This window comes from Microbacterium mitrae, from assembly GCF_008017445.1.
Taxonomy (GTDB): domain Bacteria; phylum Actinomycetota; class Actinomycetes; order Actinomycetales; family Microbacteriaceae; genus Microbacterium; species Microbacterium mitrae.
This window is the reverse complement of the sequence record NZ_VRSW01000001.1, coordinates 1,145,357-1,201,899: the sequence shown is the minus strand read 5'-3', so window position 1 is coordinate 1,201,899 and position 56,543 is coordinate 1,145,357. Positions and strand designations below refer to the sequence as shown.

55 protein-coding genes (2 of these 55 running past the window's edge) are annotated in these 56,543 nt (G+C 63.7%); 34 read left to right on the top strand and 21 right to left on the bottom strand.

Annotation, left to right across the window (positions count from 1 at the left end; translation table 11 throughout):
• The 5 genes from FVP60_RS05575 to FVP60_RS05555 all read right to left on the bottom strand — a co-directional run.
• Window positions 1–751, bottom strand: the 5' portion of a protein-coding gene (locus tag FVP60_RS05575) for an ABC transporter ATP-binding protein (RefSeq protein WP_147825229.1). It extends 116 nt beyond the left edge of the window; only the first 751 of its 867 coding nucleotides appear in the window; it begins with the start codon at window positions 749–751; the stop codon falls past the left edge of the window.
• A complete protein-coding gene (locus FVP60_RS05570; RefSeq protein ID WP_222705890.1) occupies window positions 748–1,596 on the bottom strand; it encodes an ABC transporter permease in 849 nt (282 codons plus the stop codon). The genes FVP60_RS05575 and FVP60_RS05570 overlap by 4 nt, the downstream gene beginning before the upstream one ends.
• Window positions 1,593–2,555: an ABC transporter permease gene (locus FVP60_RS05565; protein ID WP_147825228.1), complete on the bottom strand. Its 963-nt coding sequence runs from the start codon at window positions 2,553–2,555 to the stop codon at window positions 1,593–1,595. The genes FVP60_RS05570 and FVP60_RS05565 overlap by 4 nt, the downstream gene beginning before the upstream one ends.
• 69 nt (window positions 2,556–2,624) lie before the next feature.
• Window positions 2,625–4,208, bottom strand: coding sequence for an ABC transporter substrate-binding protein (locus FVP60_RS05560; protein WP_147825227.1), 1,584 nt, complete (start codon window positions 4,206–4,208; stop codon window positions 2,625–2,627).
• A 248-nt stretch (window positions 4,209–4,456) separates the two neighbouring features.
• On the bottom strand, window positions 4,457–5,902 hold the full coding sequence (locus FVP60_RS05555; protein ID WP_147825226.1) for a DUF6421 family protein: 1,446 nt from the start codon (window positions 5,900–5,902) through the stop codon (window positions 4,457–4,459).
• Window positions 5,903–6,127: 225 nt separating this feature from the next.
• Between FVP60_RS05555 and FVP60_RS05550 the strand changes: the two genes are divergently transcribed.
• The 4 genes from FVP60_RS05550 to FVP60_RS05535 all read left to right on the top strand — a co-directional run bounded on the left by FVP60_RS05550 (window position 6,128) and on the right by FVP60_RS05535 (window position 10,344).
• Window positions 6,128–7,354 (top strand): histidine kinase, encoded by a 1,227-nt coding sequence (locus FVP60_RS05550; protein ID WP_147825225.1) that lies wholly within the window; start codon window positions 6,128–6,130, stop codon window positions 7,352–7,354.
• Window positions 7,351–7,998 carry a response regulator gene (locus FVP60_RS05545; RefSeq protein WP_147825224.1) on the top strand — a complete coding sequence of 216 codons (648 nt, stop codon included), beginning with the start codon at window positions 7,351–7,353 and terminating at the stop codon, window positions 7,996–7,998. The genes FVP60_RS05550 and FVP60_RS05545 overlap by 4 nt, the downstream gene beginning before the upstream one ends.
• 118 nt (window positions 7,999–8,116) lie before the next feature.
• The gene (locus FVP60_RS05540) at window positions 8,117–8,878 is read left to right on the top strand and encodes an ABC transporter ATP-binding protein (RefSeq protein ID WP_147825223.1); all 762 of its coding nucleotides are present in this window, start codon (window positions 8,117–8,119) and stop codon (window positions 8,876–8,878) included.
• Complete coding sequence (locus FVP60_RS05535; protein ID WP_147825222.1) at window positions 8,875–10,344, top strand: ABC transporter permease; 1,470 nt, start codon at window positions 8,875–8,877, stop codon at window positions 10,342–10,344. Before FVP60_RS05540 ends, FVP60_RS05535 begins: the two co-directional genes overlap by 4 nt.
• Here the strand turns inward: FVP60_RS05535 and FVP60_RS05530 are convergent.
• Entirely contained in the window at window positions 10,341–10,838 is a 498-nt protein-coding gene (locus tag FVP60_RS05530; RefSeq protein ID WP_246132462.1) for a hypothetical protein, read from the bottom strand. The two genes, FVP60_RS05535 and FVP60_RS05530, sit on opposite strands and share 4 nt — an antisense overlap.
• A 153-nt stretch (window positions 10,839–10,991) precedes the next feature.
• Here FVP60_RS05530 and FVP60_RS05525 point away from each other — a divergent pair, with 153 nt between their 5' ends.
• Window positions 10,992–11,633, top strand: coding sequence for a 2-phosphosulfolactate phosphatase (locus tag FVP60_RS05525; RefSeq protein ID WP_147825220.1), 642 nt, complete (start codon window positions 10,992–10,994; stop codon window positions 11,631–11,633).
• Between the two features lie 75 nt (window positions 11,634–11,708).
• On the opposite strand, the gene FVP60_RS05520 is transcribed toward FVP60_RS05525, so the two are convergent.
• The 3 genes from FVP60_RS05520 to FVP60_RS05510 form a co-directional block, all read right to left on the bottom strand.
• The gene (locus FVP60_RS05520) at window positions 11,709–12,257 is read right to left on the bottom strand and encodes a SprT-like domain-containing protein (protein ID WP_147825219.1); all 549 of its coding nucleotides are present in this window, start codon (window positions 12,255–12,257) and stop codon (window positions 11,709–11,711) included.
• Window positions 12,258–12,278: 21 nt separating this feature from the next.
• A complete protein-coding gene (locus tag FVP60_RS05515) occupies window positions 12,279–12,962 on the bottom strand; it encodes a hypothetical protein (protein WP_342779440.1) in 684 nt (227 codons plus the stop codon).
• A gap of 89 nt (window positions 12,963–13,051) precedes the next feature.
• A complete protein-coding gene (locus FVP60_RS05510; RefSeq protein ID WP_147825218.1) occupies window positions 13,052–13,915 on the bottom strand; it encodes a spermidine synthase in 864 nt (287 codons plus the stop codon).
• Between the two features lie 162 nt (window positions 13,916–14,077).
• Between FVP60_RS05510 and FVP60_RS05505 the strand changes: the two genes are divergently transcribed.
• On the top strand, window positions 14,078–14,917 hold the full coding sequence (locus tag FVP60_RS05505) for an SDR family NAD(P)-dependent oxidoreductase (RefSeq protein WP_147825217.1): 840 nt from the start codon (window positions 14,078–14,080) through the stop codon (window positions 14,915–14,917).
• Between the two features lie 25 nt (window positions 14,918–14,942).
• Here the strand turns inward: FVP60_RS05505 and FVP60_RS05500 are convergent, their stop codons facing one another.
• Together FVP60_RS05500 and FVP60_RS05495 are read right to left on the bottom strand one after the other, a co-directional pair.
• A complete protein-coding gene (locus FVP60_RS05500) occupies window positions 14,943–16,085 on the bottom strand; it encodes an AI-2E family transporter (RefSeq protein WP_147825216.1) in 1,143 nt (380 codons plus the stop codon).
• A gap of 70 nt (window positions 16,086–16,155) precedes the next feature.
• A complete protein-coding gene (locus FVP60_RS05495; RefSeq protein WP_147825215.1) occupies window positions 16,156–16,554 on the bottom strand; it encodes an SHOCT domain-containing protein in 399 nt (132 codons plus the stop codon).
• Window positions 16,555–16,670: 116 nt separating this feature from the next.
• Here FVP60_RS05495 and FVP60_RS05490 point away from each other — a divergent pair, with 116 nt between their 5' ends.
• From FVP60_RS05490 to FVP60_RS05450, 10 genes are all read left to right on the top strand, one after another.
• A complete protein-coding gene (locus FVP60_RS05490) occupies window positions 16,671–17,696 on the top strand; it encodes a hypothetical protein (RefSeq protein WP_147825214.1) in 1,026 nt (341 codons plus the stop codon).
• Window positions 17,697–18,089: 393 nt separating this feature from the next.
• The gene (locus tag FVP60_RS05485; protein WP_147825213.1) at window positions 18,090–18,836 is read left to right on the top strand and encodes a winged helix-turn-helix domain-containing protein; all 747 of its coding nucleotides are present in this window, start codon (window positions 18,090–18,092) and stop codon (window positions 18,834–18,836) included.
• A 395-nt stretch (window positions 18,837–19,231) separates the two neighbouring features.
• Window positions 19,232–20,224: a DNA-3-methyladenine glycosylase family protein gene (locus FVP60_RS05480; RefSeq protein ID WP_147825212.1), complete on the top strand. Its 993-nt coding sequence runs from the start codon at window positions 19,232–19,234 to the stop codon at window positions 20,222–20,224.
• Window positions 20,225–20,269: 45 nt separating this feature from the next.
• Complete coding sequence (locus FVP60_RS05475) at window positions 20,270–20,470, top strand: hypothetical protein (protein ID WP_147825211.1); 201 nt, start codon at window positions 20,270–20,272, stop codon at window positions 20,468–20,470.
• Window positions 20,471–20,669: 199 nt separating this feature from the next.
• A complete protein-coding gene (locus tag FVP60_RS05470) occupies window positions 20,670–21,080 on the top strand; it encodes a VOC family protein (protein WP_147825210.1) in 411 nt (136 codons plus the stop codon).
• Window positions 21,081–21,211: 131 nt separating this feature from the next.
• Window positions 21,212–22,381 carry an exonuclease SbcCD subunit D gene (locus tag FVP60_RS05465; RefSeq protein WP_147825209.1) on the top strand — a complete coding sequence of 390 codons (1,170 nt, stop codon included), beginning with the start codon at window positions 21,212–21,214 and terminating at the stop codon, window positions 22,379–22,381.
• Entirely contained in the window at window positions 22,378–25,614 is a 3,237-nt protein-coding gene (locus tag FVP60_RS05460) for an AAA family ATPase (RefSeq protein WP_147825208.1), read from the top strand. Before FVP60_RS05465 ends, FVP60_RS05460 begins: the two co-directional genes overlap by 4 nt.
• Before the next feature lie 80 nt (window positions 25,615–25,694).
• Entirely contained in the window at window positions 25,695–25,871 is a 177-nt protein-coding gene (locus FVP60_RS12995; protein WP_187240573.1) for a hypothetical protein, read from the top strand.
• Between the two features lie 77 nt (window positions 25,872–25,948).
• Entirely contained in the window at window positions 25,949–29,500 is a 3,552-nt protein-coding gene (locus tag FVP60_RS05455; protein ID WP_147825207.1) for a TM0106 family RecB-like putative nuclease, read from the top strand.
• A 41-nt stretch (window positions 29,501–29,541) separates the two neighbouring features.
• Window positions 29,542–30,996, top strand: coding sequence for an MFS transporter (locus FVP60_RS05450; RefSeq protein ID WP_147825206.1), 1,455 nt, complete (start codon window positions 29,542–29,544; stop codon window positions 30,994–30,996).
• A 103-nt stretch (window positions 30,997–31,099) separates the two neighbouring features.
• Here the strand turns inward: FVP60_RS05450 and upp are convergent, their stop codons facing one another.
• The gene (gene upp, locus FVP60_RS05445; protein WP_147825205.1) at window positions 31,100–31,732 is read right to left on the bottom strand and encodes a uracil phosphoribosyltransferase; all 633 of its coding nucleotides are present in this window, start codon (window positions 31,730–31,732) and stop codon (window positions 31,100–31,102) included.
• 80 nt (window positions 31,733–31,812) lie between these two features.
• On the opposite strand from upp, the gene FVP60_RS05440 reads away from it, so the two are divergent.
• Window positions 31,813–32,265 carry a nucleoside deaminase gene (locus tag FVP60_RS05440; RefSeq protein ID WP_147825204.1) on the top strand — a complete coding sequence of 151 codons (453 nt, stop codon included), beginning with the start codon at window positions 31,813–31,815 and terminating at the stop codon, window positions 32,263–32,265.
• Between the two features lie 44 nt (window positions 32,266–32,309).
• Here the strand turns inward: FVP60_RS05440 and FVP60_RS05435 are convergent, their stop codons facing one another.
• Window positions 32,310–33,227, bottom strand: coding sequence for a DUF808 domain-containing protein (locus tag FVP60_RS05435; RefSeq protein ID WP_147825203.1), 918 nt, complete (start codon window positions 33,225–33,227; stop codon window positions 32,310–32,312).
• A 58-nt stretch (window positions 33,228–33,285) separates the two neighbouring features.
• Complete coding sequence (locus tag FVP60_RS05430; protein WP_147825202.1) at window positions 33,286–34,389, bottom strand: alpha/beta fold hydrolase; 1,104 nt, start codon at window positions 34,387–34,389, stop codon at window positions 33,286–33,288.
• A 190-nt stretch (window positions 34,390–34,579) separates the two neighbouring features.
• Here FVP60_RS05430 and proC point away from each other — a divergent pair, with 190 nt between their 5' ends.
• The 6 genes from proC to FVP60_RS05400 all read left to right on the top strand — a co-directional run bounded on the left by proC (window position 34,580) and on the right by FVP60_RS05400 (window position 40,924).
• Window positions 34,580–35,410, top strand: a complete 831-nt coding sequence (proC, locus tag FVP60_RS05425) for a pyrroline-5-carboxylate reductase (RefSeq protein ID WP_147825201.1) — start codon at window positions 34,580–34,582, stop codon at window positions 35,408–35,410.
• 792 nt (window positions 35,411–36,202) lie between these two features.
• Entirely contained in the window at window positions 36,203–36,745 is a 543-nt protein-coding gene (locus FVP60_RS05420) for a hypothetical protein (protein WP_147825200.1), read from the top strand.
• Between the two features lie 72 nt (window positions 36,746–36,817).
• On the top strand, window positions 36,818–37,390 hold the full coding sequence (locus FVP60_RS05415; protein WP_147825199.1) for a hypothetical protein: 573 nt from the start codon (window positions 36,818–36,820) through the stop codon (window positions 37,388–37,390).
• Window positions 37,381–38,193 (top strand): hypothetical protein, encoded by an 813-nt coding sequence (locus FVP60_RS05410; protein WP_147825198.1) that lies wholly within the window; start codon window positions 37,381–37,383, stop codon window positions 38,191–38,193. Before FVP60_RS05415 ends, FVP60_RS05410 begins: the two co-directional genes overlap by 10 nt.
• Window positions 38,194–38,251: 58 nt before the next feature.
• Complete coding sequence (locus tag FVP60_RS05405; RefSeq protein ID WP_147825197.1) at window positions 38,252–38,815, top strand: hypothetical protein; 564 nt, start codon at window positions 38,252–38,254, stop codon at window positions 38,813–38,815.
• Window positions 38,816–39,040: 225 nt separating this feature from the next.
• Window positions 39,041–40,924: a CASTOR/POLLUX-related putative ion channel gene (locus tag FVP60_RS05400; protein ID WP_187240572.1), complete on the top strand. Its 1,884-nt coding sequence runs from the start codon at window positions 39,041–39,043 to the stop codon at window positions 40,922–40,924.
• A gap of 549 nt (window positions 40,925–41,473) precedes the next feature.
• Here the strand turns inward: FVP60_RS05400 and FVP60_RS05395 are convergent.
• The gene (locus FVP60_RS05395) at window positions 41,474–42,145 is read right to left on the bottom strand and encodes a potassium channel family protein (protein WP_147825195.1); all 672 of its coding nucleotides are present in this window, start codon (window positions 42,143–42,145) and stop codon (window positions 41,474–41,476) included.
• A complete protein-coding gene (locus FVP60_RS05390) occupies window positions 42,138–43,577 on the bottom strand; it encodes a TrkH family potassium uptake protein (protein ID WP_147825194.1) in 1,440 nt (479 codons plus the stop codon). The genes FVP60_RS05395 and FVP60_RS05390 overlap by 8 nt, the downstream gene beginning before the upstream one ends.
• 78 nt (window positions 43,578–43,655) lie before the next feature.
• On the opposite strand from FVP60_RS05390, the gene FVP60_RS05385 reads away from it, so the two are divergent.
• The 9 genes from FVP60_RS05385 to FVP60_RS05345 all read left to right on the top strand — a co-directional run bounded on the left by FVP60_RS05385 (window position 43,656) and on the right by FVP60_RS05345 (window position 49,542).
• On the top strand, window positions 43,656–44,060 hold the full coding sequence (locus tag FVP60_RS05385) for an ArsR/SmtB family transcription factor (protein ID WP_147825193.1): 405 nt from the start codon (window positions 43,656–43,658) through the stop codon (window positions 44,058–44,060).
• Between the two features lie 345 nt (window positions 44,061–44,405).
• Window positions 44,406–44,597, top strand: coding sequence for a helix-turn-helix domain-containing protein (locus FVP60_RS05380; RefSeq protein ID WP_147825192.1), 192 nt, complete (start codon window positions 44,406–44,408; stop codon window positions 44,595–44,597).
• A gap of 106 nt (window positions 44,598–44,703) precedes the next feature.
• A complete protein-coding gene (locus FVP60_RS05375) occupies window positions 44,704–44,802 on the top strand; it encodes a 30S ribosomal protein bS22 (protein ID WP_003792170.1) in 99 nt (32 codons plus the stop codon).
• A gap of 130 nt (window positions 44,803–44,932) precedes the next feature.
• Complete coding sequence (locus FVP60_RS05370; RefSeq protein ID WP_246132461.1) at window positions 44,933–45,208, top strand: metal-sensitive transcriptional regulator; 276 nt, start codon at window positions 44,933–44,935, stop codon at window positions 45,206–45,208.
• Window positions 45,195–46,895, top strand: coding sequence for an FAD-dependent oxidoreductase (locus FVP60_RS05365; protein WP_147825191.1), 1,701 nt, complete (start codon window positions 45,195–45,197; stop codon window positions 46,893–46,895). Before FVP60_RS05370 ends, FVP60_RS05365 begins: the two co-directional genes overlap by 14 nt.
• Window positions 46,882–47,172, top strand: a complete 291-nt coding sequence (locus tag FVP60_RS05360; protein WP_147825190.1) for a rhodanese-like domain-containing protein — start codon at window positions 46,882–46,884, stop codon at window positions 47,170–47,172. Before FVP60_RS05365 ends, FVP60_RS05360 begins: the two co-directional genes overlap by 14 nt.
• Before the next feature lie 89 nt (window positions 47,173–47,261).
• Window positions 47,262–47,537, top strand: coding sequence for a glutaredoxin family protein (locus FVP60_RS05355; RefSeq protein WP_147825189.1), 276 nt, complete (start codon window positions 47,262–47,264; stop codon window positions 47,535–47,537).
• Complete coding sequence (locus FVP60_RS05350) at window positions 47,534–47,839, top strand: Dabb family protein (RefSeq protein ID WP_147825188.1); 306 nt, start codon at window positions 47,534–47,536, stop codon at window positions 47,837–47,839. The genes FVP60_RS05355 and FVP60_RS05350 overlap by 4 nt, the downstream gene beginning before the upstream one ends.
• A gap of 299 nt (window positions 47,840–48,138) precedes the next feature.
• On the top strand, window positions 48,139–49,542 hold the full coding sequence (locus FVP60_RS05345) for a hypothetical protein (protein WP_147825187.1): 1,404 nt from the start codon (window positions 48,139–48,141) through the stop codon (window positions 49,540–49,542).
• 71 nt (window positions 49,543–49,613) lie between these two features.
• Here the strand turns inward: FVP60_RS05345 and FVP60_RS05340 are convergent, their stop codons facing one another.
• From FVP60_RS05340 to FVP60_RS05320, 5 genes are all read right to left on the bottom strand, one after another.
• Entirely contained in the window at window positions 49,614–49,796 is a 183-nt protein-coding gene (locus FVP60_RS05340; RefSeq protein ID WP_147825186.1) for a YegP family protein, read from the bottom strand.
• A gap of 95 nt (window positions 49,797–49,891) precedes the next feature.
• Window positions 49,892–51,007 (bottom strand): ABC transporter ATP-binding protein, encoded by a 1,116-nt coding sequence (locus FVP60_RS05335; protein ID WP_147825185.1) that lies wholly within the window; start codon window positions 51,005–51,007, stop codon window positions 49,892–49,894.
• Window positions 51,004–51,816: an ABC transporter permease gene (locus tag FVP60_RS05330; protein WP_147825184.1), complete on the bottom strand. Its 813-nt coding sequence runs from the start codon at window positions 51,814–51,816 to the stop codon at window positions 51,004–51,006. Before FVP60_RS05330 ends, FVP60_RS05335 begins: the two co-directional genes overlap by 4 nt.
• Complete coding sequence (locus FVP60_RS05325) at window positions 51,813–52,739, bottom strand: ABC transporter permease (protein WP_425463442.1); 927 nt, start codon at window positions 52,737–52,739, stop codon at window positions 51,813–51,815. Before FVP60_RS05325 ends, FVP60_RS05330 begins: the two co-directional genes overlap by 4 nt.
• Window positions 52,736–53,875 carry an ABC transporter substrate-binding protein gene (locus FVP60_RS05320; protein WP_147825182.1) on the bottom strand — a complete coding sequence of 380 codons (1,140 nt, stop codon included), beginning with the start codon at window positions 53,873–53,875 and terminating at the stop codon, window positions 52,736–52,738. Before FVP60_RS05320 ends, FVP60_RS05325 begins: the two co-directional genes overlap by 4 nt.
• Window positions 53,876–54,089: 214 nt before the next feature.
• Between FVP60_RS05320 and aspS the strand changes: the two genes are divergently transcribed.
• Complete coding sequence (aspS, locus tag FVP60_RS05315; protein ID WP_147825181.1) at window positions 54,090–55,880, top strand: aspartate--tRNA ligase; 1,791 nt, start codon at window positions 54,090–54,092, stop codon at window positions 55,878–55,880.
• Between the two features lie 74 nt (window positions 55,881–55,954).
• Window positions 55,955–56,543, top strand: partial view of a DedA family protein gene (locus FVP60_RS05310; protein WP_147825180.1) — the 5' portion only. The gene runs 164 nt beyond the window's last position; the window shows 589 of its 753 coding nt (coding positions 1–589); it begins with the start codon at window positions 55,955–55,957; its stop codon lies beyond the right edge, outside the window.

The window sequence follows — 56,543 nt, the reverse complement described above, 5'->3', positions numbered from 1 at the left end:
CCAGCAACGACTTCGTGTAAGCATTCTGCGGGTCAGCGAAAACCTGCTCGACCGGGCCCGTTTCAACCACGCGGCCATCCTTCATCACGACCACCCGATCACACAGCGCCGCGACAACGCCGAGGTCGTGGGTGACGACAATGATGGTCAGCCCGCGCGACTCGCGAAGCGATGACAGCAGCGACAGAATCTGCGCTTGAATCGTGGCATCCAGCGCCGTGGTCGGCTCGTCCGCCACCAGCACCTCGGGCTCGGAGAGCAGCGCCATCGCAATCATCACGCGCTGGCGCATGCCGCCGGAAAGCTCGTGCGGATACTGCCCCAGCACCCGCTTCGGGTGCGGAATACCCACCTGATCGAGCGCGGCGGCAGCGCGCACCCGAGCGGCACCCCCAGAGACTGCCTGAAAACGCTTGACCACCTCGGTGAGATGCCCGCCAATTTTTCGCAGCGGGTTGAACGAGGTCAGCGGGTCTTGAAACACCATCGACAGCGGTAGTCGTTCACGCTCAAACGTCGCCAATGCATCGCGGTCATCAAAGGTGAGCGCATCCATCGTGGCGACGGCGCGCGGCGGCAGAATCTTCATCAGCGAGCGCAGCAGCATCGTCTTGCCCGAGCCCGACTCCCCGACAATACCCAACACTTCGCCGCGATCAACGCCAACTGACACGTCATGCAGAATATGGGCGACGGAACCATCGGGTTGCGTGATGCTGACGTTCAGATTCGAGATGGAGAGCAGAGTCATCGTGATTCCTCCCGCATGATCGCCGAGCGCAGGCCGTTTCCGATTACGTTGACGCAGAAGACCGTGATGGCGATCAACAGGCCAGGCACAATGGCCAGGTGCGGAGCGGTGGCCAATTGCCCCTTCGAGGTTGAAAGCAACGAGCCCCACGAGGCCAGCGGCGCCGGAACGCCGAGGCCCAAGAAGCCCAGCGCGGACTCCGTCATGATCGCGCCCGATACCGTCGCCGTCGACACGACAATGATGGTTCCAATCGCTCCGGGCAAGATGTGACGGAAGATCACCACGGCCGGCTTCTCGCCAATGTACTTGGCGTAGCCGACAAACGTACGCTCCTTGATGGAGAGGGCTTCGGCACGCACCAGTCGGGCGGTAGACATCCAACTGAGCGCGCCGATGATGAGGATGATTGTCCACAGACCCGGCGGGAAGAATGCTCGAGCCACGATGACGAGCACCATCCACGGCACGGCGGTGAGCAGGTCAACCAAACGCATCAGCGCTTCGTCGACAAACCGGCCGAAGTACGCGGCGCACACACCGACGAGCACGCCGACGGTCATCGAGACGAGGGTTGCGACAAAGCCAACGAACAGCGTGATGCGCCCGCCGTCGAGCACGCGAGTGAAGTAGTCCTTGCCCTGCTCATCGGTGCCGAGCCAGTGTTGCGCGCTGGGCGGCAACCAGCGCGCGTCAAGGTTGGATTTTTCGCCGAAGTGCGGCCACAGCGGAGCCGAAAGGCACGCAATGGTGATGAGTGCCAGCACGATGAGCGCGGTCATCGCGGCCGGATTCTTGGTGAAGCGGCGAAGCGCGGTGTCTTTCACGGTTTTCTGAGCCATCATGCCGCCTTCTTAGCCAGACGGATTCGTGGATCGGCTGCAACGTACAGCAGATCGGCGACGAGGTTTCCGACCATGACGAGCACGGCGGAGAGGAGGAGCACCGCGAGAATCACGGGGTAGTCGAGGGCGGCTGTCGCGTTCAAGATGTAGAGGCCGACGCCTGGCCACGCGAAGATGCTTTCGGTAACGATCGCGCCGGTGACGAGAATCGGAAGGGCAAGGCCCAACTGCGTGATGATCGGCAGCAGAATGTTGCGGCTCACGTGGCGGCGCAGAATGAAGCCGTTGGAGGCGCCGTACGCCTTTTGTACCTGCACGTAGTCTTCGTCGAGCTGCGTGATGGTGGATGAGCGAACGTAACGGGTGAGGTCGGGGAAGAAGGCGACCACCAGCACCAGGAAAGGCATGGCGAGGTGCAGCAGGAGGTCGCCAATGTCGCCCTCTTTGCCGATGGAATGCATGCCGAAGATCGGAAACAGGCGCAGCACGTACCCGAAGAAGAACATCACTAGCAGCGCGAACCAGAACGATGGGGTTGCGATGCCGACGGAGCAGATGCTGTCGATGATGCGGTCAAGCAGGCTACCCTTGCGGCTGCCTGCCGCCAAGCCCAGCACGATGGCGAGGGTAAGCGCCGTGAGGTACGCGGGGGCGACCAGGATGATGGTGTTGGGAATGCGGCGGGCCAGCTCATCGGCAATCGGTAGCCCGGTGGCCAGCGAGTTGCCGAGGTTGCCCTGCAACACGTTCCACAGCCACGCGCCGTACTGCACCCACACCGGCTCGTTGAGGCCGAGTCGCTCGCGAATCGCGGCGACCGTTTCGTCTGACATCGACGGCGTCGTGTACGAATCGACGACGTCGTACGGTGCCAGGTGGATCAGCAGGAACACCACCATGCTGAGAACGAGAAGCAGCGGAATAACCTGCGCTAAACGACGGGCAATAAATCCGAGCACTCTTCCTCCTCTGCTCACCCTAGAACACGAATGCGGGGGCCGGCACGCGCCGACCCCCGCATGTTCGCGTTACTTGACGGCGAGCTTTCCGAAGTTCTCCAGCGAGTAGATCGGAACGAGGCGCGCCTCGTCGATGCCCGTGAAGGAGTTGCTCATCGCAATGATCTTCTTGTTGTCGGCGATCGGGAAGAACACGGCGTCGTCCTGAATCTTCGCCTGCAGTTCGTCGTAGATGTCGCCGCGCTTTGCGTCGTCGAGCTCGGCTACGCCGGCGTCGAAGAGAGCGTCAACCTCGGGGTTGGAGTAGCCGAAGTAGTTGGCCGATGCGCCCGTGCGGAACAGTGCCGAGTAGGCGTCCGGCTCCAGGCCCATGATGTAACCACCAAGGAAGAGGTCAAACTTGCTGTCTGCACCCTTTTCCAGCTCTGCGTACAGTGCCGAGCCGTCAACACCCGAGAGGGTGAGGTCAACGCCAACCTCGGCGAACTGCTCCTGCACCTGCGTTGCCTCAGCAACCTGTGCGGGGTCGGTTCCGATGTAGCCGAGCGTCAGCTTGAGGTCGGCGGCGTTTGCCTCTTCGAGAAGCTGCTTGGACTTCGCAACGTCCTGCTCGTACTTTTCGACATCCTCGGTCGCCCACGGGTTGCTCGGCGGCAGGATCGAGTAGGCCTCTTCGTAGTAGTCGGTGCTGAGGAAGGCAGCGTCCGAGATCGCACCACGGTCGAGAGCGAAGAACAGCGCCTGGCGAACCTTCGGGTCTGCCAGCGCAGGCTTTCCGGCCTGCACACCGAGGTAGGCAACGCGACCCTCGGAGTACGGGTAGGTGGTGACGTTGGTGCCCTCAAATTCAGCAACCTGAGCCGACGTCACAAACGAGGCCGAAACCTGGTCGGTCTGCAGTGCGGTCTTGACCGTGTCAGCGTCCGTCAGAATCTGCAGGATCAGGTTCGGGATGTTTGGGGCGTCGCCGTAGTAGTTCTCGTTGGCGGAGAACTTCAGGTACTCGCCGGGCTTGTATTCATCGAGCTTGTAGGGGCCGGAACCAATGGCTGCGGGGTCAAGCTGGGTCACCGAGAAGTCGGTTACGTCGCCGTAGATGTGCTTCGGGATGATGTACGTCTCGGTGGCGATGTTGCTGATGGCTGCGGCGCTCAGCGACGGCAGCGTGAAGACGACGGTGTGGTCATCGGTTGCTGCGGCGGTGATCGGCTCGTCGCCGACGTACAGCAGGTCGGCGTTGCCATTCTCGCGCACGGCCTTGTTGGTGTACGTGAAGACCACGTCTTCAGCGGTGATCGGCTCACCGTCTGACCACTTCAGGTCATCCTTCAGCGTGACGGTGACCGACAGGCCGTCTTCTGCCGGCTCAATCTTCTCGGCCAGCTCGTTGACGACCGTGCCGTCAGCCTCGACGCGGGCGAGGGGCAAGTACACGATGTTCGCGAACGTCAGTCCCCAGCGGTCGCTGAGGTTGATCGGGTTCATCGACATGGGGTCGCCGCCGATGGCGTACGTGAAGGTCGCGTTGCTCGACGCGGACGTTGACCCACCGTCTGATTCACCGGAGGTTTCCGGGGTGCTGCTGGTGCAGCCCGAAAGCAGCAAACCAGCGGCGGCGATGGCCGCGATAGAGGTGGCAATTTTGCGAGGCATGTGCGCTCCTAGAAATGGGGCAGGGAGTACCCGTGCTGTGTGGGGTGTTTTCACCCTAAGGTCGCCGGCGCACCCCGAGGCGATTCCGTGACGCTTCGTGACAAATTCGTGTCGCGAAACGGCGGAACCACCGGCGACGGAACCACAGGCGACGGAACCAGCGAGCGCCGAAAACGACAGTGCGGGTTGGGAAGGAACAATCCCTCCCAACCCGCACCTGTTGCTACGTGTGCTGGCGCACGCGCCGCTTAGTCCGTTCCGCGGATGCCTGCCGTCGAGCTGATGACGTCGGCCATCTTCTTATCGAGCGCCTCGAAGAACATCGACAGCGGGAATTCGTCGTCAAGCACGGCGTCGGTGAAGCCCTTCGGCGGGCCGGCGAGAATTTCTTCACTCAGCCCGCGGTTCCACTTCGATGCCGGGTGCGGCGTCACGGTCTTGCTGACCAGGTCGTAGGCGGCCAACCAGTGCACGGTCTTCGGGCGGTCGATCGAACGCCAGTACAGGTCATCGATCGCGTCGCCGAGTTCGACGACGGCGTCCGGCAGACGGTCCCATTCGATCGCGAGCGATACGTCGGTCCAGTGCAGCACGCCGCGCTGGTGCAGCCATGCGAACAGCAGCTGGCCGCCGAGGCCGTCGTAGTTGCGCACGCGCGAACCGGTCAGCGCGAAGCGGAAGACGCGGTCAAACAGCACCGCGTACTGCACGAGCTTGGCCTTCTCCAGCATTTCGGATTCGGAGGCAGTCAGCTCATCGCCCGCGTCAACGCGCGCACGCAGCGAGCGCTCGATGTTCACCGACTCGCGGAACGCGGTCAGATCGCACCGCATCTCCTCCAGCGAGTAGAGGAAGAACGGCATGCGCTGCTTGATCATGAACGGGTCAAACGGTAGGTCGCCGCGCATGTGGGTGCGGTCGTGGATGATGTCCCACATCACGAACGTCTTTTCGGCGAGTTCCTGATCATCCAGCATGCGGGCTGCGTCTTCCGGCAGCTCGAGCTTGGTGATTTCGGCGGCTTCACGAACGACGCGGCGGTAGCGGGCGGCCTCGCGGTCTTGGAAGATCGCGCCCCACGTGAACGTGGGGATCTCGCGCATCGCGACGGTCTCCGGAAACAGCACGGCGGAGTTCGTGTCGTAGCCCGAGGTGAAATCGATCAGTCGGAGCGAGACGAACAGCTTGTTGCCGTAGTCGCCAGCTTCCAGGTCAGCGATGAACTCCGGCCAGATGACCTCCGCGATGAGCGCCTCAACGTGGCGGTCGGGGGAGCCGTTCTGCGTGTACATCGGAAACACGACGAGGTGGCGCAAGCCATCAACGCGGTGTTGCTGCGGCTGGAAGGCAACAAGCGAGTCCAGGAAGTCGGGAACACCGAAGCCTTCGGCAGCCCAGCGGTCAAAGTCGACCACAAGCGCGCTGAGGTAGGCGGCGTCGTGCGGGAACAACGGAGCAAGCGCCGAGACCGAGGAGGTGATCGTTGCAACGTGCTCACGAGCGGCGGCGTGATCGGCGGCGTTTGGAATCGAGCCGTCCTTGATCTGCAGCGGCTGAAGCGCGGTGGCCGCAGCCTTCAGGGCCAACCATTCTGGCGACCGCTCCACACCGGGGGCGCGGCCATCCTCGACAACCTCGGGCTCACCGACGATGGCCTTGGCAGCAACCTCGTTGCGTGTCTGGCTAATGGACATGGGAACCTCCGATCTCGAGGCTCGGGCCGCCGCGTCTTCGCGGAGCACCACGCTCATGCACTTTTGGTGCTCGGGCGCAGCGGCAGGTGAATGATGAACGGATCAATTCTAGGGGGCAATCCTGGGGCAACGATCAGCAGCGAGGTGGGACCGAGCCAGGGCAGATGCGAGATACATCTGACGGCTGATGTGGCGGGGCGAGGCTACCGCGTACCGTTGAGCGTAATGTTCACCACACTCACCCGCAGGCAGCTGATCTTCGACGTCGCTGCTGCCGCCGTGCTGTGGTTGCTGACCCTGGTTCCGTCGGTCCTCTATGTTGCGAACACCGGCGATGCCAACGGCGCGCGCACCGAATGGATAGCGATCGGCATCAGTGTCGTGATGGCTGCGGCGCTGGCCGTGCGGCGACTGTCGCCAGCACTCTCGCTGGCGATCGCATGGATCGGCGCGATCGCCCAAATGTTGTGCGGCCTCTCCCCGATCGCGATGAATCTCGCTATCTTCGGCGTGCTGTACGCCACCGCCGCCTATGGCTCGCCACGGGTGCGAAAGGCCGGCTTCATCTCGGTGTTCGTCGGCGCCACCGTTGTTGCCGCCTACCTGGTGGGCGGCGCCTATCTGACCAACGGCACCGGCAATGGCACCCCACTCAACACCGTCATCCCGATCGCGTTCTTCATCATCGTCACCTGGGCCGCCACGGCATTCGGCCTGGGCCTCAGCTATACCCTTGGCACGCTTAAGCGCACGCGCCTTGCCGCCGTCGAGACCGAGCGCCAGGCGAGCGTTGCGGCAGCGCTTGCGGCATCGGAACAAGAACGAACGCGCATCGCGCGCGATATGCACGACGTGGTTGCACACTCGCTCGCGGTCGTTATTGCGCAGGCAGACGGCGCGCGCTACGCCGCCGCAACGCAACCAGAAGTTGCCGCCGAGGCGCTCACCACGATCAGCCAGACGGCGCGATCCGCCCTGGCCGACGTGCGACTGTTGCTAACCCAGTTGCGGCATTCGCAAGCGGAGGGCCCGCAACCGACCCTGGCCGACCTGGAAGAACTGTACGCGCAGGTGCGAGGTGCCGGCGTCGAACTGCTCATCGATGTTGACCCCGCGCCGCGATCTGACCCACCGGCCGCCGTGCAGCTGGCGATCTACCGCATCATGCAGGAGGCGCTGACCAACGCGATTCGCCACGGTGACGGCACCCCCGTCGACGTTTCCCTCGCCTTCGCAGCGCATGAGGTCAGGGTGCGCGTCCGCAACACGATCGCCGCGGACGACGTTGCCAACCCTGGCGGTCATGGCCTCATTGGCATGCGCGAGCGCGCCACGCTCGTCGCCGGCACCCTCGAAACCGTACGCACTGGTTCCGATTTCGTGGTGCGCGCGGTGATTCCGCTGCCGGAGGTAGTCTCGGTGACGGAACCATCAGAGCAGGAGCGTGCGTGAGCGACAGTATTCGAGTGGTTTTGGTTGACGACCAGGCGCTGTTTCGCGCCGGCATTCGCATGCTGGTTCAGTCGCAGCCCGACCTCGAAGTGGTTGGAGAGGCGGGGGATGGCGACGAGGCGATTGCGGTTGTCGCCGAAACCGCGCCAGACGTTGTGCTGATGGACATTCGCATGCCGGTGAAAGACGGTCTCACCGCGACGGCAGAGATTTTGGCGAAGCCAAACGCCCCGCGCATCGTAATGCTGACCACCTTTGACCTGGATGAGGCAGCGGCTCGCGCCATTCGCCAGGGCGCCAGCGGATTCTTGCTGAAGGATGCCGACCCGGAGTTTCTGTTGGCGGCAATTCGCACCGTGCATTCGGGCTCGAGCGTGATTGCGGCCTCGGCCACACGCGAACTGTTTGCGCAGTTCTCGGCTCCGGTAGCTCAGACGCTGCCCGCAGAATACGAGACGCTCACCGATCGTGAGCGCGACATCTTTGCGCTCGCGGCGCGCGGCCTCAGCAACGGCGAGATCGCCGCACGGGAGTACCTCTCCGAGGCCACCGTCAAGACACATATTTCGCGCATTCTCAACAAGCTGCAGTTGCGCGACCGCGTGCAACTCGTGGTGTTTGCCTTTGAGCACGGCCTGGCATAGCCGGCCCATTCGCCCAGCCAGTCATCCGCCGGTTGCACGTGAAACATCATCCTTCAGATGTATGCGGATGAGCCGCTAGGCCGACGCTTTGGGCCGTGCGAATTTCTACCGTAGAAGTATGGAAATCACATCGAGCGATCTGGGTCTCGCAGCCCGCGTACAACACCTCACCAAGACCTATGGCTCCGGCGAGGGCGAAGTTCGCGCCCTCGATAACGTGAGCGTCGGCGTGCGTCGCGGTCAGTTCACCGCGATCATGGGGCCATCGGGCTCCGGCAAGTCGACCCTGATGCACATCATGGCGGGTCTTGACGCGCCGACCGGCGGCTCAGTCTTCATCGGCGACACCGACATTACGCAGATGAACGACCGAGACCTCACCATCCTGCGTCGTCGCCGCGTCGGCTTCATCTTTCAGTCGTTCAACCTGGTTCCGACGCTCGATGTGAAGGGCAATATTCTGCTGCCCTTCGACCTCGATGGCCGCAAGCCCTCGGCGCTGGAGCGCGCCCGCATTGACGGCCTCATTGAGTCACTTGGTCTCGGCAACCGTCTCACCCACCGCCCGCACCAGTTGTCTGGCGGTCAACAGCAGCGCGTCGCGATTGCTCGTGCTCTGGCGACGGCCCCCGACCTCGTGTTCGCCGATGAGCCCACCGGCAACCTCGACAGCCGCAGTGGCCGCGAAGTGCTGTCGCTGCTGGCTGCGGCGAGCGCCGAACATGGCCAGTCGATCGCCATGGTGACGCACGACCCGGTCGCGGCATCGCACGCCGACCGCGTGCTGTTCTTGGGTGACGGCCGGCTCGTTGCCGACAAGACCCGGCAGACGCCGGAACAGATTTCGACCTACATGCTCTCCGCTGAGGTGGCATCATGACCGCTCTTGCTGAATCTCCCGCCGCGCCCGCCGACACCGCGAAGCGCACGCCGCCGCTGGCCTGGCTCGGCGACCGCGGCATGGGCGCATCGATCCTGATCGCGGCGCTTTCGGCCACCTTCGGTGTGCTGCTGATTGCGGCCACCAACTACATGGCTGCCGTGATCGCGGCCTCCCCGATCGGGGATTCTGGCACGGCGCGCACGATTGTCACGGTGCTGTCGGTGTTGCTCATCGGCATCGCGATGTACGTTGCCGCAATCGTCACCGCAAACACGTTCGCCACCATTGTGGCCGGCCGCACGCGCCTGATTGCGCTGATGCGTCTGATCGGTGCCTCCGCGCAAACCGAGCGGTCAAAGATCGCGCGTCAGGGCCTGGTGGTCGGTGTCATCGGCGCTGTTATTGGCTACGTCATTGGCATCGTGGCCGCCTTCATCCTGGTTCCGATCGTCAATGACGCGCTGGATGTCACGGGCCTGGACTACTCACCGATCAGTATCGCTACCGTGTTGCCTCCCGTCGCCGTGGTGCTGACCACGTGGGCGGCAGCCTGGGTTGGCTCACGTCGAGTTCTCGCCGTGACGCCGCTGCAGGCGCTGGGCAGCTCCGTCGAACGCACCAGCGAAGACGTGGCGTCAAAGCCGCGCGTCGCGAGCGCCCTCACCCTGCTGATTCTGGGTGGCGCCCTGCTCGCCATCGGCGTCATGGTCGGCCTGGTATCGCCGCTCGGTGTCATCATCGCCTTCTTCGGGGGCCTGATTTCCTTCACCGGCCTCGCCTTCGGCTCGACCCTCATCATGCCGCCGATTCTGCGCCTGGTTGGCCGCATGTTCGGCAACTCCGCCACCGCACGCCTGGCAGCTGAGAACGCGCTGCGCCACCCGGAACGCTCCAGCCGCATGGCCATCGGCGTGGTCATGGGTGTGACGCTGGTCACCATGTTTGCGGTTGCCGCCGAGTCGGCCAAGGCCGTGCTGGTGCGCTCCGCCGGCGGCGAAGAGCAAATGATCGCCGAGATCTCCCGCGCCCTCGACGGCTTCGCCTCGGTCATGATGGGACTCGTCGGCATCTCCGCGATCATCGCGGCCGTCGGCCTGGTCAACCTGCTGACCATCGGCATCGTGCAGCGTACGCGTGAGCTTGGCCTGCTTCGTGCGCTCGGATTCACAAACGGCCAGGTGCGCCGCATGGTGTTGCTTGAGGCGGCGCACGTCGCCATCGCATCCCTCGCGACCGGCCTTGCCCTCGGTGTCGTCTACGGCTGGGCGGGAGCCCAGTCGGTGCTCGGCAGCGTGCGCATGCCCCCGGCGTTTACCGAGCCCATGGTGATCTTCCCCGCGATTCCGTGGGGGCTGGTGGTTGCCGTTATCGTTGCCACCGCACTGCTCACCTTGATTGCATCCGTGGTTCCGACCCGCCTCGCAACGCGCGTGGCTCCGGTGCAGGCGCTCGCGGTTGACTAAGCGGTAGCCGACTCTGCCTCGGGCAGATCGAAGGCCCATGATGGCGCCAGTTGCGTAATGCGCAACTGGCGCCATTGCCATAGCGCCCACAGCGTTGGCCACAGCAGGGGAGCGCTCGCACCGCCAATGGTCAGGCGGTCGCGCCACAGAGTGCGATTCGGGTGCCCGGCGACGGATGACACGGCCATTTGGTGATCCCACACGTCAAGGGAGGCGAGCGGGCCGGTGAGGGGAATACCGCTGTCGCGCATGATGCGCACGCGGCGGCCGGCGACCATGCGCTCGCTGTCCGTTATCGAGATGAACTGCTTGCCGAGCGGAACCGCGGCAAGCGAGACGGCGACGGCTGCGTTGTCGCCGTGCTCCCACGTCGATGGCACGTCGCTGAATGGCGACATTGTGATGAGCGGGCCGTAGAGTTCGCTCGCGACTTGCGGCGAGTGAATGGCTCGCCAGGCGGCGTCGGCGTCACAGTCGATCTCAAATTTCAGCATCACTCGCATGCTCCATCATGGGCTGAAACCGCGCGATTGGTCTACCTCGGGGCGACGAGCGCGAGATGAGCGGGCGGTGGGGGAACGTGATGCAGCGGTGAATGTGTGAGCTGTGCGGGAGGGGCATGGCGCCCGCTCACCTACGCTGGAACCATGTCGTTTGCTGACCAGAGCACCTACCAGGTTCGCGCGGAATGGGGTGTGGCGGGGCTTGCCCGACTCGCCCCGGCAGACGTGGTGATCGTCGTTGATGCGCTCCGCTTCACCACCACCGTGACCGATAGCGTTGCCGCCGGGAGCACGGTCGCGCTCGACGAGCGCGCGCACGACGTCTCGCTCAACGGCGCCGCGGTGGCTCAAGCCGCAGCAGGCACCGGAGCCATCGTGCTGGCCGGATCACTCCGCAACGCGCGAGCCGTGGCGAATGCGGTTATGCGCCTGCAACAGCAGCGCGGCGACCGAACCTCCATTGCCGTCATCGCCTGCGGAGAACGCGTTTCACGGGGTAGCGACGAAGTGCGGTTCGCTGTCGAAGACCAACTCGCCGCGGGAGCCGTTATTTCGGCGCTCAGCGACCTGGGAATCGATCACACCTCACCCGAGGCGGCCGTGATGGGTGAGGCCTCGCGGGCCCTGGCGCGCGCGTGCGTTCACCTGTTATTGGCGAGCGGATCGGGGCGCGAGCTGGTTGAACGTGGCCTGCGAGACGAGGTGCTCAACGCCGCGGCACGTGATGCCGTGAACACCGTTGCGGTGCTGCGTGACGGCGCGTTCCACGCGTTAGTGCTGGACTAGTTCCACGCGTTGACGCTGGACTAAGCGTGTTCCCAGCGCCGATGCTATGCGAAGAGCCCAAGCGGTGACGCTGCGCTAGAAAAGTGACTCGCCCTGGTAGCTCGGCTGGGCCGAGCGGGCAGGCGCCGGGGTTGCTTCCCGCGGTTTCATCGCAGCGGCGCGCATTTCGTTGGTGACTTCGCGCCGCATCCAGCCGATGCGGAACGCCTCGTTGTAGACCGGCGAGCACTTCAAGCACGATGTCGCTCGTGACGGCTTGCGGTGGCGATACACGGTGTGCCCGGCGGGGCACATTCCCACCCAGGCGGCAAGCTCCCTCGCCGTCTCACCGTTGTGGCGCACGCCGCCGATGTAGCCCAGCTCTCGTGCAATACTCAGCCACCGCCGATTGTGCCCCTCTTTCGGGCCGGCGAGGGCGTGAGCGACCTCGTGCAGGAGTGTCTGATAGTTCTCTTCGTCATCAAATCGCGCGGCAAGATAACGCGAGACCGTAATGCGCTTGCGTGTGAAATCGCACAACCCGGCACGTACCTTGGCATGATCAAACGCAAACGTCCACGACGAATCTAGGTGCTGCGTGATCAGGGCCTCGGCCCATACCCTCACACGATCGAGATCTGACACCCTTCGAGCCTACGCCTGAGGTCAGACACGGGCGCTGTGGGCTGTGGAAACTGAGATGCTGAACAGTGCAGGCTGCTCAGCCTCGTCACCAAAATCGAGCGTGTCTGGGTCATCACGCAGGGCAGCATCTGCAGCCGCATTGGCCTGCGCGTTCGCCACCGTCACGGCCACAGCGTCAGCCGCCTGCGCCGACTCGTGAGCCAGTCGTCGCTCGACGGCATCGATCGCCAAGAAGGTTGTCTCAAGTTCCGCATCATTCGCGCCGGACTCCTGGCGGAAGAACAGCGAGCGCTTGAACGCTCGGCGGGCGCCGTCCAGATCCCCCGCGTCAAAGCGCACCTTGCCGAGGTGCTGCATCGCAAACGCGGCGATGGTCGGCCAGCTCTGGCCCTCCGCCTCACTGGCGCACGTTTCAAGCTCCTGCTCGGCTGCGGCATACGCCCCGCGCCAGTGCAAAACGGAGGCATGCAGCACGCGGGCGCGCAACAGATCTTTTCGCGTGCCCGCCATGCGCGCCAACCGCACCGATTGTTCCGATACGGCCAGCGCTTCGTCGAGCTCGCCCAACATTTTCAGGAGGAACGCGTGCTCGAGCAAGGCCGAAAGCGAGCGTTGGTCGGCGATTTGCTCATACCGCTCGCGGCACTCTGCCAAATCGACGCGCTCGCGAAGGGTGTCTCGGTCGTAACCAAGAATGAGGCTCATGAAATCTCCCTGCGACGGCGATGACTACAGTCTGCCTCGCCGTTCGCGAGCGCCGAGCCGGGCACGCCGCCTGGCACGGGATCCATAGGTTAGCGATCAAATAGCGATTGCGATGGCGCCGGTGAGGCCACCGCGTCGGCGTCGGTAACGACGGCGGAACCACGACAAAAGGCGAGCGCGTCGGCTTCGGCGAGCAGCTGGGCGGGGTGGGGGCCGGCGGCGAGCAGCCTGGGCAACCATTCGGTCGGCAGCGGTGTGGCCGACGCCGCCATCACCAGGTTTCCGAAGCGTCGTCCCTTGAGAACCTGAGCCTCGGCGAGCACCGCGACGTGGGGGAGCACCGATGAAATGGTGGCGAGCTGTGCGCGGGCGAACGCCAGGCCAGGGGCATCGGCCACGTTGACCAACAGAATTCCGTCGGCGCGCAGCAACGCCGCGGCCTCGCGATAAAACTCCACGGAGGTGAGGTGCGCCGGCGTTCTCGCGCCGGAATACACGTCGCTCACCAGAAGGTCGACCTCGCCTGCGAGTGATGCCGGAAGTCGCTGTAGCCCCGCGCGTGCATCGCCGATGCGCACACGAATATTCGCATCGCGCGCCAGCGGGAGGTTGTCGCGCACCAGATCCCACAACCGCTGCTCCAGCTCGATCACCTGCTGGCGAGAGCCCGGTCGCGTTGCCGCAATGTAGCGGGGCACGGTGAGAGCGCCCCCGCCGAGGTGTACCGCCGTGATTGGCGCTGTGCGATCACGAAACACATCGATCACGGCCCCCATTCGCGCGATGTACTCAAAATGTAGATGCGTGGGGTCGGCCAAATCCACGTGCGATTGCGGGGTCTCGCCGACCAACAGCTCGTGCCCCGAAACGTAGGGCGAAACGATCACCTGTGCCGTGGTTCCGTCGCTCAAAACGGCAGACGGAACATCGGCCTCCTCGCGCTTACGGCCCACTAGACGCGCACTTCGCTCGTCGCCGGGCGGCAGGAAACAGCGCTGGCGGCGGCGGAACCAGGGCCTGCGGCGCCGTCAAAACGAGCGGTCACGAGCGGGTGACGGGGTGTGATCATCGCGCTTTCCTCCTGCCACCAGCCTACGGCGGGGCACAATGGGCTCATGACGCGTGAACTTGAGGCCGGATCGGTCGTTGTTGTTACCGGTGCCGGCATGGGAATGGGCGAGCTCTACGCGCATCGAGCCGTGGCCTCGGGCGCTGCGGGGGTGGCGCTGTGGGACATTGATCGTGAGCAGGTCAACCGGGTCGCCGCCGACCTGGCACGGCTCGGGGTGACGGCGCGGGCATATGTGGTCAACGTTGCCGATCGCAAGGCGGTAGCCAAGGCGGCCGCCCAGACGCTCGCCGACTTCGGTCGCGTCGACGTGCTGATCAATAATGCCGGAATCGTGCGCGGCAAGCGGTTTTGGGAACACGATGCCGAGAGCGATATCGAGCTCACCATGCAGGTCAATACCCTCGCTCCGATGTGGATCACGCGGGAGTTGCTGCCCGCCATGATGAAGTCTGGTCGTCGCGCGCGCATTCTCAACGTGGCATCGGCCGCAGGCACCCTGGCAAACCCCGGCATGAGCGTATACGCGGCAAGCAAGTGGGCCATGATCGGCTGGAGCGAGTCGCTCCGCCTCGAGCTCGAAGCCGACAAACACCCGCAGATCACGGTGACAACGTTCTGCCCGAGTTACATTTCAACCGGCATGTTTGCCGGTGCGCGTGGCCCGCTACTCACGCCGATCATGACGCCGAAAAAGGCCGTTGATGCGGCCTGGAACGGGTTGCTTGCGGGCCGAGCACTGGTGATGAAGCCGTGGACCGTCAAGCTCGCCATGGCGTTGCGGGGCGTGCTGCCCACCCGCGCGTGGGATGTGATCGCAGGCCGCGTCTTTCACGTGTACTCATCGATGGACGCGTTCACCGGGCGGCCGGGAGCCGAGCGCTAAGCCGCGGCCGGGTGGCGTTGCGGCGCTAGATTCGTTCGTTCTGGCGGGGAATCCACACCTGCTGAATCACGATGAGGATCGCCGCGGTGATCGGAATGGCGATAAAGGCACCGAGGAGCCCCAACAACGATCCACCCGCAAGAGCGCCGATCACCACGAGTGAGGCGGGAACGGCAACGGCTCGGTTCATGACGCGGGGCGTGATGAAGTATGCCTCAATCTGCATATAGATGAAGTAGATGAGCGCAAAAATGAGGGCGGTCGTGGGGTTCGTGAGGAGCGCGAGCGTGCTGGCAATACCCCAGAACAGCACCGTTCCGATCATCGGAATAACGGTGATGCAGAACGCGATGACACCCATCAGCAGCGGGAAAGGGAGCTGCAAGATCCAGTGCAAGAGCGCGGTGAACACCGCGTTCAGCGCGGCCAGGATCACCATTCCGCCGACGTATGAACCGGTCGAGGCCATCACCTGATCCGTGAGGTCATGCAGACGCGGACGAGAGCGAGCGGCGACAAGCTGGATCATGGCGTCTTTCATGCGCGGCAGGGCCGCAACGAAATAGATCGACAGCACCAGCACAATAATGAGACCGCTCGTGATGTTGATAACCGTCACGCCGGTTTGCAGGGCGCCACCACCGATGGCAGCGATATTGGCGGGGTCGGTAAGGAAGACCTGCACCTGCGATACCAGATTGCCGAAGCCGTCTTCAAAGAAACCATCGAGCGTCGCATAAAGATCGCTTTCGCGGAAGTCGCGAATCAGCGCGGGAATCGAGCTGATGAAGGTTGCGAGCTGATTGGCAACGGTCGGGATCACGATTCCGAGCACGCCGCCGCCGACCGCCAGAAGACCGACCATGGTGCCAACGACGCTCCACGTGCGCGACCAGCCCAACTTCTGCAGCCGCACAATGATCGGTTGCAGACCGAGCGCGATGAAGATCGCAAACACGATGTAGATGATCACGGTGGTGAGATCGCGTATCGCGAACCCGATCACCAGGGCGCCCAGGGCGCCAAGCGTCAGCAAGAATCCGGTGCGAAGCGGATTCGCCATGCTCCACATCCGCGTCGGCGCCACCGGCGTCAGAGGATTCGGCGTCAGGGAGGCTATGGCGGTGGGGTCGATCGCCTCTGGCTCAGGTGTTGTCGACTCAGACATGAGTGGCCTTTCGCGATGATGGCCTGCGGCGCGGAACCAGCCGGCCATCACCAATTACGAGATGCGTCCGTTAGACGGCAGCGAGTGCGCTCTTCTTGAGGGCCGCGTACTCCTCGGGCGTGATGTCTCCCGCCTCCAGCAGCGACTTGGCGCGTGCAATCTGGTCGACAGGCGAGTTCTGTGCGACACCGCGAATGTACGAATCGGTCGCGTCCTGCGCCGCCTTCTGCTGAGCGACGGCGCGCTCAGACATGCCGCGGCCGCGAGCGATCAGGTATACGAGCGTCGAAAGGAACGGCACGAATACCAAGAAGATGAACCAGATGGCCTTCTGCCAGCCCTTCAGCGTGTGGTCGCGGAAGAGATCGACGATGACCGAAATGACGGCCATCAGCGCGGTGATGAAAATGAACGTCGTCAGACAGATCAATACAAAGTTCCAGAACCAGGTCCAGATGTCCCCAACCATGATTGTTTTCCTCCAAGATGAGATGAGTTGATGCGGGTGTTGCTCTCAACCTAGCGGAGAGTCCCCTCGCGCGGCTAAATGGCTCGATTCGGGTCGTAAACCACAGAGGAGTGCGCATGTCGTCGCCGACGGAACCAACGCCGCAGTCGCAGGCGCGCCGCGCCACCGGTGCATCCCGCGTTCGCGCCGTTGCATCGGCCGTTTTGCTGACGCTTGCCGTGATCCTCGCGCCGATTGTGGTGACGTCGGTTTCGGCGGGCATGGTGCTTTCTGACACGGATCGTTTTGCTGACACTTTCGCGCCCGTGGCGGCTGATCCGCAGCTTCAGGCGGCGGTTTCGCAGGGTCTTGGGGACGCTGCCGTCAATGTGGTTGCTCAATCGAATCCGGCCGAGTCGCTGGAGCAGTACCTGAAAGAGTCGGGCGCGTCTCAAGCAGTTCAACTCAGCGCGAGGTACCTCGGAAGCTACGTGTTGCAGGCTCTTGAAACTGCCGTTCGTGAAAACCTTGACGCCTTCGTCTCATCGGAACAATTCGCACAGCTCTGGGAAGGATCGCTGCGCACCCTGCACCACACCATGACAACTGCCGTGGGTGATCAGGCCGACACCGCCGTTTTGCGTCTGGACGAATCGGGCACACTGTGGCTCAACTCCACCGTTGTCGCCCAAGCCGCCGTCACCTTCTTGGAGACCCGCACTCCCACCATCGTCGAATTCATCCCCACTGAGGGCATCGCCGACGTTCGCATTGCCCAGGATCCGGCGTTCGCGCAGGTGCGCACCGCCGCACGTTCCGTGCCACTGCTGATCACGGTTCCGCTCGTCGCTCTCGCCGTTGTTCTTGTCGCCGGTGTCTTGCTCGCGCGTCGCCGCTGGCGGGCGCTGGCCTGGACGGCAGGTGCTGCGAGCCTCGTGATGGTGCTGTACGGAATCGCCGTTGGCAGCTTTGAACTCCCGCACGAGACGCCAGAACAGGCCATCATCAGCGCTTTTATGGTGCCGGTTCAGGGGCTTATCGCCGGCCCTGCGGTCACCTTTGCGCTCATCACAGCCTGCGCGACCCTCGTCGGAACCGCGGGCGTGCTGTTTGTGAAAAAGGCGACGCCACGAGACACCGCCGCGCTCGATAGCGAAATCTGAGGCTCCCGCGTGCCGCTCATCTGAGCGTGTCAGAGCGTCGATGAGCGCAACCGCGCAGACTCAGTTTGACATTGCACGACCAATATCGTCATAATCTGCACATGACTAACAACGCATTCCCTGTGTCCGCCTTGGAGGCGAACGGGACGACTGGCATGATGATGGCCGGTCGCGTTGCTATGTATTGCCGAATGTGTCGCTAACCCAGTAGCTCTTCGCCTGGTTCATCCTCGGTCGATTCACCTGAGTTGAATGAACCCCCGCGTTCGCGCACTGCCCTCACCCGGGACCTGTGTGTGTCGACCGCGAACACCGGCCAGTCGGCCATTCGCAACAAACATCATCTGAGATCGACGGTCTCTTCGTCGGCTCCACCCCTCAAGGATTTTCCTCATGTCGAACGCAACCCTTCTCGCCCCCGTTCAGACCGCTCGTCCCGCCGCAGAGCCGATTGCGCGCCCCATTGCGCCGATCACTCGCGTCGCTGCGTCCCCGCACCCGGCGCCCGCGCAGCAGCGCCCTGAGCCCGCCGTTCCTGCTGGTTCCGCCGCCCGCGGCTTCGCTCTCTACGTCGGCATTGACGAGCAGAAGGCAGCCCAGGCGGGCGTCTCACTCGGCATTCTGGTTGACGCGCTGCGTCGCACCCTCGCTGACCTTGCCCCGGCCGCGCAGACCTACGCGACCGTGGCACTCGCACCTGTCGCCGCTGGCGGTCGCGATGTTGATGTGGTTCGCCTCGCGCTGCACGAACCGAGCGCCGTCGCCCGCACTCGTCCCGAGCCCGTTGATGAGGACCTGGCCAACCGCGTCATCGTCGACATTTCGCGCAAGCGCGTGCTGATCGACGGCGAATCGGCCAACTTCACCTACAAGGAGTTCGAGCTGCTGCAGTACCTCGTGCTGCGCGAGGGTCGCACGATCGATCGCGCCGAGCTCGTCTCGTCGCTGTGGTCTGCTGGCACCGAAGAGGAGGCTCCCGGCGAGCGCACGATTGACGTTCACGTGCGTCGCCTGCGCGCCAAGCTCAGCCGCTACGAAGACATCGTGCGCACCGTACGCGGCATCGGATACCGCTTCGATCGTCACGCCGACGTCGTAATCCGCTACGGCAACGGAACCCCCTCGCCCGACCGCTTCTAAGGCGCATGCCTGCTGGCGCCCTGGTTCCGCGCCCTGGTTCCGCGCCCGCCATTTCCCAAATGCGCCCCGCCATTTCCCAAATGTCGGAATGGTTGCCTCGACACGCCGTTTGGCACGGCTCCCACGCGGGTACACGGAGAGTGTCTCCGACATTTGGTCACGCTCTTCCGCAGTCGCGTGGTTCCGCTCTTCTGCGGCCTCGTGGTTCCGTTCTTCCGCGGTCGCGTGGTGACCAGTCGCGTGGTCCCGCGCTCCGCCATTTCCCAAATGTCGGAATGGTTGTCACGACACGCCGTATGGCGCCGCTCCCACGCGGGTACCCGGAGAAACTCTCCGACATTTGGTCACTCGCGGGGTGTGATTCGAGTGTCGGCCCCCGGGGTTATGGTGGCGACATGACCAATTCGGCGTCGGCACTGCACGCGGGCACTCGTGCGCACCGACGAAGACCGGCGCGCGCCGTTGCAGCCGTGGCCTCAACCACGGCGCCGCGCATCGACACCGTCTACACGCCGCCGTTCGACCTCGATTTTCGTCGGGTCGTCGGCATTCACCGGCGTGGTCAGACCGACCCCACCATGCGGTGGGAAGGCAATGTGCTGTGGCGCTCCGTGCGCACGCCGCTGGGAGCCGGAACCATTGCGCTGCGGCAAGAGGGTGGCACGATTCGCGCCTCCGCGTGGGGTGAGGGCGCGGCGTGGCTGATTGATCAGCTTCCCGCGCTGTGTGGTGCACACGATGACCCGAGCGGCTTCGATCCGAGCCTGCACCCCCTCATTGCCGAGTCGGCCCGCCGCAACCCGGGCATGCGCCTCGGGCGTTCCGATCTGCTTGCCGACGCGCTGATGAGTTCGATTCTCGAGCAAAAGGTCACCGCGCTTCAGGCGTTTCATGCCTGGCGTGACCTCATTTATTGGCACGGTGAGCGCGCTCCCGGCCCGCGCCGCCTGTGGGTGGCGCCCGCGCTAGAGCGGTGGCGTCGAATTCCGTCGTGGGATTGGCACCGCGCCGGGGTGGAGCCGCCGCAGTCGCGCGCTGCCGTGACCGCCGCCGCCAGTGATCTCGGTGAACGACTGGCCACGGCGGCAACCGGAGCCGAACGCGAGCGCCTGCTCACCACCGTGAGGGGCATCGGCGTGTGGACGGCGGCCGAAGTGCGCATTCGCGCCTACGGCGACCCCGATGCCGTGAGCTTCGGTGATTTTCATCTCGCACACGAGGTCGGGTTCGCGCTCACCGGCGAGCGCGTTGACGATGACGGCATGCGCGCACTGCTGGAACCATGGGCTGGGCACCGCCAACGCGTGATCCGGCTGATATTCGCCAGCGGAGTTGTTGAGCCGCGCCGCGCCCCGCGATTGCATCCCGAAGATCACCGGGCGCGGTAGCCGTGAGCGCAACCTCCGGCGGCGCTTGCGGCGTACGCTGAGGGCATGTCTGCACGCACGGTGAATGTTCTCATTGCGGCCGCCATCGTTTCTGGCGGCATCCTGTTTGGTGCCGTGATTCAGAACCTCCTCCTGGGGCTCGTGCTGGGTGGGTTACTTGCGACCGGCTATGGCTTCGCTCGTGCGTCGTGGCGCCGACGCGACGCCGGAATTTTCGACGAGGACGACACCGGCGCACAACTCTAGGGCGACGCGCTTCGACACCTGCCGCGTGGTTCCGCCCCGCCCGCTCATGTCGCGACACGTGGTTCCGTGATTCGCACGCGCGTGTGCCGCTCGCGCTTCGCGCACGGCGCTTCGCGGCGTTGGCGGGGGCATTGCGGGAACCGCGGCGCAGGAGCACACTATGAACGCTTGAATTATCCGTTTCACCGTGGAGGCCACCATGCCGAGCTTGAACCCATACCTGTCGTTTCGCGACAACGCGCGCGAGGCGATGGAGTTTTATCAGTCGGCGCTGGGCGGAGAGCTCGACGTCATGACGTTCGAGAACTTTGAGATGGGGCATGATCCCGCCGAAAATCACCTCGTGATGCACGCGCAGTTGACCACGCCAGACGGCTTCGTGCTGATGGGCTCTGATACCCCCTCGACGATGGAGTACGTCGCGCCGGCCGGTATGTCGATCTCGATTAGCGGTGAGGATGAGGCGAAGTTTCAGGGATTTTGGGATCGACTTGCCGATGGTGGCACCGTCATCATGCCGCTGTCTCAGCCGGAATGGGGTGGCCTGTTTGGCATGCTGGTTGATCGTTTTGGCGTCTCCTGGATGATGTCGATTTCGCCGCGCGAATAGCACCCGCACAGACAACGGCGGCAAATCACGCGGCTTCGTCTGAGGCATGAGAAGCCGCGTGATTTCGCGGCTTTCGCGGGTTCTCGGCGCGCTCCGACCACAATGTCGGTGCCCCCTCCTAGCGTGGGGGTATGCGAATCCTGCACACCTCTGACTGGCACATCGGGCGCTCGTTTCACGGGCACTCGACGCTCAGTGCGCTCGCTGAGGTTCTGCACGCCCTGGTGCTGCAAGTTCGTGAACATGCCGTTGATGCGGTGTTGGTTTCTGGCGACATTTTTGACTCCGCAACGCCGTCGGCGGCGTGCTACACGTTGCTGACAGACACGCTCACGGAGCTTGCCGATGCCGGCACCCAAGTCATCGTCACCAGCGGCAATCACGATTCGGCTGCCCGTCTGGGATTCCAATCGGGGCTGCTCCGAGCCGGCGTGTACGTGCGCACCGATCCGCTACAGCTCGATCAGCCCATCACCCTCACCGATGAGTTCGGCGAGGTCGATGTGTACCCCATTCCGTATCTCGAGCCGGCCCTGGTGCGTCATCTGTGGGAGGGCGTCGAGCTATGCAAGCAGGTTGATACCCTCACGCACGCGATGGGCCTGGTGCACCGGCACCGCGAGAGCCGCGTGGCGGGCGGAACCACGGTGCGCTCCGTCGTGATGGCTCACTGTTTTGCGGCGGGAGTCGAGGCGACGCCCGGCGTTGAGCGTGAGGTGCGCCAGGGTGGCGTCGACATGGTTCCGGCCTCCGTCTTCGATGGCATCGACTACACGGCGCTGGGCCACATTCATGGCAGGCAAGAGTTGCGCGCTAACGTACGGTACGCCGGGGCGCCCCTTCACTACAGTTTCGGTGAGCAACACAAGCCGCGCGGCTCGTGGCTCGTCACGCTTGACGCCGATGGCTTCGCTGATGCCCAGTGGCTTGACCTCCCCGTTCCGCGACGACTGGTCACCCTGCGCGGCACCCTCGACGAGTTGCTTGATGATGAGCGATTCGCAGCCGATGAAGACGCGTGGGTGTGCGCCGAATACACCGACGCGACCCCGCAACGAGACCCGATGCGCCGGCTGCGTGCACGATTCGAGCACTGCGCGCTTGTTTTGCACACGCCAACGGGCGTGCGAGCAGCGCCCGTCAAGACGTATGGCGAGCGCCTGCAAAAGGCGGCGACCGACATCGAACGCATTGAGGTGTTTCTGGCCGACGTGCGAAACGGGGAGGGCGTAAGCGAGGCCGAGCGCGAGATTCTGCAGTCAATGATTGACGAGCGGGTACGGGTCGAGGCGCGCGCGTGAAACTGCACCGTCTCGAAATTGAGGGTTTCGGGCCGTTCTTGCGCCGTCAGGTCATCGACTTTGATGACTACGACGCTGACGGACTGTTCTTGATCTCCGGAAAGACGGGTGCCGGCAAATCGAGCCTGCTCGATGCCGTCTGTTTTGCGCTTTACGCGTCAGTGCCGCGCTACAACAGTCTCGGCGCGAAGCGCGTGCGTAGCGATCACGCTCTGGCTGAAGACCGCACTGAAGTCTCGCTGACGTTTTCGACCGGCAACGAGACCTACCGGGTGACTCGCTCGCCCGAGTACGAGCGGCCGAAGCAGCGCGGCGGCGGCATGACGATGCAGCAGGCGGCCGTACAGCTTGACCGTCTGGACGGCGAACAGTGGGTTGGCATCGCCTCGCGCGCGGTCGACGCCGGCAATCACCTCGCCGAGATTCTGCAACTCAACAAAGACCAGTTTCTTCAGGTCATTCTGCTGGCGCAAAACCGGTTCGCCAAGTTTCTGTTGGCAGACAGCAAAGAGCGTCAGACGCTGTTGCGCACGCTATTTGGAACACGCAGGTTCGAGGACTACCAGCGTCAACTCATCGAACGCAAGAAGACCAGTGAACAGTCGGTCGCAGCCGCACGCGCCCGCCTTCTGGATCGGTTGAGCGACGCCGAGAAGCTGGTGCAGACCCAGGGATGGGGCGAGGTAACGCCGGGAACGAACGGTGCCGCGGGCTCGGCGGGCGCAGGGGGCTCGGCGGATGAGGCCGGTGCGGAGGGGTCGCCGGGTGACGGTGGTGCCGAGGGCTCGGCGGGTGACGGTGCCGTCGAGGGCTCGGCGGATGAGGCCGGTACAGAGGATTGGCGCGGTGAAGACAGGGTCGAGTCATCACGCGCGGAAGGCAACGCCGAGGTTCCGGTCGTCGATGCGGCACTGTTGCCGGTTGCCGGGCGGCTTGAAATGCTGAGTCGCGCGCAGGAGCGCGGCGCGTATCGAGTCGACGCGACAAAAGACGCCGTCGACCGCGCCGACCAGGCTCGAACTGAGAGCGCCGCCACCGCTGCCGAGACGCGGGGTCGGCGCGAGCGTCAGCAACGCCGAGATGCCACTCGCGAGGAGCTGACGCGGCTCGAAGCGCAGGTGCCGGCGGTCAGCCTGCGCCGCACTGAACTCGCCGCCGCTCGCGAAGCACAACGTGTCGCGACCAGTATCAAGACCCACGCACGTGACCTCGCCGCAGCTGACGCCGCCGCCGCGACAGTGGTGGCCGCCCAGCTGGCATGGGCAGAACTTATCCGTGACATGCGCGATGAGACGGATACGCACGACTCCGCTGACGTGGCGAGCCCTAAGGCGCCGTCGGTCGCCCAACTGCGGGCCCTCATCGACGAGCACACCGCCACGGTCGGATCCCTGGCCGCAGCCAATACAACAGAGCAGTCTCTCGAGCTACTGGTCCAGCGCCTCGCCGACGCAACGGATGCGCTTACCCATGCCGAGACGACGCGGCAATCGCTGCGCGACGAGGCGCAGCAGATTCCGCAACAACTCACGAAGCTCGAAGGTGAGCTGGCCACCCTCCAGACCCGTGCTGATCGTCTGGACGACCTCACCTCGCGTCGGGCGACGGTGCAGAGTCAACTCGAGGCTGCGCAACAACAGGCGGGCCTCGAACATGATCGCGAGCGGGCGCTGCACAGCGCTCTCGAGGCAAACCGCGCGGCGCGCGCGAGCGCCGACAAGCTCGACGCGCTCTATCAACAAAAGCTCGCCGGGTCTGCATCAGAGCTCGCCGCCACGCTCGTCGACGGCGCCGAATGCCCGGTGTGTGGTTCCGCCTCCCACCCCCATCCTGCGCCGCCGCTCGTTGACCCGGTGACCGATGCCGATCTGGCGGCGGCGACAGCGGAGCGCGATGAGCGTCAGCGGGCCGCAACCGAAGCTTCGGAGGCTGAAAAGCAGGCGGCCGCCACCGTGGCGCGCGTGATCGCCGCCGCGGGCGGCCAGAGTCTGGAACACCTCATCGAGGCCGAGCAGACAGCGCAGGCTGAAATGGCCGAGGCCCAAACAGCCCTCACTGCTCACGCCGAGGCGCAACGACTCCGCGATGCGCTACGTGAGCGCGAGCTGTCGATGACCCAGGCCATCGATGCCGCGAACGACACGGTGACAGCCGCGGTGACGGCCCAGGCCGCCGCGATCGAGCAGCTGCGGTCGGCGCGCGAACTTGTCGCCGCCGCGCGCGAGGGGTGGGCGTCTGTCGCTGAGCGCCTCGACAGCATCACGGTTGAACGTGATGCCGCTCAAACCTACGTCGCTGCGGCGGAAGGCGCCGCGCGGGCCGACGAGGCGGTCGCGTCATCGCAGGCATCGCTCGACGCCGCGCTCGCCGAGACTTCGTTCGAAACCGCGGCGCTCGCTCAGGAGGCGTCGCGAACCGTCGAACAGATGGTCGAGCTCGAGGCGGTCGTTACCGAGCACGACGCGGCCGTCGGCGCGGCCAAAGCCACTCTCATGGAGCTCGAGCTCGAGGTCCTGCCAGACGAGGCGATTGACGTGGCGACCGCCGAGGTCGCGGCCGAAGCAGCACAGCAGGAGTGGGCGCGCGTCACGAGCGAGCTGACCGCCCTGCGTGGTGCCGTTGATGCGCTCGCCGAGCGCATCGGTACTGCCATCGCCGAACAGGCCGCACAACAGGAGGCGCTGTCGGCGCACGAAACGATTGAGCGCCTTGCCGATACCGTGAGCGGGCATGAACCGAACACCAAGCGCATGTCGCTTGAGACCTTCATTCTTGCGGCTGAGCTCGAAGAGATTGTGATCGCAGCCAACGTCCGCCTCGCCGACATGTCTAGCGGCCGATACCGCCTGCAACACAGTGACGAGCGGGTGGGCAATGCTTCGGCCGGGCTTGGCATCGATATTTTCGATTCCTTCACGTCAAAATCCCGCCCCGCCCATTCGCTGTCTGGCGGTGAAACTTTCCTCGCATCTCTCGCGCTCGCTCTCGGGCTGGCGGAGGTGGTGACCGGCCGCGCCGGCGGTGTGCGACTTGACACCCTGTTCATCGACGAAGGATTCGGCTCGCTCGACCCCGACACGCTCGAAATCGCGATGCAGACGTTGGATGAGCTGCGCTCCGGGGGCCGCACTGTCGGCATCATCAGCCACGTTGAGGCCATGAAAGAACAGATTCCAGCGCAACTACGCGTGAGTGTCGCGCCCGACGGGTCCAGCGACATCACCGCCCGTTAGGAGCATCGCCCGCTGGGCGGTCGCCAAGACCGGCGACGCAATCGCGGCTACGCCTCAGCCGCGCGCTCTACGCTAGAAACATGAAGAGCACTGCCGGAACCATCATCGCCGTCGTCGTCGCCGTGATCATCGCGGCGATTGTGGTGAATGTGGTGTTCAGCGTGATGTGGTTTGTCGCCAAGCTCGTCGTGATCGCGATTGTCGCAGCCATCGTGTTCGGCATTATGCGTTCGATGGCCAACCGTAGCGACGAATAACGCGCTCTTCCTTCGCCGCGTCGCAACGAGCGAAGCGATGTCTGTGGCCCCCGGTAACGTGAGGGGCAGGAGGCAACATGCGAATTAGCGACGGCCGGGTTATCTGGAGTGCGACAGACCTCAAAAAGGCGGCCGAATGCGAGTTCGCCTGGGTGCGAAGCATCGACGCCAAACTGGGGCGCATCGCGGGCGTCGACGAGCCAGAAGACGAGATGATGCAGCGAGCGATCGCGCTCGGCCTCTCCCACGAGCACGCTGTACTCGAACGGTACCGCGCGCAGTACGGCAACGATGTGGTCGAACTAGCTACCGTCGGCCCCACCGATCCCGAAGCTCTTACGCGAGCGCTCGAGCAGACGGTGGCAGCGCTGCACTCGCCGGCACGCGTGCTTTACCAGGCCGCGTTCGCCCACGACGACTTCATCGGATTCGCTGACTTCATGGTGCGAACCGACGTCGGTTGGCTCGTGCAAGACACCAAGCTTGCCCGCACGGCGCGCGTCACCGCGCTCATGCAACTTGCCGCCTACGTTGATCAGTTGCACCGACTGGGCGTGCCGACAGACCCGACGGTCGAGCTCATTCTCGGCGACGGCGAGACCAGCAGCCACCGAGTCGATGATCTTCTGCCGGTGTTCGAGCTGCGACGCGAGCGCATTCGTCAGCTCATCGCCGACCGCGCCGTCACTGAAACGCAGGCGCCGATCGCGTGGAACGACGAGCGCGGCGATCTCGGTGTCATCGCGTGTGGCCGCTGCGCCACGTGCGAATCCGAGGTCATCGCCCACCGAGACCTCCTTCTCGTTGCCGGCATGCGCCCCGTGCACCGTCGCCTCCTCCGCGGCGCAGGCATGGAGTCGATTGACGCCCTCGCCGCCGCGACAACGGCGCCGGAGGGAATGAACCCCGATGTCTTCGCCTCACTGCGCCTGCAAGCGCAACTCCAGCTTCAAAGCCCGGCCGGCGTTCCGTCGCCCGGCGCCGACGCAGACTCGCACGCGGTTCCGCAATACGAAGTCGTCATGGCGCCCGCGCTCAGCAGTCTGCCCCGCCCCAACCCCGGCGATATCTTCTTCGACTTTGAAGGCGACCCGTTGTACACCGAGGGCGACGGAACCATGTGGGGCATCGACTACCTGTTCGGCTGGGTAGACACCAGCGAAACGTACACGGCGCTGTGGGCGCATTCGTTTGCCGACGAGAAGCGCGCCCTCCTCACATTTCTCGACGCCGTTGCCGCCATGCGCTCCGCCAACCCCGGCATGCACATTTATCACTACGCGCCCTATGAGACGAGCCACCTCACGGCGATGGCCGCGCGGTACGGCGTCGGCGAGGCGGCCGTTGACACACTGTTGCGCGATGGCGTTTTTGTCGACCTCTACCCCATCGTGAAGCGTGCGGTGCGGGTGGGGTCGCGCTCGTATTCCATCAAGAAACTCGAACCGCTTTACATGGCGGAGCAGGTTCGTACCGAAGACGTGCAAAACGGTGGTGATTCGATCGGGCGTTATGTTGAGGCCCGCGCGCTCGCCGCAGACGGCCACGCCACGGCGGCCGACGAGATTCTGCAAGATCTCGCCGCCTACAACAAGTACGACTGCGTCTCGACACGGCGGTTGCGTGACTGGCTGATTGACCGGGCGATCGAGGCGGGTCGCGCTCCGGCGCCCGAAGAGGAGCCGGAAGAACGCCCGTACGAGGCTTCGCCGCTTGCCATCGCGCTGCAGGCGATTGCCTCCGACTATGTCGAGCCCGAGCAGGCCGGTCGGGCGCAGTCGCTCCGGCTGGCCGCCGCGGCCATCGACTACTACCCGCGCGAGAGTAAAACGTTCTGGGCGGAACATTTTCTGCGGCTCCGCGAGGTGCTCTCGGTATGGGAGGGTCAGCGCAATGTGGTCGCGGTTGACGCCCACAGCTCGGTGGTTCTCGAAGACTGGTCGATTCCCGACGGCGCATACGCCATGCGTCGTATCGTGCATGTGCGCGGTGCCGTGGCACCGGGCAGCACCATCAAGGTTGGTTCCACGCCTTATCTCATCTATGAGCGGCCGAGCCCGTTCACGCCGAGGCGCCTGTCGCATCGATGGCTCAACGTCGCGCACAGCGCCACCGTCATCGATGAGGTGACAGACGGTTTCATTATTGAAGAGCGTGCGCTCGACGGCCAGACGTGGGATGCGCTGCCCATTGCTCTGACCGAGCAGGCGCCGCCGAGCGCCGGCGCACAGCAGGGCGCGATCGACGAGTGGGCGCAGAAGCTGATCTCTCATGAGGCAACGGCGGTAGAGTTCCGCAATCCGGCCTGGGATTTGCTCATGCGGCGAGAGCCGCGCACCGTCGGCGGTGCGGTCGACGGCCGCACGCTGCACACGCTCGACAAGGTTGACGCCATCGTGTCGGCTGTCGCTGCCCTCGACCATAGCTACCTCGCGGTGCAGGGTCCTCCCGGCACCGGCAAGACTTACGTGGCCTCGCGGGTTATCGAAAAGCTGGTGCGTGAGAAGAACTACCGCATCGGCGTTGTCGCCCAATCTCACGCCGTCGTCGACAACGTTCTTGACCGCGTGATCGAGGCCGGAGTTCCGAAAGAGCTGGTCGGCAAGTCGTCGCCAACGGCCGTCGACGATGCCGCGTTCACCCGTGTCGTGAAGCGCAAGATGGGTGATTTCGTCGAGAAGAATAGCGCCCGTGGTTTCGTGGTCGGCGGAACCGCGTGGGACTTTGCGAACGCCGGTCGGCTGGCTCGTGGGTCACTTGATTTGCTGGTCATCGATGAGGCCGGGCAGTTCTCGCTCGCCTCGACGATCGCGTGCTCGGTTGTCGCCAACCGACTGTTGCTGTTGGGCGATCCACAACAGCTGCCGCAGGTGAGTCAGGGCACGCATCCCGAGCCGGTCGACACCTCGGCGCTCGGATGGTTGATGGACGACACCGACGTGCTCGCCCCAGAATTCGGCTTCTTCTTGGAGCGGAGCTGGCGCATGCACCCCGCGGTGGCCGCTGCCGTTTCCCGCCTGAGCTATGACGGCAAGCTGCAAGCGCACGAATCCGCCGCCGCGCGCAGTATTGAGGGTGTCGAGGCGGGCGTTCACCCGGTTCCGGTCCCGCACCGTGGCAACACCTCGCACTCCGCGCAGGAGGCAGCCGAGGTGCTGCGCATCGTCGAGAACCTTCTCGGGCGACAGTGGCATCCCGGCGAAGGTCTGCCGCCGCGCCCCCTCACGCCCGCCGACATCATCGTCGTCACCCCATACAACGCGCAGCAGCAGACAGTCTCTGAGGCTCTCGCCGCCTATCCCGAGGTGCGGGTCGGAACCGTCGACAAGTTTCAAGGACAGGAGGCGGCCGTCTCAATCACCTCCCTGGCAGCCTCCACCGCCCGCGATGCGCCGCGCGGCCTGGAGTTCTTGCTCCTGGAGAATCGCATCAACGTGGCCGTTTCGCGTGCGCAGTGCGCGGCGTACGTCATCTATTCGCCGTGGCTTCTCGATGACCTTCCCTACACGCCGGCAGGTGTGCGGCGGTTGTCGGCGTTCGCACGGCTCATGCGGGTCGGCGAGGGTGAGGCACTGGCCGGGTCGCGCCGAGGCAACCCGCCCGCCACCGAGACAACGCTCGTAGACTGAGAAAGGTGCCTTCGCCGAGAAGCACGCGGAGAAGGAGCAATATGTCGTTGGAGACGCACAAGTGGCGTGCCTACTGGGTGGGCGTAGCAATCGCCGCCGTCACGATCCTCGATATGACGAAGGTCAACACGGCGCTACCCGCTCTGGAGACGGCGCTCGGCGCCTCGTCCACCGAATTGCAGATCATCGTCGCCGGCTACGTACTGACCTTTGGCCTTGCCCTGGTTCCGGCCGGTCGCATCGGTGACCAGCGCTCCCGCAAGACGCTGTTCTTGGTCGGTCTGATCATCTTCACCGGCATGAGCGTGCTGGCCGGCTTCGCGAATGACCCAACGACCCTTCTCGTGGCGCGCCTGCTGCAGGGAGTCGGCGCCGGCATTCAGATGCCGCAGGTGCTCGGAGTCGTGCAAGAGCTCTTTCAGGGCAAAGAGCGCGGCAAGGCCTTCGGCCTATTTGGCGCCACGATTGGTCTTGCGACCGCGTTCGGCCCCGGACTCGGCGGCCTCGCCATTGAACTCGGCGGCCCGGTTGACGGCTGGCGCTGGATCTTCTGGATGAACCTGCCGCTCGGTCTCCTGCTCATTCTCGGCGTGATTTTCTTCATGCCGGAGTCGGCGAAGAAGAAGCGCGAGCCGCTGAGTCTTGACCCGATGGGCATCGTGCTGTTCGCTGTCACGGTGATCGCCCTGATGTGGCCGTTCTTGTTCACCACCGGGTCGCCAGAAGATGACCCCGCCCGCTGGTGGTTGCTGGTCGTCTTTGCCGTTGCGCTCGCCGCCTTCATCTGGTGGGAAAGCCGCTACGCGCGCCGCGGTCGTGCGCCCCTGGTTCCGCTCACCCTGTTCCGCAAGCGCTCGTTCCGCAACGGGCTCATGATTGGCACGCTCTACTTCGCGGGCCTGCCGCCGATGTTCTTGCTGATCACCATCTTCATGCAGCAGGGGCTGGGCCTCACGGCGCTCATCGCCGGCCTCATCACCACCGGATTCGCGCTCTCCAGCGCCTACGCCAGCTGGTGGGCGGGCGCGCGCATCAACACCATGGGCGCGCGACTCATCGTGAGCGGCATGGTGATTGTGCTTGCCGTCATGGTGTCGATGGCGATCGCCGCCTCCTTCCTGCCGCACGAGTGGATTCCGTGGATCGTCACCGGCTTGCTGTTTATCGGCGGCATCGGCGGCGGCCTCGTGGTGTCGGCAAACCAAACCCTGCTGCTCGAAGACGTGCCGGTGCGCGAGGGTGGGCTGGCCGGTTCCGTCGCGCAGCTCGGACAACGTATTGGCAACGCGATTGGTACCGCTGTTGCGCTGTCGATCTATTACGCAACGCTGTTTCGCGAATCGGGCTCTGTGCCCGCCGATCAGGTTCCGTTCGACGCTCTCCGCCTGGGCCTGGTCGCCGTCGCGCTACTGATCGCGCTGGCGCTGATCGTGGCGGTCGTTGATTTGCGCGGTCGAGGCGGCGCGAACGATCTCATCTCGCGCGCCGCAGAGTAGTTCCGCGCCGCAGAGTAGCGCCGCAGCGTAGTTCCGCGCCGCAAACGACAAGACCGGAAAATCCCGCGCGAGCCGCGACGATTTTCCGGTCTTCTTGACGTTGTTAGACGGTGCCGTACAGGCGGTCGCCGGCGTCGCCGAGACCGGGCACGATGTAGCCCTGGTCGTTGAGTCGCTCGTCGAGTGCGCCGAGTACGAGGGTGACGTCACGGTCGCCGACCTGCTTTTCAATTGCGGCAACACCTTCGGGCGAGCCGAGAATGCAGACGGCCGTGACATCTTGCGCGCCGCGGCGGAACAGGAAGTCAATTGCCGCGCCGAGCGAGCCGCCGGTTGCCAGCATCGGGTCGAGCACGAAGCACTGCCGGTTGCTGAGGTCGTCGGGCAGGCGTTCGGCGTACGTGACGGGCTCGAAGGTTTCTTCGTCGCGTGCCATGCCGAGAAATCCGACCTCGGCGGTCGGAATCAGCTTGACCATACCGTCGAGCATGCCAAGGCCCGCGCGCAGAATCGGAACCACCAGCGGGCGCGGCTCGGAGATACGCACACCCGTGGTCAGGGTGACCGGAGTCTCGATTTCATACGGCTCCACCCGCACGCTTCGCGTCGCCTCATACGCCAGCAGCGTCATGAGCTCTTCCGTCAGCTGACGAAAGACGGGTGAAGGTGTCCGCTTGTCGCGAAGAACCGTGAGCTTGTGAGTGATCAGGGGATGATCGGCGACGTGAACACGCATGGATTCAGAATAACGTCTCTCGCGCCGCGACGTGAGTTGCGTGCGCGAGCGTTATCGGTGGGCTCGGCTAGGGTTCACGTATGAGCAGCACCGATGAGGCGATGAGTGCAGCCCTTGCGCTAGCGCGCGAGGCCGCCGTTGCCGGTGAAATTCCGGTGGGGGCTTTGGTGCTGGGTGCAACGGGCGAGCGGCTGGGCGCTGGCCGCAATCGCCGTGAAGAGACGACCGACCCCACCGCTCACGCCGAAATTGTGGCGCTGCGCGAAGCCGCCAAGGCCACCGGATCATGGAACCTCAGCGGAACCACGTTGGTCGTCACGATGGAACCATGTGTGATGTGCGCGGGAGCGATTCTGCAGTCGCGCGTCACCCGGGTGATCTTTGGCGCGTGGGATGACAAGGCGGGCGCTGCCGGCTCCCTCTACGACGTGCTGCGAGATCGCCGACTGCCGTACCGCGCCGAAGTTATCGGCGGCGTACGTGAGGGTGAAGCGGTGGCTCTGCTTCAGGAGTTTTTCGCGACGCGTCGGTGACGTGCCGTCGGGCGCCGTGGTTCCGTGACTCGGTGCCGGGGTGTTTAGTGGGCGACTGCGGCGGGGTTTTCGCCGCCCTCGGAGAACGAGGGCTTCTTGCCGAAGATCTTGGCGATAACTAGCACGATGCCGACAATCACGAGGCCGAGGGCGAGCCCGGCGATAGCCGAGATGATGGTGTCGCCGAACCACACAACGACGGGGCCGAGTGGTGCGAGCCACGCTTCGACGGCGTGCAGCATGTCAACGGGTAGGTGCCAGCCGACTTCGCCCAGGTTGGCGAGCACGAGGTGACCACCGACCCACAGCATGGCAACGGTTCCGATGATCGAGATGGTGCGGAAAACGGCCGGCATGCTGCGAACGATGCGGGTTCCGGTGTGGCGCACGCGGCGCTCTTCGTTCTTTGCCATCTTGAGGCCAATGTCGTCGAGCTTGACGAGCAGCGCGACGGCGCCGTAAACGATGCCGGTCATCAGCAGTGCGATCACCGCGAGCACGGCGAGGGTCATGCCGATGCCCATGTCAGAGTCGAGGCTCGCGAGTGAAATCAGCATGATTTCGGTCGACAGAATGAGGTCGGTGCGTACGGCGCCGAGCACGAGCTTCTTCTCATCGCGCGCGCCAGTGTCTTCGTGACCGTGCCCAAAACCGAACCATTCGAGTACCTTTTCTGCACCCTCAAAGCACAGGTAGGTTCCGCCGATGATCAGCAAGAACGGCAACACCTGCGGCGCCCAGGCGGTCAACATGAGGGCGATCGGAATGATGATCACAAACTTGTTGACGATGGAACCGAGGGCGATCTTGCCGACCACGGGCAACTCACGCGCCGGGGTCAGCCCCTGCACGTATTGCGGCGTGACGGCAGCATCGTCGATGACCACGCCAGCAGTTTTGGCCGAAGCCTTCATTGCGGCGCTGAGAATGTCGTCGACGACAGCGAGCAAACCGACCGACATGGGATCCCCCTAAAGTTTTGAGCGGGTTCAGCCTAGTGGTCGGCGGGTGTGGATTCTCTTAGTCAGCCGACTTCAAAACGATCGCTTCGGTCGGCGGGCCACCCACCGGCACGTAAGCGATACGCGACAGCAGCGCTGCACGGAAGTCTTCCGGCTCTTCAAGGTGCGGAGCGTGGCCAACGCCTTCGAAGACGCGCTCGACGACGTGACCGCCGGCGGCGACGTACGCCTCAAGCACATCGCGCGTCTGCCCCACCATCTCTTGCGCGGGGGCCGCCTCATCGCCCGGCCACTCGGGGATCACACCGAGCTTGCCGAGGTTGTTGATGTCGAATAGGGAGTTGTCGCTGACGATGATGTCGGCGTCGCCGCGCACCCAGAGGATGCCCGGCTTGTCTTCAAGGTCAACGATCGACGACACGTTGAAGTACTGCGGAGCCATCGCGTTGAGCACACCGATCTCGCCAGGAGCGAAGCCCGGCCAGTTCTCCGATGCCTTCGCATCGCCCGGGTAGTTGCCCTCGGCGGTCGAGGTGGTGAGCATCGACTCAACCCAGTGATCTTCATTCACGCTGTGGAAGTCGGGCGCAATGTATGAGGCGCGGAACACACTTCGCGGCGATGTCGGGGCCTCGTCGGTGGTGTCTTTCGCGGCCAACCGCGCAACGAAGTCGGGGTTCGCGCCGCCAGCACCGGTTCCGGCGTCGTCGTCAGTGAGACGGGAACCATCGCGGCGGGTGCCGCCGAATCCGTAGGGCGAAACGGGAGACTCGAGCGTGAGGGAGAGGGCCGGGTAGTCGAGGGCGTATTGCATGATGACGCCGCCGCCCATCGACCAACCAACGAAATGTGCGGTCTCGATGCCGAGCGTTTCGAGCACCGAGTGCAGGTCGTCGGAGAAGTCGCGCAGCCCGCGCGTCGCGTCGACAGGGAGGGAGTCTGACTCACCGAATCCGCGAAGGTCAACCGCGATGACGCGAAGATCACGTGGCAGGGCGAGCATCGCAACCTGCCAGAACTGGGCTGAAGACACGTTGCCGTGAACAAATACGATCGTGCGGTCGGCCGAAGCGTTGGCATCGTCGGCAGCGCGCTCGAGGATGCCGGCGTTCAGGCGCGGCGTTTCAACGATGCGTGCAGTGATTCCGTCAAAGAGTGTCATTTTCCCTCATTGTCGCCGTCGTTCGCAGGGCGCTGCTTTGCGCCTCTCAGCCCATCGTAACGACCTTCTTGCGCGCTACATTGCCACCCGCTGTGAATCCCATGGTTCCGGTGCTGGCGTATCGAGGTACTCGGTAGCTGGCCTCTGGGTGCCGTGTCGTGGTTCCGACCGGCGAACCTATGATGTAGGCATGACTGCTCCAGCGATTGCGATTCTCGGTGCCGGTTCTATGGGGGGCGCGATTCTGCGTGGCGTGGTGGCCAGCGGGTTGCCGACGCGATCGTTGATCGTCACGAACCGCACGGCTGAAAAGGCGGCTGAACTCGCCGATCTTGCGGGTGTGACGTCCGTTGCGCTGGCAGATTCTCCGCGCGCCAACTACGACGCGGTCGCCGACGCCGACATCGTGCTGATTGGCGTGAAGCCCGCCATGGTGGCCGACCTGTTGCGGGATATTTCAACCTCACTCAAGCCGGGGGCGATTGTGGTGAGCCTTGCGGCCGGAACCACGCTGGCGACGATTGCGGGGGCGCTGGGGGAGGGCGCGAAGGCTATCCGCGCGATGCCGAATACGCCCGCGATTGTGCGCAAGGCCGTTACCGGGCTCGCCGCTAACGAGCACTGCACGCCCGAAGATATCGCCGCCGTGCGCGCGGTGTTCGAGGCGGTCGGCACCGTGATCACGACGGACGAAGACGGTATCGACCGGCTCTCCACCATTTCTGGTTCCGGCCCCGCGTACGTGTACTTCCTCATTGAGCAGCTGACGCAGGCGGCCCTGCACCAAGGGTTTACGCTGGCCGATTCGCGCATTATGGCCGAGCAGACCTTCATCGGAGCCGCCGCGCTGCTTGACGCCACAGGCCATGATCCCGCCGACCTTCGCCGCCGGGTCACGAGCCCCAAGGGAACCACCGAACAAGCCATCTTCGTGATGCAGGACGCCGGACTCGACTCGATGTTTATCGCGGCGACCAACGCCGCCCTCGCCCGCGCAAAGGAGCTCGCCGCCGGGGCGTAGGGGCGGTGGGTGCCGTTGGGGTGCTGTTGTGGTGCTGCTCTTGGGGTGTGCGTCTCGGCGGGGGAAGGTTCCGGGGTTTCGGGGTTTCGGGGTTTCGTGGTTCCGGGGTTCCGGGGTTCCGCGTCTCGGCGTCGTGTCTGACCGCGGTGCGGCCTTTCCCAAATGTCGGACCCGTTCGCTCGACACGCCGTTAGGTGCCGCCTGTCGGAGCGCGCGGCTCACGTGGTTCCGACATTCGGGAAGCGGAACCACGCTGTTGGCGTGAGACGGTGCGCTGGACTGACGGTCGTGTGCCAGCCCGAACAGTTGTGTATTTGGCCGACGGTCCCGCTCGACCGTGGTCGGGCCTTTCCCAAATGTCGGACCGGTTCGCGCGACACGCCGTTAGGTGCCGCCTGTCGGCGCGCGCGGCTCACGTGGTTCCGACATTCGGGACGCGGAACCAGGAGGTTGGCGGGGGATGGATTGCTGCATGTGGGCTCGGTGCGGCGGGGGCTTGACGGCGTTCCGATGAGCGGCGTTGTGCTGGACTGAAGGGTCGGGATTCGGCCTCTGGCCCCGCCTGAGCGGGGTCGAGCATTTCCCGAATGTCGGACCAATCCGCTCGACACGCCGTTTGGAGCCGCCTGTCAGCACCCATGGCTCGCGTGGTTCCGGCATTCGGGAAGCGGAACCAGGACGTTGGCGGGGGACAAATTGCGGCACGGGCCGCGAGGCATGTTCTAAGGCGACCGGCGATCTGGCTTGTGGATAACGGGAACGGTTGATTAGAGGTTTGTCTACTGTCGCCGTATGGGAAGTCGTCGTCTGCTGGCGCTGTTGGGCATGACAGTGCTGATGGCGCTCGCTGGATGCGTAGGCGAGCCTCCCGAACAGCGGCCGGTCGTAACCCCGACACCGGCATACACGCCGGGCGTCGATCCGGAGGCTGACGTCGCGGCCGCAATCGAGACGTACGAGGCGTACGTCGAAGCGAGTAACAATCTCGTCCTCGCCGACCGCGAAACGTGGGACCCAGTTCTTGACCTCCTGCTTGAGGATTACCGGAAGTCGTCCGTCCTGTCATACGAACAGATGGCTGAGAACGGTGAGGTGTTCGATGGTCCAGGAAAGATAGTTTCGGCGGAATTGGAGCAGGCCTACGGGACGGTCTTGAGAATTCACGTTTGCACAGACTTTTCAGCGGCGCTGATTCGCGACGCGCACGGGGATCTCATCGGAGATATTTCCGAGTACGGCGTTCTATCCATGAACGTCGTTCTCCAAGCTGCAGAACCGTCTCCGCATGGTTGGAAGATCGGATACTTCGGCATGTCGGACCGGCCGTGCTTGTAGCACCGCCCAATTGGGCAGACGAGGCTGTGGATAAACCGCGCGGCTCGACGCAAAATTCAGTACCGTCTCTGCATGCGGATTTCTCGGATGCTGGTTATTGCGGGTGTGGTGTCAATGGTGGCGCTCGCCGGTTGTACGCCCGCGCCGTCGGAACCGCTTCCGATTCCGACTTCGGCGACGACATCGACGCCGAGCGCCACGCCGACACCGGAATACACTCCGGGTGTCGACCCCGACGCTGACGTCGCCGCGGCTATTTCTACGTACGAGGCGTACGTCGAAGCGAATAACGATGTTGAACTCTCGGATAGCGAGACGTGGGATTCAGTGCTTGCGCTCCTCGCTGACCCCTACCTCTCTGATTCAATCTCGTCTTACGAGGAACTCGCGGCGGCCGGGTACAAGTTTGAAGGGGATGCACAAATTGTCTCTGCTGTCGCGACGAAAGTTCAGTCGACGATTGTGAACCTTCACGTGTGCACCGACTTCGCTGAGACCATGACTTTGGATTCGAATGGAGTTCTGATCGGGTCTGCAGAGGACTACGCGGTCAAATCTATGAACGTGATCCTCCAGTCAAATGACGGCGTGCAATTCGGGTGGGCGATCGTCCACATTGGCTGGTCGGATCTGACATGCTCGTGATTGTTCTCCTTGCTGGCGGCCTATTGGCGGGCGTATCGCCTGCCAACGTTTGTTTTCCTCAAGACATTACTTGCGAGGTTGACAATAATGGTGGATCGGTTGAGGTCGGCGGCCTTGCCCCAAGAAACCCGGGCTACGGCATCAGTCCGCCATCGGATAGCGATGGTGATCCGTTTATGGGCGCAGGTAATCCGGGGAATTCGGGTGCGCCGGTTAATCCGCCGGTGACGTTGTGCAACACCGATGATGACACGTTCCCGATCAACGACCCGTTGCAGGGGATCTGCCAGTCCGACGACGTTGTGGAGATTCCCTACCCGACGCTGGCCGATCTCGCTCGTTTCACTCCGCAGCCCCCAACGTTGACGGGTGAGCCGTATACGGCCGGAGTTATCGGCAAGCCCACCAACTTCTTGAGCACAGCGAGCACTCACACACTCACGGGTGCATTGTTTGGCTACCCGGTTAGTGTTCAGTTCACTCCGGTGTCGTACACGTTTGACTACGGTGACGGAACCACGGCGACGGTGACAGATGCGTACGATTCGTGGGTAGATGCTGGGTTGCCGCAGTTCACGCCGACGGATGCTTCACATGTGTACTCCGCAAAGGGCGAGTTTGATGTTTCGGTCACGGTCGCATACTCCGCAACCGTGAACTTCACAGGCTCCGGCGCGTGGCTACCGGTCGACGGTTACGTGCGCGCGACCGCGTCTGGCTACGATGTAACGATCTACGAGGTCGTCACCGCGCTCGTTGACAAGGACTGCAACGAAGACCCCAACGGCATCGGCTGCCCCTAACGCGACGAGCTTGTGGAAAGACAGCGCCGCCTTGCGCGGAATTAAGTAGCGTCACGGGATGCGAACTTCTCGCCTGCTGGCTGCTGTCGGCGTAACGACGTTGTTGGTGTTCGACGGTTGTACCTCGCCGCCGTCGGGGCCGCCGTCGAGTGCACCATCCACACCGGCCGCGACTCCCAAGCCGGCGTACACGCCTGGCGTCGACCCTGACGCTGACGTTGCTGCAGCAATTGCGGCATACGAGGCGTACGTCGAAGCCGAGAACCAAGTGGCTATTGCCGACCGTTCTACGTGGGACCCGCTCCTGGACCTCATCGTCGGCGAGATGCGAGATGGAACCCTAGAAACGCTCATGTCTATGGCGGAGGACGGAACCACTCTCACCGGCGGTGCTCTCATCCTCAGCGCAGCAGTTGCCGGTCAGGATTCGGAGCGTGTGGTGCTTGACGTTTGCCTGGACATCGGGGGCACAGACATTGTGGGTGCTGATGGAGCTTCATTGGTCAGCCCAACACGGCTGCCGATCTCCGCGATGCGGGTGCGCGTCGTGCCTGTCGTTGCCGCTGAGGTGATGTGGAAGATCGACTACATCATTTTTAGAGAAGACGGTCCGGAATGTTAGCGGCTGTTCCTCGCCTGCACGCTGCCACCCACCCTCGCCGCTGAGCCGCGCCCCGCCGCAACGTTGCCACCCAGCGACATGCCCCGTTGCGCGGCGTGCTCCGATGGTTCCGTTGGCTACACTCATCCCAAGCCCGGGGAGACGGGCCCCGGTCTCGGCCCGACGCTCGCACGCGGGCCAGCACCGACCTCGCGCACGCGTGCCACGAGCTCAAAGGAGAGCGCAATGCCCACGCCCACCCTCAACGAGCGCTTGCGCTATCGGTTTGACGTTTGGATGGCGGGCGGAACCGTCGCGCTCATGGGGTTGCTCGCCCTCGCCACCTTCGTCTTTGTGGTGATTTTGGGGTTCATCACGTGGATTGTGCTCGCCCTTGCCCGCGACAAGACTTCTCCTGACCCGAACGAGGGCCCGTTTGATTTCATGTGGGGCTCGCTGATGCGAACGCTGGACCCCGGAACCATGGGTGGTGACCGCGGGTGGGCGTTTCGTATCTTGATGCTGGTTGTGACGATCGGCGGCCTCGTCATCGTCGCGAGCTTGATCGGCATCGTGTCCGGCGCTTTCGACAGCCGTGTTGAGCAGCTGCGCAAGGGGCGATCGCGCGTGCTCGAGAAAGACCACACGCTCATTCTTGGCTGGAACTCGAAGGTCTTCTCGATCGTGCAAGAACTGGCGACGGCCAACGTTTCGCGCGGCCGCTCGCATATCGTCATTCTTGCGAATCGCGACAAGGTCGACATGGAAGACGAGATTCGGGCGGCGACGCAGGGGCTCGGCAAGACCACGGTCACCTGCCGCACGGGAGATCCGAAGTCACTGCGTGACCTCGAAATTGGCAGTCCACATGCCGCACGGAGCATCATTCTGCTCGGCCCGGCTGACGCGACAGACCCCGATATCGACGTGATCAAGGCAGCCCTCGCGCTGACCAACAGCGCCACGCATGCCGACGCGAAGTATCACATCGTCGGGGAGCTGACCGGCCCCGACAACCTCGACATTGCGCGCCTGGTCGGCGGCGACGAAGCCAAATGGGTCGTCGGGCCGGAGCTGATCGGCCGCATCACGGTGCAGACGTGTCGCCAGTCGGGACTGTCGAATGTCTATCAAGAGCTGCTCGATTTTGAACGCAACGAAATCTACGTCACGGATCAGCCCGAACTGATTGGGTTGACATATTTCGACGCTCAGCTGGCGTTCGAAAATTCCACCGCCATCGGCATCGTTCGTGGTGAGACGGTGATGATGAACCCCGATGCCGAATGCGTGCTGCAAGCTGGCGACAGGCTCGTCGTCATTGCCGAAGATGACAGCACCATCAAACTGGGCAGGCCTTTGGTCGTTGATCCGGTCGGAATGGCCGAGCGGGTGAGCGCCCCTGAGAAGCCTGAGCGGATTCTCGTTCTGGGTACCAACAGCGCCCTGCCGAGCATGCTCACTGAGCTGAACCAGTACGTCGCCAGCGGATCAGACGCGACGATCGTCACGCGCGACGAAGTGCAGAACATTCCGCAATTGGACCGGCTCAGCGTGACATTGCAGCGCGGCGACGCCTCGCAACGGAGCTTTCTCGAATCGTTGCACCCAACCTCGTTCGATCACGTAGTTGTCCTCGCCGACCCCGCGACTGACCCGCAACAGGCCGATAGCCGCACTCTCGTCACGTTGCTGCAGCTGCGTGACATTGCCCGCCACGACGGCCAAGACCTCAACGTTGTGACGGAAATGCTCGACGACGCGAACCGCGAACTCGCCGAGGTGACGGAGGCCGACGACTTCATCATCAGCGACAAGATTGTGGCACTGGCGCTCGCCCAGATCAGCGAGAATCCCGTGCTGGCCGAGGTTTTCGACGTGCTGTTTACCAGCAAGAGCAGCGAAATGTACCTGCACCCCGTCGATGACTACGTCGAATTGCACACCGACATCAACTTCACGGCCCTCATGGAAGCCGCGCGATTCCGCGGCGAGACGGCCATCGGGTTCCGTCGGGCCGCGCACGCCCGGCAGAAGTCGGAGGGTTACGGCGTCAACCTCAACCCCGCAAAAACCGAGCGGCTGTCCTTCGCCGAAGGTGACGAGATCATCGTCCTCGCGGAGGCGTAGCAAGGGCGCGGTTCGGAACCACGGCGCCCGCCGTGCGAAGTGCGGGGGCGTCGGGAGCCCACACGTGGTTCCGCTTGCCGTGCACGCTCGTTGGGGTGCGCGGTGTTCCCAAATGTCGGAGGGGATGAGGCGACGCGCCGGATGGGACCGCTCTCAACAGCTGTGCTGGGCCGGGTGCTCCGACATTTGGGAACTCGCACCGCCTCGCGAAGTGCGTGGGCGTCGGGAGCCCGCGCGTGGTTCCGATTGCCTGCACGATCGTTGGGGCTGCCCGAATGTCGGAGGGAGCGAGGCGACGCGCCGGGTGGGACCGCTTCCCTCGCCGCGGCGGGCCAACTTGTCCGACACTTGGGAAATGTCGTCGGCTCGCGCGACGTGATCCCGCGCGACGCGCGGTTTGGTGCACCGCGGTGGGCGGAACCGTCGCGCAGGCGGGGCGGCCCCGGAACCATCGTGCCGGCTGAGCGGCGCGCGGAACCATCGTGCCGGCACAGCGCACGCCGCACCACGGCACACAGCGCCGCACCGCAGCGCACCCGCGAAGCGCCGCTAGCGGTCGAGGGCGGCGAAGCGTTCGATGTCGGAGTTGGTTCCTGACACGATGACGAGGTCGTGGTTGGTGACGACGGTGTTGGCTTCGGCGTAGCGGAACGGCTTGCCTGGGCTCTTCACGCCGACGACGGTGACGTTGTACTTCGAGCGCACGCCCGATTCGTTGAGGCCGACGCCGCGGATGAAGCGCGGCGGGTACATCTTGGCGAGCACGAAATCGTCGTCGAACCGGATGAAGTCGAGCATGCGCCCCGACACCAGGTGGGCGACGCGCTCGCCGGCCTCACGTTCCGGGTAGATGACGTGGTTTGCGCCGACGCGGGCGAGAATCTTGCCGTGCGACTGCGATACCGCCTTCGCCCAAATCTGCGGAATCTTCAGGTCAACGAGGTTCGCGGTGATCAGCACCGAGGCCTCAATTGATGAGCCGACAGCGACGACGGCAACCTGAAAGTCTTGTGCGCCGACCTGGCGCAGCGCCTCAAGGTTTTTGGCGTCGGTCTGCACGGTGTGGGTCACGCGTTCCGACCACTTCTGCACGAGTTCCAGGTTCTCGTCGATCGCCAAGACCTCACGGTCGAGGCGGTCAAGTTCGCCCGCACAGGCGGCGCCGAAGCGCCCCAGTCCGATGACGAGCACAGGGGCATCGCTGCGGATCTTCTCAACCAACGATCGGCCTTTCGACGGGCAGCGAGTAGAGCTGCGAACGGGCGGTTGCGGCCACGGCTGCGGCGAGTGTCACTGTACCAACGCGGCCCATGAACATGGTGATCGCAAGCACGTAGACGCCGGAGTCTGGCAGCTCTTGAGTGAGACCGGTCGACAGTCCCACGGTCGCGAAACCGGAGATCACGTCAAACAGCACGTGCGATATCGGCGCCTTCGTTATCTGCGCGATGATGATGGCCGACAGCGCCACGATCGTCGCACCCCACGCCACCACCGAGATCGCTACGCGCTGCACGTCAGACGGAATACGACGGCCGAATGCCTCGACAGTCTGGCGGCCGCGAGCCTCCGACCACACGGCCAGGGCGAGTACGGCGAGCGTTGTCACCTTGATGCCGCCGGCTGTTGATGCGGAACCACCACCCACGAACATGAGCATGGAACCAACCAAGAGGCTGGAGCCGTTGAGCTCGCCGATGTCGACAACAGCGAAGCCGCCGGAGCGGGTCATCGCCGAGAGGAAGAACGCTTGGAACGTGGTGTCCCACGCGTCCATCGACCCGAATGTCTTCGGGTTGTCAAACTCCAGGAGCAAGAAGGCGGCGGCTCCCGCGAAGAACAAAATCACCGTGGTGATGACGGTGAGCTTGGCGTGCAGCGACCAACGACGCACGTGCCACACATGCTTGGCGAGCGCGAAAATCACCGGAAAACCGATGGAACCAAGAAAAACGCCGATCATTAGCACTGTCAAGAACAGGTAGTCATCGGCGAACGGCGCAATGCCGCCGGGGTTTGGCGTGAAGCCGGTGTTGGTGAACGACATTGCGGCGTAGTACGGCGCCTCCCAGAGCGCCGTCCACGGGTCAACGCCTGCGATCACCATGAGCGGGTAGAGCAGAATCGCGAGCGAAACTTCGATGATGAGGGTCGACAGCGCGACGGTCGCAAGCAGCTGACCCACTTCGCCCAGGCGCACGGTCTGGCCTTCGTTGACCGGTCCGCCGTGCGCTCGCAGCGGGTTGGAATCGCCGGCCGCCATCAGCTTGGCGCGGAGGCCGAGCCGTTTGGAAATCACCAAACCGAGAATCGACGCGAGCGTCAACACGCCCATGGCGCCGATCTGCACGCCGAGAAAAACCAGCGCATGCCCAAACGGTGACCACTGCGTGTCCATGTTGACGGTTGTCAGACCGGTCACACAAATGGTCGACATGGCAGTAAAAAAGGCATCGGCCAGGGAGATCGTCAGACCCTTTGCCGATGCCGCCGGAATGGAAAATAACGCGGTAAACAGCAGAATCAGCGAGCTGAAGATGACCACCGCAAACCGTGCGGGTGACTTGGTTCCTTGTTCCCGCAAATCGTGAAAAACGCGGCGAAAACGTTCGGAGAAGGTCGACGAAGCGGCAGCGCGGTTGCGTGATGCCATTGCTACGTTCCTCCTTCGAATCGTGAAATCCGGTCGCCCGTCATGGTACTCCTCGCGAGCACTGACTAACCTAAACACATGGCTGACATCTTCGACGTGATCGCCGACGGTACCAGGCGAGAAATCCTACGCCTGCTCCTCGACCGGTCAGACACGCCCTCGTACGACGGCACGAGTGTGTCTCACATCGTCACCGAGCTTGGCGTTAGCCAGCCCACCGTCTCCAAGCATCTCAAGGTGTTGCGCGAAGCCGGACTCGTTGTGGCACGAGAAGAAGGCCAGCATCGCTACTACAGCCTCGACCCGTCGCCCCTTGGCGATGTCGATGACTGGATCCTGCCCTTCCTCGACGCCGAGGTTCCGGAGTCATCCTCCACCCTTCCCGAGCCCGCGGTAAACGCCGCCGAGTTCGTTGGCCGCGCAGCGGCCTCGGCCAAGCACGCCGTAGAAAGCGTGTGGCGCCGCCTGCCGGGCAAGAACTAGGCACAATTCGGAACCATGGCCCGCTGCGCGCAGAAATGCGAGCGAGTGGGGTACTCCAGATTTGCACCCCACCCGCTCGCGGGAGGTGAACCATTAGGGGGACTGGTTCTGCACATCCGGGAATCTCAGACCGAAGTGCTTGCGAACGATTTGACTGCATCAGCCTGAACTAGGCATGCACGCACCTTATGGGGTTTCTGGGAACGGCTCACATGGGGTTTCTGAGAACGGCTCACATCGAGTTTCTGGGAACGGCAACTTTTGTCACGGCAGTAACAGAAACCACAGAGGTTTACACGTGCCTCAGGCGTCGCTTAGAGTTGCTGAAAACAAGGGGAGCCGGAAATGGCTGATATTTCAAATGTGAAGTTCTTGACTGTCGCCGAGGTCGCAAAGCTGATGCGCCTGTCGAACATGACGGTGTACCGCATGGTGCACTCAGGAGAACTCCCCGCTGTTCGTTTCGGGCGCTCGTATCGTGTGCCCGAGTCTGACGTGGTCGCCGCGATGAATCGACCCATCGCAGACGTTGGCTGATCACGGCGCCTCCGACCTCATGTAAACTGTCGGAGGCATTAATTTGCCCGTTCCCGGACGCCCGGGTCACGTCCCGTTCGTCCAGCCCCGATCTAGTGAGGTTTCCGTGGGTTCAGTCATTAAGAAGCGCCGCAAGCGTATGGCGAAGAAGAAGCACCGCAAGTTGCTTCGTAAGACTCGTCACCAGCGCCGCAACAAGAAGTAAGCGGCTGGTCTTCCAGACCGTAGACACTCAGCGCCTGTCAATTTTGACGGGCGCTTTGTGTTTTCTTGCAGCGGAACCAGTGGGCTGATTTCCCAGGTTCGGGATACCCCCGGGGGTATATAGTGGGGGCATGGCTGAAGAGAAGAGCGACGAACTCCACGTCAATATGGATCACGCGATGCCGCGCCTCAAGCGTGCGTACGGGCAGTTGGCCGGGATCATGAACATGATTGAATCCGACCGCGATTGTTCTGATGTTTTGACCCAGCTGGCTGCCGTGTCCAAGGCCATCGACCGCGCCGCCTTCTCCATCATTTCCTCTGGGCTGGAGCAATGCTTCATTAACCCGGAGTCGACCGAACAAGACCGTGCCCGATTGGAGAAGCTGTTCCATGCCTTCGCGTAAGCGCATCCTCGTCGTCGGTGGTGTCGCAGGAGGCATGAGCTTCGCTGCCCGCGCCCGCCGCCTCGACAACAACGCCGACATCATCGTGTTCGAAAAGGGCGATGAGGTCTCGTATGCAAACTGCGGCCTTCCCTACTTTGTCTCCGGCGAGATTGAGAACCAGTCGTCGCTGCTCGTGCAGACGCCCGCCTCACTCAAGGCCGCCCTCGACCTTGACGTGCGCACCGGCCACCTCGTCACCGGCATCGACACCGAGCGCCGTATCGTGCGTGTTTTCGAAAGCCTAGATGCCACTGAGCCGACCGAGTTTGAGTACGACGAGCTCGTGCTCTCGCCCGGTATGTTCTCAGGAATCGCAGATTACCCGGGTGTGACCGAAGTGCGCTCGCGCCTCAGCACGCTGCGCACTGTTCCTGACGCCATTCAGCTCGAGAGCATCGCACAGAGCGCATCGTCGGCTGTCGTTCTCGGTGGCGGCTACATTGGCGTTGAAGCAGCAGAAGCATTGCGCTCACGTGGCCTGGAGGTGCACCTCGTGCAGCGCTCGGCTCACGTGCTGACGCACTTCGAGACCGAACTCGCGTCGTACATCACCACGGAGCTCGAGGCGAACGGCGTCGTTATCCATGCGAACGCGCAGCCGACCGGCTTCAGCGAGCGCGATGGCCAGCTCGTCGTCGCCCTCAGCAACGACGGCGAGATCGTGACCGATCACGCCGTGATTGCCCTCGGCGGTGTTCCGGCGACGCAGATCGCCCCCGAGTCGATCGCAAAGACCGACCGCGGCCTGATCATCGTTGACGAAAACGGTCGCACCTCGGCCCCCAACGTTTGGGCCGTCGGCGACGCTGTGACGCACGTCGACCCGATCACCGGAGCCCTGCGTTCCGTTGCCCTCGCTGGTCCCGCGAACCGTGACGGCCGCTACATCGCCGACGCCATGCTGTCGACGAGCTTCCGCCCGAGGCCTGCGGCCCTCGGCACGTCGATCGTGCGTGTCTTTGGCCTGGCCGCTGGCGCCACCGGAGCTAACTCGCGCGAACTCATCGCCGCGGGCATTCCGTTCGAAACCCTGCACCTGCATGCCAATTCGCACGCCGGCTACTTCCCTGGTTCCGAAGCCATCCACCTCGTTGCGTACTTCGCGACTGATGGTGACGAGCGTGGCCGCATTTACGGCGCGCAGGCTGTCGGTCGCGACGGCATCGACAAACGCATCGACGTCATCGCCACCGCGATTCGCGGCGGCATGACGATCGATCAGCTGGCCGATCTTGACCTCTCCTACGCGCCGCCGTTCGGTAGTGCGAAGGATGCGGTGCAGATGGTGGGCTTCGTCGCGCAGAACGTGCTCGACGGAACCACGACACTGTGGCAAGCGCGCGACCTGGAGAAGGTGATGGCTGAGAGCCTCATTCTCGACGTGCGTCGTGCCGATGAGTTCGCCACCGGTCACCTGCCTGGCGCGCTCAACGTGCCGCACACCGAACTGCGCGAGCGCCTCGATGAGGTCATCGCCGCAGCGAACGGTCGCCCGGTGCGTGCGCACTGCGCTGCCGGAATTCGTTCATACCTCGCTCACCGTGTGCTGGTTGCGGCGGGCCTCGATTCTGCAACACTTTCAGGAGGGATGCAGACCCTCATCGCCTACCACGGGAAGGACATCCTGACTCATGAAGACAATTGACGTATCGGAGCTCGAAGGCCGCGGCCTGCCGCTCGTTGACGTTCGCGAGGTTGACGAATACGCCGCTGGCCACGTGCCGGGCGCGATCAACATTCCTATGTCGCAGATCACCGAGCGCCTGGGCGAACTGCCCGAGGGTGCTTTCGACGTGATCTGCCAGTCGGGTGGTCGCTCAGCTCGCGTAAGCGAGTACCTCGAGGCCCAGGGCCATGATGTCACCAACATTGACGGTGGCACCGGCGGCTGGATCTCGCTCGGCAAGCCGGTCGAGCAGTAAGACGTTCGTAAACACCCCGATACGCCCGGTGCGTGTCGGGGTGTTTTGCTTCGAGAGCCCGTATGCCTCAGCGGGCATAGAATTGAAGTGTGACCACTCTCACCCTGATCGGCAAAGACGGCTGCCACCTGTGTGACGTTGCTGAAGGCATCGTCGAGCAGGTTATTGCCGAGCTTCCCGATGACGTCGCCGACACCATTGAAGTCGAATCCGCTTCGATTCTTGAAGACAAGGCGCTGTACGACCAGTGGTGGGAGAAGATCCCCGTCGTGCTGATTGACGGTGAGTTGCACACGTATTGGCGAGTGGCCGCTGACCGGCTTCACGACGCCCTGCTCGCCGCTAACAAGGAGAACGCGCGATGACCGTCCGTCACGTCGTTGCTTGGCGCCTGGCCGCCACCGATGAAGCCGAGCGCGCAGCGCACGCGAACGAAATCGTGAGCCGTCTTTCGGCACTTGTCGGCGTGGTTCCGTCGATCTTGTCGTTGACGGCAGGCGCTGAAGCGCTGTACGTCGGAACCAACTGGGACGTCGTGCTGATCGCCGACTTTGCAGACCAGGAGGGCCTCGAGGCCTACCAGGTGCATCCCGCGCATAAAGAGGCCGGCACCTTCATCCGCAGCGTCGTTGCCGACCGCGTGGCTGTCGATATTCACGTCGCCTGACGAGAATTGACCTCGTCAAGTCGTCGACTCGGCTTTGAATTTTGACTTCGACCAGTCTTGAATCGATGACAATGATTTCCTGATCAGGTGGGAAAAATAGTCATCCGATCAGTTGACAACGCCTATTGGCGTGTATGTATCATCCCCCCATGTGAGTGAGGCCTCGGCCCGCAGTCCAGATGCATCTTTCGCGCACGGTGCGCACGTCGTTGCGCATGAATCTCAAAATTGATGGGGAGAACATGAAAGTAAATCGTCGCGCCTCGCGGGCGTCGCTTGCGACGCGAATAGTGGGCGTCGTGGCAGCGAGTGCACTCATCGTGCTGGCACCATTCGCGGCGCAGGGCGCCGTTGCTGCCGTCATGTCGAGCACTGGTCCGCTGACCGAAATTGAAACCACCGCTGACCTCAACTGTCGTGTCGAGCACATTGAAGACGACGCCAGCGAGTTCTTCGGACGCACGGCGTGCGCAACGCTCATCACCATGGGTGGCGTGCTCTACGGGCCAGAAAACATCCCGGCGGGTGGCGCTACGAACAGTGCCGTAGCGTGGACCCCCGTCTCTCAGGAGCAGGGTGGTTCCGGAACCGCGGCTGATCCGTTCTGGATCAAGACCGTTGTGCAGGGTGGCCCGCTCACGGTGACACAAGATGACACGTACGTCGCCGGTGACAACGCCTATCGCACGTCGATTTCTGTCAACTCGAGCGAGCCCGGCGACGTCATCATCTACCACGGTGGCGACTGCTATCTACAGAACAGTGACGACGGCTTCAGCGAGCAAGACCCGGCGACGGGTGCGACGACGTGCCGCGCGGTCAACGAGACCGGCGACGGTCCTGGTGAGCGCATTGAGCAGTTCGTGCCGCTGACCGGTGGCAACACGTTCATGGTCGGTCGCTACAGCGCGGTGTGGGCTGCGATCGCAGAAATGTTGCCGCTGCCCAACACGGTTCTCGAAGGTGAAACCGACAACGGCATGGCCTTGGCTTGGGGTTACACGCTCGAGGCTGGCGATTCGGCAAGCGTCTCGCTGCTGACCAACTTCTCGCCGCTGGGCGTTCGCCCACTGCCGACGTCACTGGCGCCCGAATTCCCCACGACGCCGGTTGACGACGCTGTGACGGTCACCGCGACGGTGGAGAACCCGAACGTCATGGATATCGAGCTCTCCGAGTTGGTCGTCACTCTTACTGATGGTCTCACCTACATTCCTGGCACGACGATCGGTGCCGACGAGCCGACGGTTGACGGCCAGACGCTGACCTTCGCTGGGCCGATTACGGTCACCGCGGACGGCCAAGTGCAGGTCGATTTCGACGTCACTGCTGACACGGCTGGTTCGTTCGCCGTCAACCTGACGGGTCGTGCAACCGGCGGCGCTCCGGTGCTGGCTTCGAACACGACGGTCGTGTTCGAAGGTGTCTCGCCGACGCCGACGCCGACGCCGACTCCGACGCCGACGCCGACTCCCACGCCGGAGCCCACCCCGACTCCGACGCCGACTCCCACGCCGGAGCCGACCGTCACGCCGACGCCGACCGCATCTGCGTCGCCGACCCCGAGCCCGACGCAGTCGGCAGCGCTGGCAGTGACCGGTGCGGCTGAGTCGAGCGGATACCTGGGTGCAGCATTCGTGCTGATGCTCGCTGGTTCCGTCCTGATTCTGGGTGCACGCCGCGCACAGCGTAGCGAAAGCTAAACAGAGCTAGACACAGCAAGAGAGGCGGGGTGGTTCTTTTCAGAACCATCCCGCCTCTCGCTCGTTGTGGATTACTTTTCGATTTCGACGACGTCGGCGTCCGCAGCGTTGCGGCGAACCGAGTCAATGCCATTGAGTGCGCTTGCCTTTGAAGCGTAGCCCTGGCTCGTTGCGATCACTTCGCCGTTACCTGCTTTGAGGTTCCAGCGGTAGTCGCCAGCCTTGTCGACCCAAACTTCAAACTTTCCTGCCACGGGTATTCCCTTCGTCAATGCGTGAGGTACAAGACATCGTCTTGCGACCAAAGTAGCGGTGTGCGGCCCCGCTGACTAGAGCAGAGGCCGGATGATTAGGCCGGGGTCGCCGCCCCCGCCGACGATGAGTCGGTTCGTGGGCGAGCGGTCACCGCCACCGGGGTGAGGGCGAGGCCAACCTGGTCACCGAACTGCGGCTTGATGGCGGCATCATGCTGCACCGCGACGCGGTGCCCAGAGGCCGTGAGCACAACGGTGCGGCGAAAGCTTCCGAGAAAGGTGCTCTCTTGCACGGTGGCGTTCTCGGCGGCTCCTTCGGGAGAGACAAGCCGCACATTCTCGGGGCGCAGTCCCACCTCCACGTTGCCAGACATCGGTGTGGTGAGAGCCACGACGTCACCCCAAATGCGCACGGTGTCGCCCTGGGCTTCTCCGGGGACGACCGAAGAGAGACCGACGAACGCGGCCACGAACGGTGAAGCCGGACGCTCATAGAGCTGCTCCGGGGTTCCGATCTGTTCGATGCGGCCCCCATTCATCACGGCGATGCGATCGGAGACGGCCAACGCCTCCTCTTGGTCGTGCGTGACGAAGACGGTGGTGGTTCCGAGACGCAACTGCAACCGCCGGATTTCATCGCGTAACTGCACGCGCACCTTGGCATCCAACGCAGACAACGGCTCATCGAGCAGCAGGACGCGCGGTTCGGTCACGAGTGCGCGAGCGAGCGCGACGCGTTGCTGTTGCCCGCCGGAGAGCTGATGGGGGTAGCGGGAGGCGAAGCCGTCGAGGCCCACGAGATCAAGCGCGTCGTGGGCGCGTGTGACGGCTTCCCGTTTGCCGAGGCCGCGGCGGCGCAACCCAAAAGCCGTGTTTTCCACGACCGTGAGATGCGGAAACAGGGAGTAAGACTGGAACACCATGCCAATGTCGCGTCGGTTGGTGGGCACGGCCGTGACATCCCGTTCGCCGAGCAACACCTGGCCGCTCGTCGCGTCCTCCAGGCCCGACAGGACGCGCAGCGCGGTGGTCTTGCCGCAACCGCTCGGGCCGAGCAGGGAGACGAACTCGCCCGGCTCGATGTTGAGATCAAGATCATGAAGCACTCGATGGGTGCCGTAGCTCTTTGAAATCGCGCGAAACTCGACGCGTGCAGAATGCGTTGCCGCCGACAGGAGGGTGTTGCTATCGGTGGGAGGAAAGAGTGTCATGAGGAGGCCTTTCCGAAGCCGCGCCGCGTGAGCAGCCCGATCGTGAGGAGCAGGAGGAAGCACAGCGCGAGGGCCATCAGGGTAAAGATGGCCGGCGCGTACGGGTCAGATTTCGACACGACGACGAGCGCCGTCTGCAACACCTGACGGTTCAGGAGCGATGCGATCGTGTATTCGCCCAACACGACGGCAACCGAAATGAGCGAGGCTGAGAGCAGGCCCGAGCGCAGGTTCGGAGCCAGCACTCGCCACAGCACCGTCGGCCACGAGGCGCCCAATGTGCGCGCCGCCTCCGATAGGGTCTTCAGATCGATCGCGTCGATCGACGCCTGGATCGCGCGGAACGCGAACGGCAACACCACGATGCCGTAGGCAAATGCCAGCGTCCACGCCCCGGTTCCGAGTGTGCGTGCGATCGGCAAGTACAGCGGCGCGAGACCGACAACGAGCACGATCGCCGGAATAGAAATCGGTAGCAGTGCGACAAACTCAAACAGGGGTTTGAGGCGCACAAACCGCAGGTTCACAAGGATCATCGTTGGCGCAACGAGCAGCAGCACAATCGCGACGGTGAGCACCGCCAGAGTGAGTGAGTTGCCAATCGCGATCCACAGCGGGCGCATGATGGCGGTGTTCTCTGGCGAGAAAACCGCGACCCAGCGATCCCACGAGTAGGTGCCCGTGCGAGAGTCGCGCACGGTATAGATCGCCGTGCTGACCAACGGAACCGCGAAAATGGTTCCGATCACGATGCCGATGACCCAGCGGGTGCCGGTGCGCGGACCCAGCCGCGCTGGGGATGCGCTCATTGCTGCCACCTCGCCGCTCGGCGCTGGACGACGGTATACGCCGTCATGACGATGCCGACGATCACGATCATGCCGAGGGCGAGCGCGCCCGCGAGGTTCTCTCGCCCCAGCAGGGTCTCGCTCGTGAGTGCCGTACGAATCTGGAGCGTCACAATTTGCGAGCCCTGACTGATCAGGGCGGCGGCGGTGGCGAACGAGGAGAACGCATTTGCGAACAGCAGCAGCGTGCAGGCCAGAAACGAGGGGAGCAGCACCGGAAAGCCGATGGTGGTCCAGAACGACCACCGCGTTCCGCCCAGGGTGAGATTCGCCTCTGCCCATTGCGGCTTCAGCGCGGCCAGCGCGGGCATGAACGTGATCACCATGAGGGGTACCTGAAAGTACAGGTAGGGCATGATGAGCCCGGGCACTTCGTACAACCACAACCCGTCTTCGTAGATGTTGATGCCCCACGTGTCTCGCATGAGCACGGTGACAACGCCCTGGGCGCCCATCGTGGCGATGAACGTGAAGGCCAGCGTCACGCCGCCGAACTGGGCGAGAACCCCCGAAGCAGCATCGACGAGAGCGCGCGCGATGCCGTTTTCACGCACGCCCAAAAGCGCATAACAGACGAGACCGCCGATGACGGCGCCGCCGAGTGCCGTGACGGCGGAGAGCCAGAGCGAGTTGACAAATGTCTGCTGTACGAGCGGATCAAACAGCGCGAGCACATTGTCGGCCGTGAGGGATCCGTCATCGGCGAACAGCGCGGATCCGAGGGCGAGCACTGTCGGCAGGAGCAGAAAGAGGAACACGTAGACGGCGAACGGAACCAATCCGATCGCCGCCCACGTCATCCGCGGCCGGGACGAGGACGGAGTCTTCGTCCCGGCCGCGCGGCTCCCCTTCTCCGCCGGTGTGGCGAGGGAAGCGGAGGTCACTGAACTGCCGATGCCCACTTCTCGCCGAGCAGCGTTCCGGCGTCTGAGCTTTGCGTTTCGGTCGGAACCACGCTGTCGGCGGGTGCCGCAGGCAGGGCGTCGGCCAGGGCCTTGTCGATGGTTCCGGCTTCGATCATTGCTTCCATGCGGGCGGGGCGAGCGCCACCAGCGAGCCACATGTTTTGTGCCTCGTCGCTGTACAGAAACTCTTGCCACAGGCGGGCGGCGGCCGGGTGGGGTGCATCAATGTTGATGGCCTGGTTGTAGTACGCGGCGTAACCGGTGCCCTCGAACACGACGACCTTCCAGTCGGGGTTGCCCTGAGCATTTGCCGCGTTGAGGTAGTCCCAGTCGAATACGACCGGAGTCTCGCCGCTGGCAACCGTTGCCGGGGTTGCGTCGACCTTGATGAAGTTTCCTGCCGCGTTGAGCTCGGCGAAGAAGTCGATGCCGGCCTGGTAGTCGTCGAGGTCTCCGCCGTTCAACACGGTGGCCAACCCGACGGCGCCAAAGGCCGCACCGGCCTGTGTCGGGTCGCCGTTGAGGGCAACCGATGCTTTGTAGTCGGAGCCCAGAAGGTCCTCAAGCGTGGTCGGTGCGGGGAGCTTGGAGGAGTCGTATCCGACCGACATGTATCCGCCGTAATCTCCCACGAACAGGCCGCTGGGCTCCTTCAACGCGTCGGGAATGTCATCCCACGTGGCGACCTTGTACGGCGCGAACTGATCGGTGTTTTGCAACGCAACGGTCAGACCGAGGTCGAAAACATCGGGTGCCGTATCCAGGCCCTTGTTGTTCTCTGCGGCCTGAATCTCTTCGGCGCTCGACACATCGGGTGACTGTTCGACGATCTCGATCTCGGGGTACTTCTCGGAGAAGGCGTCCAGAATGGCGCCATAGTTTGCCCAGTCCCGGGGGAGGGCGATGACATTCAGCTGACCCTCGGCGATGGCCGCTTTCTCCAGGTCTTCCAACGTGCCGAAGTCGGCGAGGCTCGTGGCGGATGCGGCATCGGCTGTGCCCGCATCGCCCCCGGTGTCATCGTTGGTCGCCCCGCATGCGGTCAGGGTGAGTGCTGCGGCCGTTGCCAGTGCAATGCCGACGCCGAGGCGACGGGACATGCGCAAAGTTGTCATGGAATGTGGTTCCTCTCGGGGCGCTCGCACCGGACGGCGCAAGCTGAGTGCGCGTCAGACGTTAGGAGCCGAGGATTACCCGCAGTCGATCAGAAGTTGAACAGTGGGTTGCGTTGCGGTAACCACCGCAATTCCCGGGTGTTGCGGTGCGCGCGTAGACTGGAAGGATATGTGTGGCTCAAGCCACGCCCCACTACTTTCGAAAGGACCCTTCGTGCTGCGCACTCATGACGCGGGAACACTCCGCGCAGAGCACATTGGTCAGACAGTCACCCTCGCAGGTTGGGTGGCTCGCCGCCGCGACCACGGAGGCGTTGCCTTCCTTGATCTCCGCGACCGCTCGGGCATCGCCCAGGTTGTGGTTCACGATGAGGCTGTGTTCTCGCCGCTGCGAAACGAGTTTGTCGTTGCGGTGACCGGCACCGTACAGGCCCGCCCCGCTGGCAACGAGAACCCGGAGCTGCCCACCGGTGAGATCGAAGTTGCCGTTGACCACCTGGAGGTGCTCAACACCAGTGCACCGCTGCCCTTTCAGGTCGATGACCACGCCGAAATCGGCGAAGAGGTGCGTCTGAAGCACCGCTATATTGACCTGCGTCGCTCCAAGCCCGCCGCCAACATGCGACTGCGCTCGGAAGCGAACCGCGTGGCCCGCGAACTGCTGCACGACGTCGGCTTCCTTGAGATCGAGACGCCCACGATGACGCGTTCGACGCCCGAGGGTGCGCGCGACTTCATCATTCCGGCGCGTCTTGCACCGGGCAAATGGTACGCACTGCCGCAGTCGCCGCAGCTGTTCAAGCAGCTGCTGCAGGTCGGTGGCGTGGAGAAGTACTACCAGCTGGCGCGCTGCTACCGCGACGAGGACTTCCGCGCCGACCGTCAGCCCGAATTCACGCAGCTCGACATTGAGGCCTCGTTCGTCGACCAAGACGACATCATGGCGCTGGGTGAGAAGATCGTGAAGCGCTTGTGGGCGCTGATTGACGTTGACGTTGACACCCCGATTGAGCGCATCACGTATCACGAGGCCATGCGCCTGTACGGCTCAGACAAGCCCGACCTTCGCTTCGGTCTGCCGCTGGTGGAGCTCAAGGACTTCTTCAAAGACACCGAGTTCCGTGTATTCCAGGCACCGTACGTTGGTGCCGTCGTCATGCCGGGCGGCGCCTCACAGGCGCGCCGTCAGCTCGACGGCTGGCAGGAGTTTGCCAAGCAGCGCGGCGGCAAGGGCCTCGCCTACGTTTTGGTACAGGAAGACGGATCGCTCACCGGCCCGGTGGCCAAGAACCTCACCGAGTGGGAGGCCGCAAACCTGGCCGAAGCCGTCGGCGCAAACCCCGGCGACTGCATCTTCTTCGGTGCGGGCGAGGCTAAGCCCACGCGCGCGCTGCTGGGCGCTGCTCGCGTGGAGATCGGTCACCGCACCGGTCTCATTAAGGACGGCGACTGGGCGTTCGTCTGGGTTGTTGACGCTCCCATGTTCGAGCCGGCAGCAGACGCCGTCGCCTCGGGCGACGTCGCCGTTGGTGGCGGCAAGTGGACCGCCGTGCACCACGCGTTCACGTCGCCCAAGCCCGAGTTTGTCGACACGTTTGACACCGACCCGGGCTCGGCACTCGCCTACGCCTACGACATTGTCTGCAACGGCAACGAGATCGGTGGCGGATCGATTCGTATTCACCGCCGCGACATTCAAGAACGCGTATTCAAGGTCATGGGCGTGACCGATGAGCAGGCGACAGAGCAGTTCGGCTTCTTGCTGGAGGGCTTCAAGTACGGCGCGCCGCCGCACGGTGGCATCGCATTCGGTTGGGACCGTGTGGTTTCGCTGCTGGCAGGCGAAGAGTCGATCCGTGAGGTCATTGCCTTCCCGAAGACCGGCGGCGGTTACGACCCGCTGACGGCGGCTCCGGCGCCCATCACCGAGCAGCAGCGCAAGGAGGCTGGCGTTGACGCCAAGCCCGAGCCGAAGGCTGACGAAGCGGCTGAAGCGAGCGCCTAACAGCGCGAACACACATAGCAATTACCGTCCTACCCCAGGGACTTTCCCAGGGGTAGGACGGTAGTTTCTTTGCTATGGCAAACGACGGATCATGGCTGAGTGCCCTCGCTGACGGCATCACCAACCTGATGGATGTCGTCGGTGCTTGGGGTGCTGGCGTTGCAATCGCAGCCGAAAACCTGTTCCCGCCGCTTCCCAGCGAAGTGATCCTGCCGATGGCGGGTCTTGCCGCATCTCGCGGCGCCTTCACGCTGTTCGAGGCGCTCTTTTGGACGACCCTTGGTTCCGTCGTCGGCGCCTTCGCCCTCTATGGGCTGGGACGCGCGCTCGGCATGAACCGACTGCGTCGCATGTTCGAGGTCATTCCGCTACTCAAGGCCGAAGACGTCGACAGCACCGTGACCTGGTTTAACAAGCACGGCGGCAAGGCGGTCTTTTTTGGCCGCATGATTCCGATCTTCCGCAGCCTCATTTCCATTCCCGCAGGCGTCTCCAAGATGGCGCTGTGGAAGTTTGGGCTGCTCACGGCAGCCGGCTCCCTCATCTGGAACTCCATCTTCGTTGGCGCCGGCTACTTTCTTGGCGAGCAGTGGCACATCGTTGAGCAGTACGCCGATGTGCTTCAGTACGTCGTCATTATCGTTGCCGTCATCGCCGTCGCAG

Excerpts from the sequence above, each read along its gene's own strand:
- FVP60_RS05570 (WP_222705890.1), bottom strand. The coding sequence starts at position 1,596 with ATGATGGCTCAGAAAACCGTGAAAGACACCGCGCTTCGCCGCTTCACC.
- FVP60_RS05560 (WP_147825227.1), bottom strand. The coding sequence starts at position 4,208 with ATGCCTCGCAAAATTGCCACCTCTATCGCGGCCATCGCCGCCGCTGGT.
- FVP60_RS05555 (WP_147825226.1), bottom strand. The coding sequence starts at position 5,902 with ATGTCCATTAGCCAGACACGCAACGAGGTTGCTGCCAAGGCCATCGTC.
- FVP60_RS05550 (WP_147825225.1), top strand. The coding sequence starts at position 6,128 with ATGTTCACCACACTCACCCGCAGGCAGCTGATCTTCGACGTCGCTGCT.
- FVP60_RS05540 (WP_147825223.1), top strand. The coding sequence starts at position 8,117 with ATGGAAATCACATCGAGCGATCTGGGTCTCGCAGCCCGCGTACAACAC.
- FVP60_RS05535 (WP_147825222.1), top strand. The coding sequence starts at position 8,875 with ATGACCGCTCTTGCTGAATCTCCCGCCGCGCCCGCCGACACCGCGAAG.
- FVP60_RS05530 (WP_246132462.1), bottom strand. The coding sequence starts at position 10,838 with ATGCTGAAATTTGAGATCGACTGTGACGCCGACGCCGCCTGGCGAGCC.
- FVP60_RS05525 (WP_147825220.1), top strand. The coding sequence starts at position 10,992 with ATGTCGTTTGCTGACCAGAGCACCTACCAGGTTCGCGCGGAATGGGGT.
- FVP60_RS05515 (WP_342779440.1), bottom strand. The coding sequence starts at position 12,962 with ATGAGCCTCATTCTTGGTTACGACCGAGACACCCTTCGCGAGCGCGTC.
- FVP60_RS05505 (WP_147825217.1), top strand. The coding sequence starts at position 14,078 with ATGACGCGTGAACTTGAGGCCGGATCGGTCGTTGTTGTTACCGGTGCC.
- FVP60_RS05500 (WP_147825216.1), bottom strand. The coding sequence starts at position 16,085 with ATGTCTGAGTCGACAACACCTGAGCCAGAGGCGATCGACCCCACCGCC.
- FVP60_RS05495 (WP_147825215.1), bottom strand. The coding sequence starts at position 16,554 with ATGGTTGGGGACATCTGGACCTGGTTCTGGAACTTTGTATTGATCTGT.
- FVP60_RS05490 (WP_147825214.1), top strand. The coding sequence starts at position 16,671 with ATGTCGTCGCCGACGGAACCAACGCCGCAGTCGCAGGCGCGCCGCGCC.
- FVP60_RS05485 (WP_147825213.1), top strand. The coding sequence starts at position 18,090 with ATGTCGAACGCAACCCTTCTCGCCCCCGTTCAGACCGCTCGTCCCGCC.
- FVP60_RS05480 (WP_147825212.1), top strand. The coding sequence starts at position 19,232 with ATGACCAATTCGGCGTCGGCACTGCACGCGGGCACTCGTGCGCACCGA.
- FVP60_RS05475 (WP_147825211.1), top strand. The coding sequence starts at position 20,270 with ATGTCTGCACGCACGGTGAATGTTCTCATTGCGGCCGCCATCGTTTCT.
- FVP60_RS05470 (WP_147825210.1), top strand. The coding sequence starts at position 20,670 with ATGCCGAGCTTGAACCCATACCTGTCGTTTCGCGACAACGCGCGCGAG.
- FVP60_RS05465 (WP_147825209.1), top strand. The coding sequence starts at position 21,212 with ATGCGAATCCTGCACACCTCTGACTGGCACATCGGGCGCTCGTTTCAC.
- FVP60_RS12995 (WP_187240573.1), top strand. The coding sequence starts at position 25,695 with ATGAAGAGCACTGCCGGAACCATCATCGCCGTCGTCGTCGCCGTGATC.
- FVP60_RS05455 (WP_147825207.1), top strand. The coding sequence starts at position 25,949 with ATGCGAATTAGCGACGGCCGGGTTATCTGGAGTGCGACAGACCTCAAA.
- FVP60_RS05450 (WP_147825206.1), top strand. The coding sequence starts at position 29,542 with ATGTCGTTGGAGACGCACAAGTGGCGTGCCTACTGGGTGGGCGTAGCA.
- upp (WP_147825205.1), bottom strand. The coding sequence starts at position 31,732 with ATGCGTGTTCACGTCGCCGATCATCCCCTGATCACTCACAAGCTCACG.
- FVP60_RS05440 (WP_147825204.1), top strand. The coding sequence starts at position 31,813 with ATGAGCAGCACCGATGAGGCGATGAGTGCAGCCCTTGCGCTAGCGCGC.
- FVP60_RS05435 (WP_147825203.1), bottom strand. The coding sequence starts at position 33,227 with ATGTCGGTCGGTTTGCTCGCTGTCGTCGACGACATTCTCAGCGCCGCA.
- FVP60_RS05430 (WP_147825202.1), bottom strand. The coding sequence starts at position 34,389 with ATGACACTCTTTGACGGAATCACTGCACGCATCGTTGAAACGCCGCGC.
- proC (WP_147825201.1), top strand. The coding sequence starts at position 34,580 with ATGACTGCTCCAGCGATTGCGATTCTCGGTGCCGGTTCTATGGGGGGC.
- FVP60_RS05420 (WP_147825200.1), top strand. The coding sequence starts at position 36,203 with ATGGGAAGTCGTCGTCTGCTGGCGCTGTTGGGCATGACAGTGCTGATG.
- FVP60_RS05415 (WP_147825199.1), top strand. The coding sequence starts at position 36,818 with ATGCGGATTTCTCGGATGCTGGTTATTGCGGGTGTGGTGTCAATGGTG.
- FVP60_RS05410 (WP_147825198.1), top strand. The coding sequence starts at position 37,381 with ATGCTCGTGATTGTTCTCCTTGCTGGCGGCCTATTGGCGGGCGTATCG.
- FVP60_RS05405 (WP_147825197.1), top strand. The coding sequence starts at position 38,252 with ATGCGAACTTCTCGCCTGCTGGCTGCTGTCGGCGTAACGACGTTGTTG.
- FVP60_RS05400 (WP_187240572.1), top strand. The coding sequence starts at position 39,041 with ATGCCCACGCCCACCCTCAACGAGCGCTTGCGCTATCGGTTTGACGTT.
- FVP60_RS05390 (WP_147825194.1), bottom strand. The coding sequence starts at position 43,577 with ATGGCATCACGCAACCGCGCTGCCGCTTCGTCGACCTTCTCCGAACGT.
- FVP60_RS05385 (WP_147825193.1), top strand. The coding sequence starts at position 43,656 with ATGGCTGACATCTTCGACGTGATCGCCGACGGTACCAGGCGAGAAATC.
- FVP60_RS05380 (WP_147825192.1), top strand. The coding sequence starts at position 44,406 with ATGGCTGATATTTCAAATGTGAAGTTCTTGACTGTCGCCGAGGTCGCA.
- FVP60_RS05370 (WP_246132461.1), top strand. The coding sequence starts at position 44,933 with ATGGCTGAAGAGAAGAGCGACGAACTCCACGTCAATATGGATCACGCG.
- FVP60_RS05365 (WP_147825191.1), top strand. The coding sequence starts at position 45,195 with ATGCCTTCGCGTAAGCGCATCCTCGTCGTCGGTGGTGTCGCAGGAGGC.
- FVP60_RS05360 (WP_147825190.1), top strand. The coding sequence starts at position 46,882 with ATGAAGACAATTGACGTATCGGAGCTCGAAGGCCGCGGCCTGCCGCTC.
- FVP60_RS05350 (WP_147825188.1), top strand. The coding sequence starts at position 47,534 with ATGACCGTCCGTCACGTCGTTGCTTGGCGCCTGGCCGCCACCGATGAA.
- FVP60_RS05335 (WP_147825185.1), bottom strand. The coding sequence starts at position 51,007 with ATGACACTCTTTCCTCCCACCGATAGCAACACCCTCCTGTCGGCGGCA.
- FVP60_RS05330 (WP_147825184.1), bottom strand. The coding sequence starts at position 51,816 with ATGAGCGCATCCCCAGCGCGGCTGGGTCCGCGCACCGGCACCCGCTGG.
- FVP60_RS05320 (WP_147825182.1), bottom strand. The coding sequence starts at position 53,875 with ATGACAACTTTGCGCATGTCCCGTCGCCTCGGCGTCGGCATTGCACTG.